46 protein-coding genes and 3 tRNA genes (2 of these 49 only partly in view) are annotated in these 57,671 nt (G+C 65.6%); 25 read left to right on the forward strand and 24 right to left on the reverse strand.

Annotated features, from left to right (window positions below; translation table 11 throughout):
- The 6 genes from kbl to moaD form a co-directional block, all read left to right on the forward strand.
- On the forward strand, positions 1–1,106 hold the 3' portion of the coding sequence (gene kbl / locus ACWYRN_RS20945; protein ID WP_488689644.1) for a glycine C-acetyltransferase. 109 nt of this gene lie to the left of the window's left edge; only the last 1,106 of its 1,215 coding nucleotides appear in the window; its start codon lies beyond the left edge, outside the window; its stop codon occupies positions 1,104–1,106.
- Positions 1,107–1,135: 29 nt separating this feature from the next.
- On the forward strand, positions 1,136–2,092 hold the full coding sequence (locus ACWYRN_RS20950) for an NAD-dependent epimerase/dehydratase family protein (protein WP_488689646.1): 957 nt from the start codon (positions 1,136–1,138) through the stop codon (positions 2,090–2,092).
- A gap of 30 nt (positions 2,093–2,122) precedes the next feature.
- Positions 2,123–3,517, forward strand: coding sequence for an L-serine ammonia-lyase (locus tag ACWYRN_RS20955; protein ID WP_488689648.1), 1,395 nt, complete (start codon positions 2,123–2,125; stop codon positions 3,515–3,517).
- Between the two features lie 389 nt (positions 3,518–3,906).
- Positions 3,907–5,382 (forward strand): threonine synthase, encoded by a 1,476-nt coding sequence (thrC, locus tag ACWYRN_RS20960; RefSeq protein WP_488689650.1) that lies wholly within the window; start codon positions 3,907–3,909, stop codon positions 5,380–5,382.
- Positions 5,383–5,384: 2 nt separating this feature from the next.
- Positions 5,385–6,668: a molybdopterin molybdotransferase MoeA gene (locus tag ACWYRN_RS20965; RefSeq protein ID WP_488689651.1), complete on the forward strand. Its 1,284-nt coding sequence runs from the start codon at positions 5,385–5,387 to the stop codon at positions 6,666–6,668.
- A gap of 4 nt (positions 6,669–6,672) precedes the next feature.
- Complete coding sequence (gene moaD / locus ACWYRN_RS20970) at positions 6,673–6,930, forward strand: molybdopterin converting factor subunit 1 (RefSeq protein WP_488689652.1); 258 nt, start codon at positions 6,673–6,675, stop codon at positions 6,928–6,930.
- A gap of 115 nt (positions 6,931–7,045) precedes the next feature.
- On the opposite strand, the gene dctP is transcribed toward moaD, so the two are convergent.
- From dctP to ACWYRN_RS20995, 5 genes are all read right to left on the reverse strand, one after another.
- Positions 7,046–8,080, reverse strand: a complete 1,035-nt coding sequence (gene dctP / locus ACWYRN_RS20975) for a TRAP transporter substrate-binding protein DctP (protein ID WP_374041314.1) — start codon at positions 8,078–8,080, stop codon at positions 7,046–7,048.
- A gap of 250 nt (positions 8,081–8,330) precedes the next feature.
- Complete coding sequence (locus ACWYRN_RS20980; RefSeq protein WP_488689653.1) at positions 8,331–8,570, reverse strand: hypothetical protein; 240 nt, start codon at positions 8,568–8,570, stop codon at positions 8,331–8,333.
- A 9-nt stretch (positions 8,571–8,579) separates the two neighbouring features.
- Positions 8,580–9,506 carry an alpha/beta fold hydrolase gene (locus ACWYRN_RS20985; RefSeq protein ID WP_488689655.1) on the reverse strand — a complete coding sequence of 309 codons (927 nt, stop codon included), beginning with the start codon at positions 9,504–9,506 and terminating at the stop codon, positions 8,580–8,582.
- Positions 9,503–9,706, reverse strand: a complete 204-nt coding sequence (locus ACWYRN_RS20990; RefSeq protein ID WP_488689656.1) for a helix-turn-helix transcriptional regulator — start codon at positions 9,704–9,706, stop codon at positions 9,503–9,505. The genes ACWYRN_RS20985 and ACWYRN_RS20990 overlap by 4 nt, the downstream gene beginning before the upstream one ends.
- Before the next feature lie 9 nt (positions 9,707–9,715).
- Positions 9,716–10,102 (reverse strand): hypothetical protein, encoded by a 387-nt coding sequence (locus ACWYRN_RS20995; protein ID WP_488689657.1) that lies wholly within the window; start codon positions 10,100–10,102, stop codon positions 9,716–9,718.
- A gap of 140 nt (positions 10,103–10,242) precedes the next feature.
- On the opposite strand from ACWYRN_RS20995, the gene ACWYRN_RS21000 reads away from it, so the two are divergent.
- The 3 genes from ACWYRN_RS21000 (at position 10,243) to ACWYRN_RS21010 (ending at position 14,027) form a co-directional block, all read left to right on the forward strand.
- Complete coding sequence (locus ACWYRN_RS21000; RefSeq protein ID WP_488689658.1) at positions 10,243–11,496, forward strand: TIGR03862 family flavoprotein; 1,254 nt, start codon at positions 10,243–10,245, stop codon at positions 11,494–11,496.
- 83 nt (positions 11,497–11,579) lie between these two features.
- Positions 11,580–11,933, forward strand: a complete 354-nt coding sequence (locus tag ACWYRN_RS21005; RefSeq protein WP_488689659.1) for a hypothetical protein — start codon at positions 11,580–11,582, stop codon at positions 11,931–11,933.
- Positions 11,934–12,020: 87 nt separating this feature from the next.
- Complete coding sequence (locus ACWYRN_RS21010) at positions 12,021–14,027, forward strand: TonB-dependent receptor (RefSeq protein WP_488689661.1); 2,007 nt, start codon at positions 12,021–12,023, stop codon at positions 14,025–14,027.
- Between the two features lie 157 nt (positions 14,028–14,184).
- On the opposite strand, the gene ACWYRN_RS21015 is transcribed toward ACWYRN_RS21010, so the two are convergent.
- From ACWYRN_RS21015 to hpnC, 7 genes are all read right to left on the reverse strand, one after another.
- On the reverse strand, positions 14,185–15,171 hold the full coding sequence (locus ACWYRN_RS21015) for a hypothetical protein (RefSeq protein WP_488689662.1): 987 nt from the start codon (positions 15,169–15,171) through the stop codon (positions 14,185–14,187).
- A gap of 108 nt (positions 15,172–15,279) precedes the next feature.
- Positions 15,280–16,083: a head GIN domain-containing protein gene (locus ACWYRN_RS21020; RefSeq protein ID WP_488689663.1), complete on the reverse strand. Its 804-nt coding sequence runs from the start codon at positions 16,081–16,083 to the stop codon at positions 15,280–15,282.
- Positions 16,084–16,092: 9 nt separating this feature from the next.
- On the reverse strand, positions 16,093–16,917 hold the full coding sequence (locus tag ACWYRN_RS21025; protein ID WP_488689665.1) for a DUF1700 domain-containing protein: 825 nt from the start codon (positions 16,915–16,917) through the stop codon (positions 16,093–16,095).
- Positions 16,910–17,059, reverse strand: a complete 150-nt coding sequence (locus ACWYRN_RS21030) for a hypothetical protein (RefSeq protein WP_488689667.1) — start codon at positions 17,057–17,059, stop codon at positions 16,910–16,912. The genes ACWYRN_RS21025 and ACWYRN_RS21030 overlap by 8 nt, the downstream gene beginning before the upstream one ends.
- 31 nt (positions 17,060–17,090) lie before the next feature.
- Positions 17,091–18,494, reverse strand: a complete 1,404-nt coding sequence (hpnE, locus tag ACWYRN_RS21035; protein ID WP_488689668.1) for a hydroxysqualene dehydroxylase HpnE — start codon at positions 18,492–18,494, stop codon at positions 17,091–17,093.
- Between the two features lie 12 nt (positions 18,495–18,506).
- Positions 18,507–19,340 (reverse strand): presqualene diphosphate synthase HpnD, encoded by an 834-nt coding sequence (gene hpnD / locus ACWYRN_RS21040; protein ID WP_488689669.1) that lies wholly within the window; start codon positions 19,338–19,340, stop codon positions 18,507–18,509.
- Positions 19,341–19,437: 97 nt separating this feature from the next.
- Positions 19,438–20,247 carry a squalene synthase HpnC gene (gene hpnC, locus ACWYRN_RS21045; protein WP_488689670.1) on the reverse strand — a complete coding sequence of 270 codons (810 nt, stop codon included), beginning with the start codon at positions 20,245–20,247 and terminating at the stop codon, positions 19,438–19,440.
- Positions 20,248–20,413: 166 nt separating this feature from the next.
- Here hpnC and ACWYRN_RS21050 point away from each other — a divergent pair, with 166 nt between their 5' ends.
- The 11 genes from ACWYRN_RS21050 (at position 20,414) to ACWYRN_RS21100 (ending at position 34,279) form a co-directional block, all read left to right on the forward strand.
- Positions 20,414–21,565: an efflux RND transporter periplasmic adaptor subunit gene (locus ACWYRN_RS21050; RefSeq protein ID WP_488689671.1), complete on the forward strand. Its 1,152-nt coding sequence runs from the start codon at positions 20,414–20,416 to the stop codon at positions 21,563–21,565.
- Positions 21,562–24,648: an efflux RND transporter permease subunit gene (locus ACWYRN_RS21055; protein WP_488689673.1), complete on the forward strand. Its 3,087-nt coding sequence runs from the start codon at positions 21,562–21,564 to the stop codon at positions 24,646–24,648. Before ACWYRN_RS21050 ends, ACWYRN_RS21055 begins: the two co-directional genes overlap by 4 nt.
- A 335-nt stretch (positions 24,649–24,983) precedes the next feature.
- Positions 24,984–25,070: transfer RNA gene (locus tag ACWYRN_RS21060), tRNA-Leu, on the forward strand.
- A gap of 31 nt (positions 25,071–25,101) precedes the next feature.
- The gene (gene tig / locus ACWYRN_RS21065) at positions 25,102–26,442 is read left to right on the forward strand and encodes a trigger factor (protein ID WP_488689675.1); all 1,341 of its coding nucleotides are present in this window, start codon (positions 25,102–25,104) and stop codon (positions 26,440–26,442) included.
- A 74-nt stretch (positions 26,443–26,516) separates the two neighbouring features.
- Entirely contained in the window at positions 26,517–27,134 is a 618-nt protein-coding gene (clpP, locus tag ACWYRN_RS21070; RefSeq protein ID WP_267498632.1) for an ATP-dependent Clp endopeptidase proteolytic subunit ClpP, read from the forward strand.
- Between the two features lie 147 nt (positions 27,135–27,281).
- Positions 27,282–28,550: an ATP-dependent Clp protease ATP-binding subunit ClpX gene (clpX, locus tag ACWYRN_RS21075; RefSeq protein ID WP_229435564.1), complete on the forward strand. Its 1,269-nt coding sequence runs from the start codon at positions 27,282–27,284 to the stop codon at positions 28,548–28,550.
- Positions 28,551–28,817: 267 nt separating this feature from the next.
- The gene (lon, locus tag ACWYRN_RS21080) at positions 28,818–31,223 is read left to right on the forward strand and encodes an endopeptidase La (protein ID WP_488689678.1); all 2,406 of its coding nucleotides are present in this window, start codon (positions 28,818–28,820) and stop codon (positions 31,221–31,223) included.
- Between the two features lie 452 nt (positions 31,224–31,675).
- Complete coding sequence (locus ACWYRN_RS21085) at positions 31,676–31,948, forward strand: HU family DNA-binding protein (protein WP_229435566.1); 273 nt, start codon at positions 31,676–31,678, stop codon at positions 31,946–31,948.
- A 125-nt stretch (positions 31,949–32,073) separates the two neighbouring features.
- Positions 32,074–32,150 (forward strand) — tRNA-Asp (locus tag ACWYRN_RS21090).
- Between the two features lie 19 nt (positions 32,151–32,169).
- A tRNA-Asp gene (locus ACWYRN_RS21095) sits at positions 32,170–32,246 on the forward strand.
- A 113-nt stretch (positions 32,247–32,359) separates the two neighbouring features.
- On the forward strand, positions 32,360–34,279 hold the full coding sequence (locus tag ACWYRN_RS21100) for a SurA N-terminal domain-containing protein (RefSeq protein WP_488689681.1): 1,920 nt from the start codon (positions 32,360–32,362) through the stop codon (positions 34,277–34,279).
- 525 nt (positions 34,280–34,804) lie between these two features.
- Here ACWYRN_RS21100 and mnmH read toward each other — a convergent pair.
- Both mnmH and ACWYRN_RS21110 read right to left on the reverse strand, forming a co-directional pair.
- On the reverse strand, positions 34,805–35,860 hold the full coding sequence (gene mnmH / locus ACWYRN_RS21105) for a tRNA 2-selenouridine(34) synthase MnmH (RefSeq protein ID WP_488689683.1): 1,056 nt from the start codon (positions 35,858–35,860) through the stop codon (positions 34,805–34,807).
- A 20-nt stretch (positions 35,861–35,880) separates the two neighbouring features.
- A complete protein-coding gene (locus ACWYRN_RS21110) occupies positions 35,881–36,468 on the reverse strand; it encodes an arylesterase (protein WP_488689685.1) in 588 nt (195 codons plus the stop codon).
- A gap of 37 nt (positions 36,469–36,505) precedes the next feature.
- On the opposite strand from ACWYRN_RS21110, the gene ACWYRN_RS21115 reads away from it, so the two are divergent.
- Positions 36,506–37,222, forward strand: a complete 717-nt coding sequence (locus tag ACWYRN_RS21115) for an ABC transporter ATP-binding protein (protein WP_229435570.1) — start codon at positions 36,506–36,508, stop codon at positions 37,220–37,222.
- 150 nt (positions 37,223–37,372) lie between these two features.
- Here the strand turns inward: ACWYRN_RS21115 and ACWYRN_RS21120 are convergent, their stop codons facing one another.
- Positions 37,373–38,875, reverse strand: coding sequence for an NAD(P)H-hydrate dehydratase (locus ACWYRN_RS21120; protein ID WP_488689687.1), 1,503 nt, complete (start codon positions 38,873–38,875; stop codon positions 37,373–37,375).
- Between the two features lie 89 nt (positions 38,876–38,964).
- On the opposite strand from ACWYRN_RS21120, the gene ACWYRN_RS21125 reads away from it, so the two are divergent.
- On the forward strand, positions 38,965–42,564 hold the full coding sequence (locus ACWYRN_RS21125; protein ID WP_488689688.1) for a hydantoinase B/oxoprolinase family protein: 3,600 nt from the start codon (positions 38,965–38,967) through the stop codon (positions 42,562–42,564).
- Positions 42,565–42,810: 246 nt separating this feature from the next.
- Here the strand turns inward: ACWYRN_RS21125 and ACWYRN_RS21130 are convergent, their stop codons facing one another.
- A complete protein-coding gene (locus tag ACWYRN_RS21130; RefSeq protein WP_488689690.1) occupies positions 42,811–44,436 on the reverse strand; it encodes a response regulator in 1,626 nt (541 codons plus the stop codon).
- 205 nt (positions 44,437–44,641) lie between these two features.
- Between ACWYRN_RS21130 and purL the strand changes: the two genes are divergently transcribed.
- A complete protein-coding gene (gene purL / locus ACWYRN_RS21135) occupies positions 44,642–48,667 on the forward strand; it encodes a phosphoribosylformylglycinamidine synthase (RefSeq protein WP_488689691.1) in 4,026 nt (1,341 codons plus the stop codon).
- Positions 48,668–49,058: 391 nt separating this feature from the next.
- Here purL and ACWYRN_RS21140 read toward each other — a convergent pair whose 3' ends face one another.
- From ACWYRN_RS21140 to ACWYRN_RS21165, 6 genes are all read right to left on the reverse strand, one after another.
- A complete protein-coding gene (locus tag ACWYRN_RS21140) occupies positions 49,059–49,835 on the reverse strand; it encodes a peptidylprolyl isomerase (RefSeq protein WP_229435575.1) in 777 nt (258 codons plus the stop codon).
- A gap of 92 nt (positions 49,836–49,927) precedes the next feature.
- Positions 49,928–50,710, reverse strand: a complete 783-nt coding sequence (locus ACWYRN_RS21145) for a peptidylprolyl isomerase (RefSeq protein WP_488689692.1) — start codon at positions 50,708–50,710, stop codon at positions 49,928–49,930.
- 134 nt (positions 50,711–50,844) lie between these two features.
- Positions 50,845–51,132, reverse strand: a complete 288-nt coding sequence (locus ACWYRN_RS21150; protein WP_488689693.1) for a BolA family protein — start codon at positions 51,130–51,132, stop codon at positions 50,845–50,847.
- The gene (locus tag ACWYRN_RS21155; protein ID WP_488689694.1) at positions 51,129–51,761 is read right to left on the reverse strand and encodes a septation protein A; all 633 of its coding nucleotides are present in this window, start codon (positions 51,759–51,761) and stop codon (positions 51,129–51,131) included. Before ACWYRN_RS21155 ends, ACWYRN_RS21150 begins: the two co-directional genes overlap by 4 nt.
- Positions 51,762–51,785: 24 nt before the next feature.
- The gene (msrB, locus tag ACWYRN_RS21160; RefSeq protein ID WP_488689695.1) at positions 51,786–52,181 is read right to left on the reverse strand and encodes a peptide-methionine (R)-S-oxide reductase MsrB; all 396 of its coding nucleotides are present in this window, start codon (positions 52,179–52,181) and stop codon (positions 51,786–51,788) included.
- A 109-nt stretch (positions 52,182–52,290) separates the two neighbouring features.
- A complete protein-coding gene (locus tag ACWYRN_RS21165) occupies positions 52,291–53,778 on the reverse strand; it encodes a protein adenylyltransferase SelO (protein WP_488692857.1) in 1,488 nt (495 codons plus the stop codon).
- Positions 53,779–53,979: 201 nt separating this feature from the next.
- Between ACWYRN_RS21165 and ACWYRN_RS21170 the strand changes: the two genes are divergently transcribed.
- A complete protein-coding gene (locus ACWYRN_RS21170; RefSeq protein ID WP_488689696.1) occupies positions 53,980–55,632 on the forward strand; it encodes a 3-(methylthio)propionyl-CoA ligase in 1,653 nt (550 codons plus the stop codon).
- A 33-nt stretch (positions 55,633–55,665) separates the two neighbouring features.
- Here ACWYRN_RS21170 and ACWYRN_RS21175 read toward each other — a convergent pair whose 3' ends face one another.
- Positions 55,666–55,839, reverse strand: coding sequence for a hypothetical protein (locus ACWYRN_RS21175; RefSeq protein WP_488689698.1), 174 nt, complete (start codon positions 55,837–55,839; stop codon positions 55,666–55,668).
- 177 nt (positions 55,840–56,016) lie between these two features.
- On the opposite strand from ACWYRN_RS21175, the gene ACWYRN_RS21180 reads away from it, so the two are divergent.
- Positions 56,017–57,525 (forward strand): CYTH and CHAD domain-containing protein, encoded by a 1,509-nt coding sequence (locus tag ACWYRN_RS21180; RefSeq protein ID WP_488689699.1) that lies wholly within the window; start codon positions 56,017–56,019, stop codon positions 57,523–57,525.
- Between the two features lie 25 nt (positions 57,526–57,550).
- On the opposite strand, the gene ACWYRN_RS21185 is transcribed toward ACWYRN_RS21180, so the two are convergent.
- Positions 57,551–57,671 carry the 3' portion of a MarC family protein gene (locus ACWYRN_RS21185; RefSeq protein ID WP_488689700.1) on the reverse strand. It continues 602 nt past the right edge of the window, so 121 of the gene's 723 nt are visible here — the last part of the coding sequence; its start codon lies off the right edge, out of view; the stop codon is at positions 57,551–57,553.

A 57,671-nucleotide genomic window follows, 5' to 3' on the forward strand; every position in this document is an offset into this window, starting at 1 on the left:
GCGCCGAGGTGCAGTCGGAAGACGGCCGCACCCTGATCAACATGTGCGCGAATAACTACCTGGGCCTGTCGGGCGATGCCGAAACCCAGAAAGCCGCCGAAGCCGCGCTGGCCAAGTATGGCTATGGCCTGTCGTCGGTGCGCTTCATCTGCGGCACCCAGACCGTGCACAAGGAACTGGAACAGGCGCTCTCGAAGTTCCTCGGTACCGAAGACACCATCCTGTACGCAGCGGCGTTCGATGCCAACGGCGGCGTGTTCGAGCCGCTGTTCGACGAAAACGACGCCATCATCTCCGACGCCCTGAACCACGCTTCGCTGATCGACGGCATCCGCCTGTGCAAGGCCGCGCGCTACCGCTACGCCAACAACGACATGGCCGACCTGGAAGCGCAACTGCAGGCCGCCACCGCCGCCGGCAAGCGCCACAAGGTCATCGTCACCGACGGCGCCTTCTCGATGGACGGCACGATCGCCCAGCTCGACAAGATCGTCGAACTGGCGGAGCAGTACGGCGCCCTGACCCTGATCGACGAATCGCACGCTTCGGGCTTCCTCGGCGCCACCGGCCGCGGCACCCACGAGCACTGCGGCGTGATCGGCAAGATCGACATCATCACCGGCACCCTCGGCAAGGCCCTGGGCGGTGCGATGGGCGGCTTCACCTCGGGCCGCAAGGAAGTCATCGAGACCCTGCGCCAGAAGTCGCGTCCTTACCTGTTCTCGAATACCCTGGCGCCGATGATCGCCGGCGCCTCGCTCGCCGTGCTGGACCGCATCAGCAAGTCGACCGAACTGCGCGACCGCCTGATGGAAAACACCGCCTACTTCCGCAAGGAGATCGAGCGCATCGGCTTCACCATCAAGCCGGGCACGCACCCGGTGGTGCCGGTGATGCTGTTCGACGCGCCGGTGGCGCAACGATTCGCCGCGCGCATGTTCGAACTGGGCGTGCTGCTGTCGGGCTTCTTCTATCCGGTGGTGCCGATGGGCCAGGCGCGCGTGCGCGTCCAGCTGTCCGCCGCCCACACCCGCGAACAGCTCGACACCGTGCTGGCCGCCTTCGAGCAGGCCGGCAAAGAGCTCGGCATCCTCAAGAATAATTAAATCAATCAGGCTTCAAGGAATCACAGCAAATGGAACGCATCCTCATCATCGGCGCCAACGGCCAGATCGGCAGCGAACTGGTCTCCGCACTCGCAGAACAACACGGCGCCGGGAATGTGCTCGCCACCGACATCGGCAGCAACAACGTCTACGGCGCGGCGCGCTACGCCCAGCTCGACGTGCTGGACAAGGACAAGCTGGCGCAAGTGATCGCCGACGAAGGCATCACCCAGGTCTACCAGCTGGCCGCGCTGCTGTCGGCCACCGGCGAAAAGGCGCCCTTGAAGGCCTGGACCCTGAACATGGACGGCCTGCTGAACATCCTGGAAGTGGCGCGCGAGCGCGGCGAAGCCGGCAAACCGCTGAAAGTGTTCTGGCCATCGTCGATCGCCGCCTTCGGCCCGAACACCCCGGCCGAGAACACCGCGCAGTACACGGTGATGGACCCGACCACCATCTACGGCATCAGCAAACTGGCCGGCGAGCGCCTGTGCGAGTACTACCACACCAAGTACGGCGTGGACGTGCGTTCGATCCGCTACCCCGGCATCATCAGCTTCAAGTCGCCTCCGGGCGGCGGCACCACCGACTACGCCATCGCCATCTTCCATGCGGCGCTCAAGAACGAGACCTACGAGTGCTTCCTGGGTCCCGAGACCACGCTGCCGATGATCTACATGCCGGACGCGATCCGCGCCACGGTCGAACTGATGGACGCGCCAGCCGAACAAGTCAAGATCCGCTCCTCGTACAACGTCGCCGGTGTGTCGTTCAACCCGCGCGAACTGGCTGCCGCTATCCAGAAGGCCGTGCCGGCATTCGAGATCGCGTATAAACCGGACAGCCGCCAGGCGATTGCCGACACCTGGCCGAAGAGCCTGGACGACAGCCGCGCGACTGCGGACTGGGGCTGGAAAGCGCGTGTCGGCATCGAAGAGATGGTCGCTTCCATGCTCGAGAACATCGACGTCGGCGCCACCGCTTAAAGTACATAATAAGAAAAGCCGGAGACAAAGATGGACATGAGCGTTTTCGATCTGTTCAAGATCGGTATCGGGCCATCGAGCTCGCACACGGTGGGCCCGATGGTGGCGGCGCGCCGCTTCCTGCTGGAGTCGGGCGCGCTGGATGAAGCGGTCGGCGTCGAAGCCCACCTGTACGGTTCGCTGGCGCTGACCGGGGTCGGCCATGCCACCGACAAGGCGGTGATCCTCGGCCTGATGGGCGAGACCCCGCAGGACATCGACCCGGACACGGTCGAGGACAAGCTAGCCGAAGCAGAACTCGACGGCGTGCTGCGCCTGCTGGGCACGCACGAGGTGCCGTTCACGGCGCGCAGCAACCTGGTCTGGCACAAGACCTCGACCCTGCCCGAGCACCCGAACGGCATGCGCTTCGTGCTGCAGCTGAAGGACGGCAGCGTCATCGAGCGCATCTATTATTCGGTCGGCGGCGGCTTCATCACCGCGGCCGGCGAAGCGCAGGCGCGCGCGAACGAAGCGCCGCAGGGGCAGACGCAGGTGCCGTTCCCCTTCGACACCATGAGCGAACTGCTGGCCCACGGCAAGCAGCACGGCCTGTCGATCCCGCACATGCTGCGCGCAAACGAGTTGGTGCGCATGAGCGAGGCGGAGCTCGATGCCGGCCTGGACCGCATCTGGGTCACGATGCGCGACTGCATCGCCCACGGTTTGGTTACCGAAGGCCAGCTGCCGGGTGGCTTGAACGTCAAGCGCCGCGCGGCCACCCTGTGGAAGCAGGCGCACTGCAACGAGGGCAAGCGCGTGAACGAGCTGCCGCACGACGCGACCCACCACGTGACGCTGTATGCGATGGCGGTGAACGAAGAGAATGCGGCCGGCGGGCGTGTGGTGACGGCGCCGACGAATGGCGCGGCCGGCATCATCCCGGCGGTACTGCGCTACTACGCCGAGGACTGCCGCCCAACCGACGCGGCGAAAGGCATCCGCGACTTCCTGCTGACTTCGAGTGCGATCGGCATGCTGTGCAAGAAGAACGCCTCGATCTCGGGCGCCGAAGTCGGCTGCCAGGGCGAGGTCGGCGTGGCCTGCGCGATGGCCGCGGCCGGCCTGGTGGCGGCGCTCGGCGGCTCGAACGAGCGCATCGAGAACGCGGCCGAAATCGGCATCGAACACCACCTCGGCATGACCTGCGACCCGATCGGCGGCCTGGTGCAGATTCCCTGCATCGAGCGCAACGGCATGGGCGCGATCAAGGCCATCACGGCGGCCTCGCTGGCGCTGAAGGGCGACGGCACCCACTTCGTCAGCCTCGACAACGTGATCGAGACCATGCGCCAGACGGGGGCGGATATGCAGGCGAAGTACAAGGAGACCTCGCTGGGTGGGTTGGCGGTGCATGTGGTAACGGTGAATCACGCGGCTTGCTGATCGTGCGCCCTACGCGGACCTCTAACGGCATTCACTGACCCGGCTATAACCGTACGGTGGGCACTCCGTGCCCACGCGGAAGCCAGCGCAGCGTTAGCTTCGTCCACATCGAAACCGACGCGTTATCGCGGCGCTTCGAGAAGCGCTGTCGAAACGCGTCGTTTTCGATTTTTTCACGTGCCAACGAAACGCGAACATCCGCGTGGGCACTTTGTGTTTGAGGCCCCCGGCCTCAAACACCCCACCCTACGGTCGAGGCCAACGATGTTGATGGCGTTCCAGGATCGCTCTAGTCAGAACGACCACACCAATCTCGACCACACATACAGGATCTGCCGGCCCGCACTATAATAAAAGAATCAACGCGAGCCCAACCGGATCATTTACGTATGCAATATGTGTCTACCCGCGCAACGAGCGCGTCCGCTTCCCGCAATCCGGAAACCTTCTCGACCATCCTGCTCGGCGGCCTGGCCCCCGATGGTGGCCTGTTCATGCCGGCCTCCTACCCGCAGGTAACCAGCGACGAGCTGAGCGCCTGGCGCAAGCTCTCCTACGCCGAGCTGGCCTATGAAATCCTGCGCAAGTTTGCGACCGACATCCCGGACGCCGACCTGAAGGCGCTCACCGCCAAGACCTACACGCCCGAGGTCTACCGCAACGCGCGCGAAGGCGAATCCGCCGCCGACATCACACCGCTGCGCACCCTGGAAGACGAAAACGGCCGCAAGCTGATCCTGCAAGCCCTGTCCAACGGCCCGACCCTGGCCTTCAAGGACATGGCCATGCAACTGCTCGGCAATTTGTTCGAATACGCGCTGGCCAAGAACGACGACGAACTGAACATCTTCGGCGCCACCTCGGGCGACACCGGCAGCGCCGCCGAGTACGCGATGCGCGGCAAGCGCGGCGTGCGCGTGTTCATGCTGTCGCCGAACGAGAAGATGAGCGCCTTCCAGACCGCGCAGATGTTCAGCCTGCAGGACCCGAACATCTTCAACATCGCGGTCGAGGGCGTGTTCGACGACTGCCAGGACATGGTCAAGGCGGTCTCGAACGATCTCTCCTTCAAGGCGCGCCACAAGATCGGCACCGTCAACTCCATCAACTGGGCGCGCGTGGTCGCGCAGGTGGTCTACTACTTCCGTGGCTACCTCGCAGCGACGACGGGCAACGAGCAAAAGGTGTCGTTCACCGTCCCCTCGGGGAACTTCGGCAACATCTGCGCCGGCCACATCGCGCGCATGATGGGCCTGCCGATTCATAAGCTGGTGGTCGCCACCAACGAAAACGACGTGCTCGACGAATTCTTCCGCACCGGCGTCTACCGTGTACGCAAGAGCGCCGAGACCTACCACACCAGCAGCCCGTCGATGGACATCTCGAAAGCGTCGAACTTCGAGCGCTTCGTCTACGACCTGGTCGGCCAGGACAGCGAACGCACCGCGGCGCTGTTCCGCAAGGTCGACACCCACGGCGGCTTCGATTTGTCGGGCGGGCCGGGCAGCGACGGCGACGAATTCGCCCGCGTCGGCGACTACGGCTTCGCGTCGGGCAAGTCGACCCACCTTGATCGCCTCGACACCATCCGCATGGCCTTCGACGACTACGGCATCACCGTCGACACCCACACCGCCGACGGCATCAAGGTCGCGCGCGAGCACATCGAAGCCGGCGTGCCGATGATCGTGCTGGAAACCGCGCTGGCCGCCAAATTCAACGAAACCATCCTGGAAGCGATCGGGGTCGATGCCGAGCGTCCCGCCGGCTTCGAGGACCTCGAACTGCTGCCGCAAAAATTCGTGCTGATGCGCCCGAACGTCGACGAAATGAAGACCTTCATCGCGGCGCACACCGGACTGTAACCATGACACCAACGAACGACAAACCCGCGTCGGCGCGGGCGATGCTGACCGTGCGCGAAGCGCTCGACACGCTGCTCGCCGCCGTGCACCCCGTACCTGACACCGAACAGATTCCCACGCTCGAGGCCAATGGCCGCGTGCTGGCCCGGGACCAGGCCTCGACCATCGATGTGCCTTCCGCCGACAACACCCAGATGGACGGCTACGCCGTGCGCGCGGCCGACTGCATAAATGGCGGCGCCGTCCTGCGCGTGGCCCAGCGCATCCCGGCCGGCACCGTCGGCGAGCCACTCGAACCCGGCACCGCCGCGCGCATCTTCACCGGCGCCATGATCCCGCAAGGGGCCGACGCGGTGGTGATGCAGGAGCAGTGCGAAGCCCAGGGCGAGAACGTGGTGATCCGCCACACGCCGAAAGCCGGCGAATGGATCCGCCGCACCGGCGAAGACATCGTCGCCGGCTCCACGATCCTCGCTGCCGGCACCCGCCTGCGCAGCCAGGAACTGGGACTGGCTGCCTCGGTTGGCCTGGCGCAGCTGCCGGTGCGCCGCCGCGTGCGCGTGGCCGTGTTCTTCACCGGCGACGAACTGACCATGCCGGGCGAAGCGCCGGGCGGCCAGCTGGCGCCGGGCGCCATCTACAACTCGAACCGCTTCACCCTGCGCGGCCTGCTGGAAAACTTCGGCTGCCAGATCACCGATTTCGGCATCGTGCCCGATTCGCTGGAGGCCACCCGCGCCACCCTGCGCGCAGCGGCGCGCGAGCATGACCTGATCATCACCTCGGGCGGCGTCTCGGTGGGCGAGGAAGACCACATCAAGCCGGCCGTGGAAGCGGAAGGGCAGCTGAACATGTGGCAGATCGCCGTCAAGCCGGGCAAGCCGCTGGCGTTCGGCAACGTGCATCGTGAGAACGGCAGCAGCGTAAGCAGCCCCACTGGGGCTGCTTACTTTATCGGCCTGCCGGGCAATCCAGTGTCGAGCTTCATCACCTTCCTGCTGTTCGTGCGGCCCTTCCTGCTGCGCCTGCAGGGCGTGAGCGGCCCGGTCGAGCCGCGCGCCTACCAGATGCGCGCCGACTTCAGCCTGCCGAAGGCCGACCGCCGCAACGAATTCCTGCGCGTGCGCGTGAACGCCGGCGGCGGGCTGGAGCTGTTCACCAACCAGGGTTCGGGCGTGCTGACCTCCACCGTGTGGGGCGACGGCCTGGTCGACAACCCGCCGGGACGCATGATCAACGAAGGCGACATCGTGCGCTTCATCCCGTTTGCCGAACTCCAGCACTGACACCATGTACATCGAACTGCGATTTTTTGCCTCCGTGCGCGAGGCCCTGGGCCTGGCGCAGGAGCGTGTGGAACTACCCGACGACGTGCGCACCGTGGGCGCCGTGCGCGACTACCTGATCGCGCGCGGCGGCGCCTGGGCCGAAACCCTGGCGCACGGACGCGCGCTGCGCATGGCCTTCAACCACGTGATGTGCGCACCCGAGACGGTGCTTGCCGAAGGCGGAGAAGTGGCCTTCTTCCCGCCGGTGACGGGCGGCTGAACGGGTAGGGTGGACGGCTATGCCGTCCACGCGTCCAAACCACCTGTGCATCGCACAGACATGGTTTGCACACGCGGGGTGAGCGCGTGAACGGAAAACCCGTCCACGCCACGCATCACAAGGCCGCGATCGACTTCTCGGCCAGCGCCAGCAGCTTGGCGCAGTTGTCGTTGCGCCCGCCGAACTCGCGCCAGGCCGTGGTGCGGGCCACGGCCTGCCACTGCTTGAGCGACTCCGCATCCATGTCCGCCACCCGCGCGCCGGTGCGCGAGTAGTAGCCGGCCACCGCCTGGTCGTCGGCCATGGCCATGCGCATCGCGAACTTTTCCAGGTCGGCGCCGACCGTCATGATCGCCTCCTGCTGCGACTTGCTCAGGCGCGAGAACACGGTCCGCGACATCATCAGCGGCTCGAACATGAACCAGTAGCCGCCGCCGCGCGCGGTGGTCACCGAACGCGCCACGTCGGCCAGGCGGAAGGTGATCAGCGAGGTCGACGAGGTAAACGCCGCATCCAGCGCGCCGCTCTTCATGGCGTCGTGGATCTCGTTCGAGGGCATGTTGACGATGGTGGCGCCGGCGTCGCGCAGGATCAGGTCCATCTCGTGCGAGCCGCCGCGGGTCTTCAGGCCCTGCACCTGTTCCGGGCGCAGGATCGGTTCCGCGCCGCGCGAGGCCACGCCGCCGGCCTGCCAGATCCAGCTGATCAGGACCAGGCCCTGGCTGTCGAGGATGCGCATCAGCTCCTTGCCGACCTCGGCGTTTTTCCAGGCATAGCCCTGCTGGTAAGAGGTCACCAGGCCCGGCATCAGGCCGATGTTCGCCTCGGGCGATTCGGCGCCGGCATACGACAGCGGCACCAGCGCCAGGTCGAGGCTGCCCTTGCGCAGCGCGCCGAACTGGGCGTTCGGCTGCATCAGCGACGAATTCGGGTAGATCGAGAACTTCAGGCTGCCGCGCGTGCGTTTTTCCACTTCGGTGGCGAACATGCGGCACAGGCGGTCGCGGAAGTCGCCTTCCGTGATGCTACCGCCGGGGAATTGATGCGAGATCTTCATCGACTGCGAAGCGGCCCATGCGCTGCCGAGCCACAAAGGACTGGACGCGAGCGCACCCAGCACTGTCCTGCGAGCCAAAGATGGCCGTGACATTTCCGACATACTCATCCTCCAAGATGATTGAACGACCCGGCGAATCGTGCGCCCATCGGGGAGCTGCATCGTTCACCTGCGTCTGTATAAGAATATTCTCATGACATTCCTTGTCAAGAAGAATATTGTTGACTTAACAAATGCAGGATGAATAACGCGCCGGGGAGCACAGCAACGAGGGCAACAGTATCAGGCTTGTCCAGCGGGACAACCCTGTTACCGCGCATCGTTCATCGTGGAGAAAAACGCCTTATTTCTTGTCGAGCCGTTCGCACACCGCGCAGTCCAGCCCCTTGCGCACGTTGTAGTAACGGCGGCCGATGAAGAGCGCCGAGGCGACCGCCGCCCAGGCCAGGGCCGAGGGCCAGGCGCGGGCAAAGGCTTCGCCGCGCACCAGCACGTCGACCACGAGCAGCAGGGCGAACATCGAGCCGGCGGCAAACGCGTACTGGCCGATCCAGTGGGACATGGGGGGCATGGTTGCGGACATGGTGTCTCCTTACAGGTTGTTCAGGAATTGGCGCAACGCGTCGTTCACGGCACGGGGCTGGTCCAGCATGGCGAAGTGGCGCGCGTTGTCGATGGGTGTGACGTCCAGCTTCGAGGTGCCGGTCATCAGTTCCCGATAATACGCCACCTTGTCGCTGCCGGACATCCCTGTCAGGGCCGCATCGGGGCCATAGGTGGGCGCGAGCACCAGCACCGGCACGCGAATGTTCCCCAGGCCGGGGCGCAGGTCGCGCGCCATCACCGAGGCGGCATAGTCGGCCACCGCGATGGGGTCGCTGCGCGAGGTGAGCATGGCCACGTCGTCGGCCTTGCCCATGTCAACCAGGCCGATGGTGCGCATGTATTGCCGCTGCTGCGCCGCGAAGGCCGGCCCGGCCGCGGTCGCCATCTGCCGGCGTACGCCCTCGGCCATTGCCGCGCGCTGCGCGGGCGGCATGTCCTCGGTGCGCGGGAAGACCGGCAGGCCGTCGATGGCGACCACGCCGCCGAGTGCGCCGGGCAGGTCCTCGGCCAGCGCGATCGACAGCGTGGCGCCCAGGCTGTGCCCGACCAGCACCGGCCTGGCGAGCTTGCGCGCGGCGATCAGTTCGGCCAGCGCGGCCTTCGCGTTGTCGAAGGGATCTCCTGCGAGCGCGGGGCGGCCATCGAAGCCGGGCAGGGTGACCACGTAGATCGTGTAGCCGCTCCCCAGTTCGCGCACCGTTTCCTGCCACACCCAGCCGCCGCTGGCCAGGCCGGGGATCAGCACCAGCGGCTTCGCGCCGTTGCCGTGGCGCTCGACCAGCATGCCCTTGAGCTCGAAGCGTTCGGCGGGGGCGAGGCTGGCGGCAAAACGGTTGGCAGGCTGCGGCGCGTCCTGTGCCGTGGCAGGCGCGGCGGCGCCGAGGATCAATGCGAACAACAATGCTGCTTTCATGCTGGCTCCTGGTTGGGGGTAAAAATCGCTTCGATGGGTCGCTTGAAGATCTTCGAGATCGCAAAGGCGAGCGGCAGGCTGGGGTCGTACTTGCCGTTCTCGATGGCGATCACGGTCTGGCGCGACACGTCCAGCAGCTCGGCCAGGTGGGCCTGGCTCCAGCCGTGTTCGGCGCGCAGTTCGCGGATCAGGTTTTTCATTTGCCGTACTTACCGGTCGATCAGCTTGCGCACGATGCAAACGACGCCCGTGGCGCCGCACAGCACGCACCAGACCGTGAACATCGACAGCTTCGGGTAGCCTGCGGTCTCCAGGAACCCATAGGTGAAGGTGAGGCCGGCGGTGATCGCCGAGGCCAGCGCCACGTTTTCCATCAGCTGCTTGCGAATGAATTCGTCGACCCGCGCCAGGTGGCGGGCGATGGCCCGGATCATGACGCCGAAGCCGATCATCGGACTGACCAGCACCAGGATGCGCAACATGCCGTCATCCATCGGCCGCCCGTAGCGAATGGCCGCCATCAGCAGGACGACGTAGAGCGCGATGGCGCCGAACAGTTCGCGGTGATAGGCCCTGGTAACGCGTTTTTCGTGCATGTCGGCTCCATGTAAAGTATGCTTTACATTGTGTTTCGCGCCAGATGCGATGTCAAGCACCCTTTACATCTTATTTGGCTGCGCGATTGCCGGTGCGATCTCGACTACAATGCGGCCTCCAACTTTCACCGTCCTCCAGCATGTCCGCATCTTCCCCCACTGTTTCCCGCGTCGCCATCATCGGAGGCGGCCCGGCCGGCCTGATGGCCGCCGAAGTCCTCGCTGCGGGCGGCGCGGCGGTCGACGTCTACGATGCGATGGCCTCGAGCGGACGCAAGTTCCTGCTGGCGGGGAAGGGCGGCATGAACATCACGCACTCCGAGCCGTACGACGCCTTCGTGGCCCGCTACGGCGCCCGCAGCGCCGAGGTAGATGCATGGCTGCGCGGCTTCACGCCGCAGGACGTGCGCGACTGGATCCACGGCCTCGGCATCGACACCTTCGTCGGCACCTCGGGCCGCGTATTCCCGCTCGAAATGAAGGCCGCGCCGCTGCTGCGCGCCTGGCTGCACCGCCTGCGCGAGTCCGGCGTGCGCCTGCATACGCGCCACCGCTGGCAGGGCTGGCGCGACGGGCAGCTGGTGTTTGCCACCCCGGAGGGCGAAACCCTGGTCGACGCCAGCGCCACCGTCCTGGCCCTGGGCGGCGCCAGCTGGGCGCGCCTCGGTTCGGACGGCGCCTGGGTGCCGCTGCTGGAAGCGCGCGGCGTCGAGGTCGCGCCACTGGTGCCCTCGAACTGCGGCTTCGATACCGACTGGAGCGCCCACTTCAGCGAGAAGCACGCCGGCGCGCCCTTGATCACGGTGGCGGTCGAATACGAAAACCGCGAGGGACAGCGCGAACGGCGCCAGGGCCAGTTCGTCGTCACTGCCAGCGGCATCGAGGGCAGCCTGGTGTACGCGCTGTCGGCGCCGCTGCGCGACCAGATCGCGGCGCGCGGACACACCACGGTCTGGCTCGACCTCGCGCCCGACCACGACCTTGAACGCGTGCGCGCCGAAGTGCTGCGCCCGCGCGGCTCGCGCTCGATGTCCAGCCACCTGCAAAGCCGGCTCGGCATCAAGGGCGTGAAGGCGGGCCTGTTGCGCGAATGCCTGGATGCGGCCGGCTACAACGATCCCGCGCGCCTGGCGGAGGCGATCAAGGCGCTGCCGCTGGTCTTGAAGCGTCCGCGCCCGATCGACGAGGCGATCAGCAGCGCCGGCGGCGTGCGTTTCGAATCGATCGACGCGGACGGCATGCTGAAGGCGCTGCCCGGCGTGTTCGTGGCCGGCGAGATGGTCGACTGGGAGGCGCCGACCGGCGGCTACCTGCTCACCGCCTGCTTTGCCAGCGGTCGCGCGGCCGGCGCCGGCGTGCTGCGCTGGCTGGGCGCGCGCGGCGCCTTGCGCTAAAAACACCACGGGCAAGCGCCGGGCGTGCGGTTCCGGTTAGAATGCCCGCTTGCCGTTTGAATGCGCCGTCGCCCGTTTTTTCCATGTCCCGTTCCATCGTCCATCTGCTGTTGTCGCTCCTGCTGCTGCTTGCGCAGCAGGCGTCGATCCTGCACGTGGCAAGGGACTGGGGCGGGGCGCGCGGCACGGCCACGGCCACGGCTGCGGTCACTGCCGGCGAGTCCGTGGCCAGGTCCGGCAAGCTGCCGGGCGGCGCTGCACACGACGCCTGCGCACTGTGCATGGACAGCGCCCAGCTGGCCTTTGCGCTGCCGCTGCAGGTGCTCGCGTTCACCCCGCTGCAGCTTGCCTTCGACACCCCGGCCGGCGCCTGCGATGCCGGCATCCGCCTCCTCGGTTCCTGCGTCTTCCAGCCGCGCGGCCCGCCGCAAGCCTGATAACACTGCCGTTCATTTTTCCGCTGCCACGGCCGACGCGCCCTGGCGGCGCCGCATGTTATCCGTCTTGCCAGAGGTTGAACTACCATGAACTACCCACGCACGCTGATCGCCAGCGCGATTCTCCTTGCCTTCAATGCGCCGGTCTTGGCGCAAACCGCCCATCACCACGACGCGCATTTACATGATGATTCGGTACCGCAAGTGCTGGTCACCGCCTCGCCCTTCCGCAGCGCCGCAGAAGATCAGATCCTCACCCCGGCCAAGGTGCTGGCCGGCGACGAACTGCGCGACAAGACCGGCAGCTCGATCGGCGAGACCCTGTCGCAGGAACTCGGCGTTTCCGCCTCGGCCTTTGGCGCCGGCGCCTCGCGCCCGGTGATCCGCGGCCTGGAAGGCTCGCGCGTCAAGATGCTGGAAAACGGCATGGCCACCAGCGACGTGTCCGGCCTGTCGAACGACCATGCCGTGGCCTCCGAAGGCGCGGTGGCACGCCAGATCGAAATCCTGCGCGGCCCGGCGGCGCTGCTGTACGGCTCGGGCGCGATCGGCGGCCTGGTCAACATCGTCAACGAGCGCATCCCGACTGTGCTGGAAGCGCAACCCACCGGCCAGGTGGAAGCGCGCTACGGCACGGTCGACAACAGCCGCAACGGCTCGGCCAGCGTGGATGGTTCGAGCGGCCACGTCGCCATGCACGTCGACGCCAACTGGCGCGAGACGAACGACTACAGGATCCCCGGCAAGCGCGTGCTGGGCGATCCGTCCACCAGCATGAAGCGCCTGCCGAACTCGGACACCGAGGCCAAGGAAATCGGCGTCGGCGGTTCCTGGGTCGACGACTGGGGCTATGCCGGCCTGTCGGCCGCGCACCAGAGCAAGCTGTACGGCATTCCTAGCCTGGAAGGCTCGCGCATCGACCAGAAGCAGGACCGCTACGACTTCGACAGCCTGGTCAAGGCGCCGCTGGCCGGCTTCGAATCGTTCCGCTTCAAGGCCGGCTACACCGACTACCGGCACGCCGAGCTGGGCGAAGACGGCCCCGAAGTCCTGTTCGCCAACCGCTCGCTGGAAACGCGCGCCGAGCTGGCGCATGCGCCAATCGCCGGCCTGCACGGCACCTTCGGCGTGCAGACCGAGAACACCCATTTCTCGGCCCTCAGCGCCGAAGGCGGCCCGGACACGGTGCCGGTCACGCACTCGAAGACCGCCGCCGCCTTCATCGTCGAGGAAGCGAATGCCGGCCCGCTGCGCCTGAGCGCCGGCCTGCGCTACGAGAACGTCGAGCGCGACCCGGTGGGTAACCTCAAGCGCAGCTTCGACCTCGGCTCGGGTTCCTTCGGCGCCGCCTGGCCGTTCGCAGCGGGCTACAGCGTGGGCGCGACCGTGTCCTACGCCCAGCGCGCGCCGGCCATTGAGGAACTATATTCCGGCGGCCCGCACGATGCGACCGCCACTTTCGACATCGGCAACCCGGGCCTGGACAAGGAAATCTCGCGCAACGTCGAGCTGTCGCTGGCCAAGACCAGCGGCCTGCTGCGCTGGAAGGCGAACGTCTACCGCAACAACGTGTCCGACTTCATCTACGGCCGCATCGACGACGCGCTCGTCGACGAGGAAGGCAACCCGGGCGACGAACTGCGCCTGCGCCGCTTCGAGCAGGCCGACGCCCACATCCGCGGCGCCGAGGCCGAAGTCACCTGGAACCAGACCGGCGCCGGCTGGTCGGGCCGCCTGTTTGCCGACACCTCGCGCGGCAAGCTCGATGCCGGCGGCAGCCTGCCGCTGCAGCCGGCCGACCGCATCGGCGCCAGCGTCGGCTACCGCCAGGGCGACTGGCGCGGCGGCCTGTCGCTGGTGCACGCACGCGGCCAGGACCGCCTGGCGGCCTCGGAAACCACGGCCACGCCGGCCTACAACGGGCTGAACGCGAATGTCTCGTACACCCAGCACCTGGAAAGCACGGACCTGACCTGGTTCCTGCTGGCGAAGAACCTGCTGGACGACGATATCCGCGTGTCGACCTCGGTGCTGAAGGACATTGCGCCGCTGCCCGGCCGGAACGTCGTGTTCGGGGTGCGCGCGAAGTTCTGAACCGTAGGGTGGGTTCTCGAACCCACCCTACAATCCTGTTCCACGAAGTTGTAGGGTGGACTCCCGAGTCCACGCTGTACTGCATGTGCATGTCGAAATGCGCGCCCGTGGTCTGCACCGGTACGACAGCGTGGACTCGGGAGTCCACCCTACGGGATCAGCGCAGCAGCGGGCCGATATCCTCACCCAGCATCTTGCGCGCCAATCCCGGAATGTCCGGCTTGCCGGTGCTGGCCAGCACCGCGCTCACCCAGGCCTGCACGGCCGCCCGGCCATGCCGCGCTTCCAGGCCGTCGAACACGGCCAGCGCGGCGCCGTAGCGGCCTTCATCGTTGCCGTTGTCTTCCACCATGTCTTCCGGCTTGAAGCTGAAGGGGCCAGGCGGAACATAGCCCGGGTCCCTGGCCCGGCGGGCGCGGTCCTCGGCCGACAGCTGGCGCTCGATGGCCTCGGGCTTGACCCGCAGGCCGCCCCAGGCGCCCAGGCGCGGATGGGCCAGGGCCTGCGCATCGCGCCGGCGCCGGGCCCGTTCCTTTGCGGCCAGGTCGGGCCGGATCTGTTCGGTCACCTGCAAACCCGCCCATTCCGCATGGCCTTCCTGGAACCAGCGCGGCTGCCATGCACCGTTACGTCCCTGTAGCAGATGCGTCTCTTCATGCGGCATCACATTGACCAGCATGTCGATGGCGCGCGGCGACCAGGCGGCGGAGTCGAATTCGTTCAGCCAGCGCAGTTCGCCGTCGCGTTTCGGAGGAATGTAGTCGTGCTTGCGCGAGATGACCATCGGCGACCAGACCGCCTGGCTGCGCGCTTCGGGCACGGCCGCCGGCAGCAGGTCGAGCATGCCCATGAAGCAGGCGGCTTTCGAGGCGGCGGCAGCGGCCAGGTCGGGGTCGTGGTAGATGCGTACGCTGGCCCCGGTGATGCCGGAGCGGGCCTCGACATAAGGAAGGTCGCCCGGTGCGGCAGGCAGCGCACGGACCTGGACCTGCGGCAGCGCCGCGTCCGGCCCGGCCTCTAGGCTGCATGCGGCGCGCAGGGCGTCGGGCGATGGCGCCGCTTCAGCCGCAGATGCTGCAGCCAGGCAGGCCGGGATGCTCAGGAAAACGAACGACAGGTGGGCGATGGTTCGGCGCGCGCGCAAGGAAGACTCCAATCACAGCTGCCGGTCCGGCGGACCAGCCAGCCCGCCATTGTAGCCACGCGGGCCGGCGGCAAAATGCGCGCTTTGTCACGGCGCCAGGCCGCATGCCTATTCCACGAAATGCACGGTCCCGCTGCCGCTGCGGCTGACGCTGCGCTGCGACGGCTCGCCGTGCACGTCGATGTCGCCGCTGCCGCTGACGGCGGCGCTCACCGTGTCGCGCACGGTGATGCTGGCGTCGCCCGAGCCGCTCTGGCGCAGTTGCGCCTCTTCGGTACGCAAGCGCTGGGCGTCCAGGGTGCCGGTGCCGCTGCCCTCATACTTGAAGCGCCGGGTGGCGCCGGCCAGGCTGAGGGTGCCGGAGCCCATCAGCTCGGCCTCGATGCTGTCGCTGTTGCCGGCGTCCACGCTCAGGTCGCCGCTGCCGTGCAGGACGGCCCTGGCCTGGCGGTAGCGGCCGTTGAACTGCACGCTGCCCGAGCCGCTCAGCGACAGTTCGATGCGCTCGCCCGAGAAGCCGTTGATGCGGGTGTCGCCGCTGCCGTCGAGCGCCAGGCGCTCCAGCATCGGCAGGGTGACTTCCACTTCGAGCGGCTGGCGGTGGCGCAGCAGGATGCCCTGGGTGCCGATGCGTAGCACGCCGTCGCGGCTGCTGGTGTCGATGTTTTGCAGCAGGCGCGCTTCGCCGCGCACCACCAGGCCCGGCTGCGGGCCGTAATGCACGCTCAGGTCGACCGGCGCGCTCAGTTCGATGGCGCGCACGCCGCGCTCGATGCTGCGGGTGTCGCTGGTCACGCTGCGGCCTTCGAGGCGCGTCGGCACGCCCTGGGCGCGCAGCATGGTGTAGGTGAGGCCGATCAGCACGACGGCCAGGACCAGCAGGGCGAAACCGACTCGTAACAGGGCGCGCATCGGTTCTCCTCAGCTGCCGCGCAGGAGCGACATGTTCATTTGCAGGTAACGCCGCACGCCGCTGGCGGCGTAGCGCGTGACCACGATCGACACCAGGAACAGCACGATCCCGCCCAGCACCAGGGCGAAGCCGAGCACGGTCTGGGTCATGCGCGCGTCCTCGTCCAGGTCGGTGGAGATGCGCACGCTGCTGCCGGCCACGCGCTCGGCGCCGCGCACCACGCGCGAGGATTCGATCGAACGTCCCGCGGCAGCGTCGGCCGCCTCGGCTTCTGCGTCGCGCTCGGCAGCCGTGTCGCCGGCGTCGTCGATCTCGATGCCGGTTTCGCTGATCGAGATGCGGGTGCGCACGCGCTCGCCCGCGCCGCCGTCGCCAAAGCTCACGTGGCGCAGCGGGCCGTCGAGCACGAGTTCGTTGGCGCCGGACAGGCCGCTGGCGGTGATCGCGATGCCGCCCACATAAAAGGCGAGCGCGGTCACGTACAGCGCCGCCAGCAGCGAGCCGAAGACGGCGGCCGGAATCACCATGAACAAATTGAAGATCAGCAGGCCGACGACCGAGACGCACAGGCGCAGCAGGTTGGCCGGGTTCTTCTGCTCGGCAAAGGCGGCCATGTGGCTGTTCGCGCGCAGGGTCAAGGCGACCTTTTTCGGGTCGTCGAGTTCGCGCGCGATGTCGGTTTCCAGGCGGCCGGCGGCGGCGCCGTCGACGAAGCGCTGTTCGTACCAGGCCAGGGTCCTGGCCTGCAGCTCGGGCGGCAGGCCGAGCATGGCGCGTTTCAGCGCGTCGAGGTATTCCAGCTTGCCCATGGCGATGGCGCCCGCCTCAGGCATGGCCGAGCAGGAGGATGGCGCGCAGCGCCGGGCCGGTGGCATTCGCCTGGCCGCCGAAGAGTTCGGGGGAGACCAGGGCGGCCGTGCTGGCGGCCACCACGGCCAGTAAGCCAAGCGTGCGCATGCCGAGTTGGTAAGTCATGTTCCTGTCCAGGATGGGGTTTCCGATGCTGCTACTCTACGGAACCGGTGGCCGTGCCACCAGCGGCGTGCGACAGGCTGTTGTTTTCGCGGGGCAGGCGGGCGTAGGCGAGGATGGCCGCGGCGGCGCCCTGGCCGCTGCGCACCGCCGACTCGAGCGTGGCCGGGTAGTCACTGGCGGTGTAGTCGCCGGCCAGCACCAGGCCGGGCAGTGAGGTGGCGTTGCCGGGACGCGCCAGGCCCGGGGTGCAGGCAAAGGTGGCGCGCTTGTCGGTGATCACCCGGCTCCAGAGCGGCGCGGCCAGGGCCGGCTGCCTGAACGCCCCGGCCAGCTGCGCGGCCACGGCCGCGGCCAGCGCATCCTGGCCGAGTGCGGCGGCAGCGCCGGCGGCGCTGACCACGACCGCCAGCAGCCCGGCCTGGTTCGCGTCGAGCTGGCCGCGGTCGAACACGAACTGGCCGAAGTGTTCGTCCTGCGGCGCATCCATCAGGGCGCAGAAGGGCAGCGGCAGGCGCAGCTTTTCGTCGTATTGCAGGTAGCAGGTGGAAATCGGCTCGTACTCGAAGGCGCCGATCTGGCCGGCAATCGCCGTTTCGCCCACCGCCGCCAGCAGGGCGGCGCTCTGCGTGGGCGGCGTGGCCAGCACCACGGCGTCGAAGCTTTCCCGGTTGTCTCCAGCCTGGACTTCCCAGCCGGCGCCGACGCGCGCCAGCGCTCCGACCTTGGCGCCCAGCCGCACGGCGCCGCCTTTCGCTTCGATATGGCGCGCCGCAGCCTGCGGAAACAGGGCGCCCAGTTCCAGGCGCGGAATCAACATGTCGGATGCTGCGCGTTTCGCGCCCAGGCTGTCGCGCAGCACGGCCAGGAACACGTTGGCGGAGGCGCGCTCGGGCGGCGTGTTCAGCGCGGCCAGGCACAGCGGGCGCCACATAAGGCGGATCAGGCGCTCGGTCTGGTCGAAACGCTCCAGCAGCACGCTCACCGGCACGTCGTCGTTCAGGCCCCAGCGCATCCAGCGCGCGCTGCTGGTGAAGCGGGCCAGGGCCAGCTTGTCGTCACGCGACAGGCCTTGGGCGCGCACCAGGGCCACGACCATGTGCCAGGGCGCCGGCAGGCGCGGGGCGACGAAGTCCATGCCGCCGCTGCCGGCCGGATAACGCATCTGCAGCGGCAGGCGCAGCAGCGCCGCGTCGGGATCGACGCCGACGCGCTGCATGAGCTTCATCGTGTCCGCGTAGGCGCCGAGCAGGATGTGCTGGCCGTTGTCGAGCATCTTGCCCTGGACTTCGACTCCGCGTGCGCGGCCGCCCAGGGTGCGCGCCGCTTCGAACAGCGTCACCTGCGCGCCCTTGTGCACCAGTTCGACCGCGGCGGCGCAGCCGGCCCAGCCGCCACCGACGACGGCGACGCGCAAGCCTGTCTTAGTTGCGGACATCAGTTACGCACATCAGTTACGCACATACGTTTTCCACGCCAGCCACAGCTTGCGCAGCGGCGTGAGGGAGATGCGCTGGGTCAGCACGTGGTACTTGTCGCGCGCGATCTCGTCCAGCAGGGTGCGGTAGATGGCCGACATCATCAGGCCCGGGCGCTGGGCGCGCCGGTCTTCCTTCGGCAGGGCGGCCAGGGCTTCGTCGTACATCTTCTGGGCGCGCTCGGTCTGGAAGGCCATCAGGGCCTCGAACTTCTCGCTGTGGCGCGCGTTCAGCAGGTCGGCGGCGGTAACGCCGAACTGCTGCAATTCGTTCACCGGCAGGTAGATGCGGCCCTTGCGCGCGTCTTCGCCGACGTCGCGGATGATGTTGGTCAGCTGGAAGGCCAGGCCGAGCTTTTCCGCGTACTCCAGGGTCTGCGGGTTCCGGTAGCCGAAGATGCTGGCCGACAGGATGCCGACCACGCCGGCCGCGTGCCAGCAGTATTTCTTCAGGCCGGCGTAATCGAGATAGCGGCTCTGGTCGAGGTCCATCTCCATGCCGTCGATGATGGCCTGCAGGTGCTGCTCCTGCAGGTTGTAGGTCGCCAGGTGCGGTTGCAGGGCCTGGGTTACCGGGTGCGTGGGCGTGCCCCCGTACATCTTCGACACTTCGGTACGCCACCAGGCCAGCTTGATGCGCGCGACCGAGCCGTCGGTGGCGTCGTCGACGGTGTCGTCGACTTCGCGGCAGAAGGCATACAGCGCGGTGATCGCGCGCCGGCGCGCCGGCTCGAGGAAGAGGAAGCTGTAATAAAAGCTGGAACCGCTCTGGACCGTCTTTTGCTGGCAGTATTCGTCAGGAGACATGTAAAAGATGCAATATTTGGCGATGCGAATCCGCTATCTTAGCCGAAGCGCGCCTGGCAGTGGCCGTCTAATGCGGGTTTTTGGCGGGCCGGTGCGCTTACATGCGCAGTGCACGCCAGCCCATGAGCAGGTATTCGTGCTTGCCGAGCTTCGGCCGGCGCCGGAATACGTCGTACCCGGCTGCCTCGATCCGCTCCAGGATGCGCAATCCGCCCTGCACGATCAGGCGCAATTCCCAGCCGATGCGGCCCGGCAGGCGCTTGGCCAGCGGCGCGCCGCTCAGCATCAGGGCGCGTGCGCGCTCGACCTCGAAGGCCATCAGCGCGCGCCAGGCCGGCGTGTCGGCGCCGGTACGAAGATCATGTTGACTCACGCCATGGCGGTCCAGGTCTTCCAGGGGCAGGTAGATGCGGCCCTTCTCGATATCGATCGCCACGTCCTGCCAGAAGTTGATCAGCTGGAGGGCCGAGCAGATCGCATGCGAGTCGGCCAGGTTGCGCTCGTCCACCGCGCCGTACAGGGCCAGCATCAGGTGCCCGACCGGGTCGGCCGAGCGGCGGCAATAGTCGAGCAGCAGGGCGTAATCGGCGTAGCGCGTGGTCACCACGTCCTGGCGGAAGGCCGACAGCAGATCGCGCAGCGGCTGCAGCGGCAAATCGAATTCGCGCACCACGCCCGCCAGGCGCGCGAACATCGGGTGCGCAGGCAGGCGGCCGGCGGCGATCTCGTCGAGCGCGGCTTCGTATTCGGCCAGGCCGGCCAGGCGCTCGGCCGGCGTGGCATCGCCCTCGTCGGCCACGTCGTCGGCGCCGCGTGCAAAGGCATAGATGGCTTCGACCGCCGGCACCAGGCGGCGCGGCATCAGGATCGAGGCGACAGGGAAGTTTTCGTAGTGGTCGACGGGCATGCAAATCGGGTGACTGGCGGGTCATTTACGCTGAATGTGGGCATGATTATAATTGCCGGGCTTTGGCCTGGCCCCGTTTGCATGGATAATGCGCCGGGGCTGCCCGAGACCAGCCTTTCCCGGCCGCGTCAGTGGCCCGTATCACCGCAATCAAAAGGAACAAGACGTGTCCGATTCGATCCGACTGCGCCGGCCGCTGGCCGCCCTCACTCCCCTTGCGGCAGCATCGCTGTGCGCGCTGCTCCTGTCCGCCTGCTCGAAAGAGGCGCCCAAGGCCGAGGAGGTGCGCCCGGTGCGCGCCATCGTGCTGGCCCAGGGCGATCTTGGGGCCAGCGCCGAATTCTCGGGCGAGGTGCGTGCGCGCATCGAGTCGCGCCTGGGCTTCCGGGTGGCCGGCAAGATCGTCGAGCGCAAGGTCGATATTGGCGCCACCGTGAAAAAGGGCGACGTGCTGATGCAGCTCGACCCGCAAGACCTGAAGCTGGCCGCGAGCCAGGCCCAGGCCAGCCTGCGCGCCGCCGAAACCAACCGGGATCTGGCCAATTCCGACTACAAGCGCTACCAGGAACTGCGCGAAAAGAACTTCGTCAGCCAGTCGGTGCTCGATTCCAAGCGCGCCGCCCTGCGCGCGGCCCAGGCCGAAGCCGACGCCGCCCGCGCGGGCTTTCGCGGCCAGTCGAACCAGGCCGGCTACAGCAACCTGGTGGCCGACATCGATGGCGTGGTGACCGGCATCGACGCCGAGGTGGGCCAGGTGGTGAACGCCGGCACGCCGGTGGTGCGCGTGGCCCGTACCGACGAAATGGAAGTGGTGATCGGGATTCCCGAAGACCGCGTCGACGACATCCGCAAGGTCGATTCGGTGACGGTGCGCCTGTGGGCCAATCCCGGTGAAGCGATCGCCGGCAAGGTACGCGAGGTGTCGCCGGTGGCCGATGCCGCGACCCGCACCTATACCGTCAAGGTAGCGATCCCGCCGCGCGCCGACGTGCGCCTGGGAATGACCGCGGCCGTACAAATTGCCTCGCGCGGCGGTGCCGGTGGCCTGCGCGCGCCGCTCACCGCGCTGCACCACGAAAAAGGGGTGACGGGTGTCTGGATCGTCGAGAAGGATGTCGTGAAGCTGGTGCCGGTGCAGATCGCCGGCCAGGCCGGGAACGACGTGCTGCTCGGCGCCGGTGTCCAGCCCGGGCAGACCGTGGTCACCGCCGGCGTGAACCTGCTGCGCAATGGCCAGAAGGTGCGCATCCTCACCACCGACGTCGCGCGCCGCAGCGATACCGAAGCTGCCGCAGCCGGCGCGGGTGTCCGCAAATGAAGGGCTTCAACCTGTCGCGCTGGGCGCTCGAACACATTCCCCTCACGCGCTACCTGATCGCCGCGCTGCTGATCGGCGGCATCCTCAGCTACCAGAAGCTGGGCCAGGACGAAGACCCGCCGTTCACCTTCCGCGCCATGGTCGTGCGTGCCATTTGGCCCGGCGCCACCGCGGTGCAGATGGCCGAGCAGGTCACGGACAAACTCGAACGCAAGCTCCAGGAAACGCCCTACATCGACCGCATCCGCAGCTTCTCCAAGCCCGGCGAAACCACCATCATCCTCGAACTGCGCGAATCGACGCCGCCAAAAGACGTGCCGGATTCCTGGTACCAGGTGCGGAAAAAGATCGGCGATATCCAGGGCACCCTGCCGCAGGGCGTGATCGGTCCCTTCTTCAACGATGAATTCGGGGATACCTACGGTTCCATCTTCGCCCTGTCCGGGGACGGCTTCACCTATGCCGAGATGAAGGACTACGCCGACTTCGTGCGCCAGCAATTGCTGGGCGTGCCGCTGGTGGCCAAGGTCGAACAGTTCGGGGTGCAGAACGAGAAGGTCAACATCCTGTTCTCGAACAAGAAGTTCGCCCAGCTGGGCGTGCCCTTCGAGCAGATCGTGAACCAGATCGCGACGCAAAACGGCATCGAAGCCTCGGGTGTGCTGGTGACGCCGACCGATAACCTGCAAGTACGGGTAACGGGCGCCATTCGCACGGCGAAGGAACTCGAAGACCTTCAGCTGCGCGCCGGGAACACCACCTTCCGCCTCGGCGACTTTGCCGTCGTGAAGCGCGAATACCAGGACCCGCCGCAAGACAAGATGCGCTTCAACGGCAAGGAAGTGATCGGCCTGGGCGTGTCGATGGAGAAGGGCGGGAACATCATCGCGCTCGGCGAATCGCTGAACACGACCGTGGCGCGCATCCGCTCGCAGCTGCCGGTCGGGATCGAGCTGGAACGCGTGTCGAACCAGCCGCAGGCGGTGACCGAATCGGTGAGCGAATTCATACACACGCTGATCGAGGCGGTGATCATCGTGCTGGCGGTGAGCTTCCTGGCGCTCGGCCTGCACACCAAGCCGAAGCTGCGCATCGACGTGCGGCCCGGCCTGGTGGTGGCGCTGACCATCCCGCTGGTGCTGGCGATCACCTTCCTCTTCATGCGCATGCTCGACATCTCGCTGCACAAGGTGTCGCTCGGGGCCCTGATCATCGCGCTTGGCCTCCTGGTGGACGACGCCATCATCGCGGTCGAGATGATGGTGCGGAAAATGGAGGAGGGCTTGTCGCGCTTCGAGGCAGCCACCTTTGCCTATACGTCGACGGCCATCCCGATGCTGACCGGGACCCTGATCACGGCGGCCGGCTTCCTGCCGATCGGCTTGGCCAAGTCGGCGGCCGGCGAGTACACCTTCTCGATGTTCTCGGTGAATGCGATCGCGCTGATCGTGTCGTGGGTCGTGGCCGTTACCTTCACGCCCTACATCGGATTTTTGCTGCTGAAGGTGAAGCCGCACGGGCAGGGCCACTCCGAGCACGACGTCTTCGATACGCCGATGTTCCGGCGCTTCCGCGCGCTTGTCAGCTGGTGCGTCGAGTTCCGCAAGACCACGATCGTCCTCAGCCTGGCCGTGTTCGCGCTCGGCGTCTTTGGCTTCAAGTTCATCGAGAAGCAGTTCTTCCCCGATTCCAGCCGCCCCGAGCTGATGGTCGAGATGTGGCTGCCGGAAGGGACTAGCTTTGCCGCCAACGAGGCGCTGGTGAAGAAGTTCGAAAGTTTTGTTCGCAAGCAGCCGAACGTGGAGAGCATCACGAGTTATGTCGGCACCGGCAGCCCGCGCTTCTACCTTCCGCTGGACCAGATCTTCCCGCAGTCGAACGTGTCGCAGTTCGTGGTGCTGCCGACGAGCGCGGCGCATCGCCAGGAATTGCTGGTCAAGATCGAGAAGGTGTTCCGCGAGGAGTTCCCGGAAGTGCGCGGGCGCGTGAAGTTGCTGCCGAACGGGCCGCCGGTGCCGTATCCGGTGCAGTTCCAGGTGGCCGGGCCGGATATCGGCGTGGTGCGCGGCGTGGCCGACCAGGTGAAGGACGTCTTGCGCGCGAACCCGAATGCGGTGGGCGTGAACGATAACTGGAACGAGTCGGTGAAAGTCTTGCGCCTGGACCTGGACCAGGACAAACTGCGCGCGCTGGGTGTGACCTCGCAATCCGTGCGCCGCGCGGTGAATACCGTGTTGTCGGGCACCACGGTCGGCCAGTTCCGCGAAACCAACGAGCTGATCGACATCGTAGTGCGCCAGCCGGTGGAAGAGCGTTCGACGATTACCGTGCTGCGCGATACGAACATCCCCACCGCCTCGGGCCGTTCCGTGACGCTCGGCCAGGTGGCGCGCGTGGAATTCGTGTGGGAGCCGGGCGTGATCTGGCGCGAGGGCAGGGAGTGGGCGATCATGGTGCAGTCGGACGTGGTGGCCGGCATCCAGGGGCCGACCGTGTCCGGGCAGGTGAACGAGAAGCTGGCCGACATTCGCGCCAAGCTGCCGGCCGGTTACCGCGTGACGCTGGAGGGTGCTGCGGCCGACAGCTCGGAAGCGGAAGCCTCGATCACGGCGAACGTGCCGCTGGTGCTGTTCATCGTGTTCACCCTGCTGATGCTGCAGCTGCACAGCTTCTCGCGCTCGCTACTGGTGTTCCTGACCGGGCCCCTGGGCGTGGCGGGGGCAGCGATGGCGCTGCTGTTGCTGGGACGGCCGTTCGGCTTCGTTGCCAACCTGGGCGTGATCGCGCTGTTCGGCATGATCATCCGGAACTCGGTGATCCTGGTCGACCAGATCGAGCAGGACATCAAGGGCGGGGCCGAGGCCTGGGATGCGATCGTCGAAGCGGCGGTGCGCCGTTGCCGACCGATCCTGCTGACGGCCGCCGCCGCGGCGCTGGCCATGATTCCCTTGTCGCGTTCCGTGTTCTGGGGACCGATGGCGGTGGCGATCATGGGCGGCTTGCTGGTGGCCACGGCCTTGACCCTGCTGTTCCTGCCGGCGCTGTATGCGGCGTGGTTCAGGGTGAAGAAGCCGGTACGGTAATTTTTCGGGCATTTCGACCGGCAATCGTTCCATACCGCGTGGGCACGAGTGCCCACCCTACAAAATCGAACCGGGTTTCGTAGGGTGGGCTCTCGAGCCCACGCGGTCTCACCATTCGAATATGGGCGAATTCAACCGGCATCGCACCGCATGAAAACCGTATTCAACATATGCATGAATAAACCCTGCCGCACCCTTGTAAAATTCACTCCCTCCAGTGTCAGAAAATCCAGTAAAATACCGGGTTGAAGTTGTAGCCCCTAGACAATGGAGTGCAGGGCGGCCGGTTTCTACTGTCGGGCGCCCTTTGTTTTTGTGGCAATATGCAATCCTGCGCGAGGATGGCGAAATTGGTAGACGCACCAGGTTTAGGTCCTGACGCCAGCAATGGTGTGGGGGTTCGAGTCCCCCTCCTCGCACCACGAATAATTATTTTTTTGGACGATTTTTACGATGGCAACTGCAGTCGAAACCCTGGATAAACTCGAGCGCCGCTTGACGATCACTTTTCCGCTGAGCGATGTTCGTACGGAAGTTGAAAAACGCCTCAAGAAACAGGCCAAGACCGCCAAGGCGCCTGGCTTCCGCCCAGGCAAAGTGCCTCTGAAAATGGTCGCAGCCCAATACGGCTACCAGATCGAATCGGACGTGCTGAACGACCGCGTCGGCCGCGCCTTCAACGACGCCGCCAACGAAGCAGGCCTGCGCGTTGCCGGTTTCCCGAAGATCGAGCCGAAGGAAGAGGCAGCTGAGGGCATGCTGGCTTTCGACGCTACCTTTGAAGTCTTCCCTGAAGTCAAGGTCGGCGACCTGGCCGCCGTCGAAGTCGAAACCATCGCTACCGAAGTGAGCGACGCCGAAATCGACAAGACCATCGACATCCTGCGCAAGCAGCGCGTGCACTACCACACCAAGGGCGAAGCCGGCGAACACGGCGACGGCGGCGAAGCCGTTGCTGCCAATGGCGACCGCGTGACCGTCGACTTCGTCGGCAAGATCGACGGCGTCGAATTCGACGGCGGCAAGGCCGAAGGTTACAGCTTCGTGCTGGGCGAAGGCCGCATGCTGCCGGAATTCGAAGCCGCCACCGTCGGCCTGAAAGTCGGCGAGAGCAAGACCTTCCCGCTGGCTTTCCCTGAGGATTACCACGGCAAGGACGTCGCCGGCAAGACCGCCGAGTTCACCATCACCCTGCAGAACCTGGAATGGGCGCACCTGCCGGAAGTCGACGCCGAGTTCGCGAAATCGCTGGGCATCGAAGACGGCGCCATCGAAAAAATGCGCGCCGACATCAAGACCAACCTGGAGCGCGAAGTCAACGCCCGCATCAAGGCCCGTAACAAGGAAGCCGTGATGGACGCCCTGGTCAAAGTGACCGAGATGGACGTGCCGAAGGTCATGATCGAGCAGGATTCGCAGCGCCTGGCCGAGCAGACCCGCCAGGACATGGCCCAGCGCGGCATGGACGTCAAGAACCTGCCGTTCCCGACCGAACTGTTCGCCGAAAAGGCCGAGCGCCGCGTGCGCCTGGGTCTGATCCTGTCGCAACTGGTCGCTGACAACAACCTGCAAGCAACGCAAGAGCAGGTGAAGGCCCAGATCGAAGACTTCGCACAAAGCTACGAAGATCCGAAGGAAGTCCTGAAGTACTACTACAGCGACCGCCGCCGCCTGGGTGAAGTGGAAAGCCTTGTTTTGGAAGAAAACGTCGTTAACTATGTACTTGGCAAGGCGAAGGTCAGCACCAAGACCATCGCTTTCGATGAATTGATGGGTAGCAACCCACAGGCTTGATCGGATGGGTAGGCTCATCCTTCGAGCCTACCCTTCACCTTTTACAAGCCTCTTTTTCAAGGAACCAGACAGGTATGAACCATAATCCGGCATTGGACACCCAAGCACTCGGCCTCGTGCCGATGGTCGTGGAGCAAAGCGGCCGCGGCGAGCGCGCGTACGATATTTACTCGCGCCTGCTGAAGGAACGTGTGATTTTCCTGGTCGGTCCTGTCAACGACCAGATGGCCAACCTGATCGTCGCCCAGATGCTGTTCCTGGAGAGCGAGAATCCGGACAAGGACATCTCGCTCTACATCAACTCCCCGGGCGGTTCGGTTTCCGCAGGCCTGGCGATCTTCGACACGATGAACTTCATCAAGCCGGACGTCTCCACCCTGTGCACCGGCCTGGCGGCGTCGATGGGCGCCTTCCTGCTGGCCGCTGGCGCCAAGGGCAAGCGTTTCTCGCTGCCGAACTCGCGCGTGATGATCCACCAGCCGTCCGGCGGCTCGCAGGGCATGGCCTCGGATATCGAAATCCAGGCCAAGGAAATCCTGTACCTGCGCGAACGCCTGGCACGCATCATGGCCGACAACACCGGCCAGACCATCGAGCAGATCCACAAGGACACCGACCGCGACCGCTTCATGTCGGCGGAAGAGTCCGTGGAATACGGCCTGATCGACAAGGTTCTGACGAATCGCGCTTGATGCACCCCACAAGGTGTTGCTGAAAAACGCCCGGGCGCAAACACGTTCGGGCGTTTGTTTTTTATTTCGGGTAGCATGAGGGTGTGTGCGCCGACAGCGCGCGCGTCGTCATGACGTTATATCCATATTCAATAGAAACCTGCCCCCATGTCTGACAAAAAATCCTCCAGCGGCGAAAAGCTTCTGTACTGCTCGTTCTGCGGCAAGAGTCAGCACGAGGTGAAAAAGCTCATCGCGGGACCATCGGTCTTCATCTGCGACGAGTGCATCGACCTGTGCAACGACATCATCCGTGACGAGACTTCGAACGTCGAATCGGTGGCGGGCGCCAAGTCCGACCTGCCGACCCCGCACGAGATCGCCGAACTGCTCGACCAGTACGTGATCGGCCAGCAGACTGCCAAGCGCATCCTGTCGGTGGCTGTTTATAATCATTACAAGCGCCTGAAGCACCTGGGCAAGAAGGACGACGTCGAACTGGCCAAGAGCAACATCCTGCTCGTCGGCCCGACCGGTTCCGGCAAGACCCTGCTGGCGCAAACCCTGGCGCGCATGCTGAACGTGCCGTTCGTGATCGCCGATGCCACCACGCTGACCGAAGCCGGCTACGTGGGCGAAGACGTCGAGAACATCATCCAGAAGCTGCTGCAAAGCTGCAACTACGAGGTGGAAAAGGCGCAGCGCGGCATCGTCTACATCGATGAGATCGACAAGATTTCGCGCAAGTCCGACAATCCGTCGATCACGCGCGACGTCTCGGGCGAGGGCGTGCAGCAAGCCCTGCTGAAACTGATCGAAGGCACCATGGCTTCGGTACCGCCGCAGGGCGGGCGCAAGCACCCGAACCAGGACTTTGTGCAGATCGACACCACGAACATCATGTTCATCTGCGGCGGCGCCTTCGACGGCCTGGCCAAGATCGTGCAAAACCGTTCGGAAAAGTCGGGCATCGGCTTCGCGGCCAGCGTCAAGAGCCAGACCCAGCGTTCGAACAGCGAAATCATGATGGAAGCCGAGCCGGAAGACCTGATCAAGTTCGGCCTGATTCCCGAACTCGTCGGCCGTCTGCCGGTTGTCGCCACGCTGAATGAATTGACCGAAGAAGCGCTGATCCAGATCCTGATCGAGCCGAAGAATGCGCTCATCAAGCAGTATTCGAAACTGCTGGAAATGGAAGGCGCCGAACTGGAAATTCGCCCAGCCGCATTGCACGCGATTGCGAAAAAAGCATTGGCGCGCAAAACCGGCGCTCGTGGTTTGCGTTCGATTCTGGAACACGCGCTGCTCGACGTGATGTACGAATTGCCGAATCAGCAAAACGTGGTCAAGGTCGTGGTTGATGAAAATACCATCACCAACGGCGCGAAACCTTTGCTGATTTACAGCGAAAGCGCAAAAGCCTCGGGCGAAAACTAAAAAATTCCGCACGGAAAGCACAAATCCACTTGTGCGCCGGGAGCTTGAAGGTACAATTTACCTCAATAAAAGCATCCGGCTTCAATCGAAAAGCCACTCTCGGCCGCGTGCCGTGTAGTGGCTTTTTTATTTGAAACAGGGGCATTTATTGGAACGGCAAGTCTTTCTCTTGAATGTCTTTTTTATTTCGAGAAATATTCGATTGCCGGTCTTGTGTTTTCACCGTGTGCGCCCAACATCGTCTACACGCTTTTTATAAGGTATGCCATGACAACTTCGAAATTAACCGAGCAAACGACGCTGCCCCTCCTGCCGTTGCGCGACGTGGTCGTGTTTCCCCATATGGTGATACCACTGTTCGTTGGCCGCCCGAAATCGATCAAAGCCCTGGAAGCTGCGATGGAGCAGGGCAAGAGCATCATGCTCGCCGCCCAAAAGGCTGCTGCCAAAGACGAACCTTCCGCCGCGGACATCTACGAGATCGGCTGCGTCGCGAACATCCTGCAAATGCTGAAGCTGCCTGACGGCACCGTGAAGGTGCTGGTCGAAGGCGCCCAGCGCGCACGTATCGATCACATCACCGACGCCCCGACCCACTTCGTGGCCGAGCTGACCCCTGTGCGCTCGGAAATCGGCGACGACTCCGAAGTCGAAGCCATGCGCCGCGCCATCGTCCAGCAGTTCGACCAGTACGTCAAACTGAACAAGAAAATCCCGCCGGAGATCCTCGCATCCCTGGCCGGTATCGACGACGCCGGCCGCCTGGCCGACACCGTTGCCGCGCACCTGCCGCTGAAGCTCGAGCAGAAGCAGGTCATCCTGGAAATCTTCAACGTCGCCAAGCGCCTTGAGCACCTGCTCGGCCAGCTGGAAGGCGAACTCGACATCCTGCAAGTCGAGAAGCGCATCCGCGGCCGTGTGAAGCGCCAGATGGAAAAATCGCAGCGCGAGTACTACCTGAACGAACAGGTCAAGGCCATCCAGAAGGAACTGGGTGAGGGCGAAGACGGCGCCGACATCGACGAGCTCGAGAAGAAAGTCATCGCCGCCAAGATGCCGAAGGAAGCGCTTGACAAGGCCACCGCCGAGATCAAGAAGCTGAAACTGATGTCGCCGATGTCGGCCGAAGCCACCGTCGTGCGCAACTACATCGACACCCTGGTGTCGCTGCCCTGGAAAAAGAAATCCAAGGTTGCCAACGACCTGGAAAACGCCGAGAAAGTGCTGGAAGCCGAGCACTACGGCCTCGACAAGATCAAGGAACGCATCCTGGAATACCTCGCGGTGCAACAGCGCGTCGACAAGCTCAAAGCCCCGATCCTGTGCTTCGTCGGTCCTCCGGGCGTCGGTAAGACCTCGCTGGGCCAGTCGATTGCCCGCGCCACGAACCGCAAGTTCGTGCGCATGGCCCTGGGCGGCGTCCGCGACGAAGCCGAGATCCGCGGCCACCGCCGCACCTACATCGGCTCGATGCCGGGCAAGGTCTTGCAATCGCTTGCAAAAGTCGGCGTGCGCAATCCGCTGTTCCTGCTGGACGAGATCGACAAGATGGGTGCGGACTTCCGCGGCGACCCATCGTCGGCCCTGCTGGAAGTGCTGGACCCGGAACAGAACCACACCTTCTCGGACCACTACCTGGAAGTCGACTTCGACTTGTCGGATGTGATGTTCGTGGCGACCTCGAACTCGTTCAACATCCCGCCGGCACTGCTGGACCGGATGGAAGTCATCCGCCTGTCGGGTTACACCGAGGACGAGAAGACGAACATCGCCCAGCGCTATCTGCTGCCGAAGCAGGTTAAGGCCAACGGCCTGCGCGACGGCGAGATCAAGGTGGAAGAGTCGGCGATCCGCGACATCATCCGCTACTACACCCGCGAAGCCGGCGTGCGTTCGCTCGAGCGTGAAATCTCGAAGATCTGCCGCAAGGTCGTCAAGATGCTGCTGCTGAAGAAAGGCGACAAGGCCATCATCGTCAACGCCAAGAACCTGGACAAGTTCCTGGGCGTGCGCCGCTACGATTTCGGCGTGGCCGAGAAGGAAAACCAGATCGGCCAGGTGGTCGGCCTGGCCTGGACCGAAGTCGGCGGCGATTTGCTGACCATCGAAGCCGTGAACGTGCCGGGCAAGGGCGCCATCATCCGTACCGGTACCCTGGGCGACGTGATGAAGGAATCGATCGAAGCGGCCCGCACCGTGGTGCGTTCGCGTGCACAACGTCTCGGTATCAAGAACGAGGTGTTCGAGAAGAGCGACATCCACATCCACGTGCCGGAAGGCGCGACGCCGAAGGACGGTCCGTCCGCCGGTATCGCGATGACCACCGCGCTGGTGTCGATCTTCACCGGCATCCCGGTCCGCGCCGACGTGGCGATGACGGGCGAGATCACGCTGCGTGGCGAAGTCTTGCCGATCGGCGGCCTGAAAGAAAAGCTGCTGGCGGCGCATCGCGGCGGCATCAAGACGGTGTTGATCCCCGAGCAGAACGTGAAGGACCTGGCCGAGATTCCGGACAACGTCAAGAACAAGCTCGAGATCGTGCCGGTACGCTGGATCGAGAAAGTGCTGGAAATCGCGCTGGAACGCCAGCCGGAAGCCCTGGCCGATGTGCCGGCGGTGTCGGTGGCTCCGGCGAGCTCGACCGAAGGGCAGGGCGACGTCGTCAAGCACTGATCGCAGGTAGATCGCAGTAAATGAAGAGGCGCCCGTGTGGCGCCTCTTTTTTTTTGCGTCGACGGTACGGGTTTATGGCCACAATCGCTCGATATCGTAGGGTGGGCACTGTGTAGTGCCGGCATTTAGCCGGCCCTACTGCCCACGCGGTTACGTGTTCGTGCGGATTCCGTGGCTGCAAATCACCGCTCGAAAACCCTGCAGTACTAATCAAGTCAACAATGTGCAGTTTGAACCGCCAACAATGATCACCGTTTCGCGTGGGCACGGAGTGCCCACCCTACGTATCGCGAATCCGGATGCGGCAATGGCAATGCGGATCGCGAATTCGGATACATCGGTGGCCATACGTGTTGCTTGACAGAAGCAAATCCCCCTTGTTTAATACGCGCTTGCAGTTTTTTGCAGGAAGGCGCAGCGCCGCCGCGTCAGAACGTACAAGAGGGAATAGAGTGAACAAGACTGAACTGATCGAAGAAATCGCGAAATCCGCGGACATTACCAAGGCCTCGGCAACGCGCGCACTCGACGCCATGATCGAAGCGGTGACCGCGACCCTGAAGAAGAACGACAGCGTCACGCTGGTCGGTTTCGGCACCTTCAGCGTGGGCGAGCGCGCGGCACGTACCGGCCGCGATCCGCGCACCAAGGAACCGATCAAGATTAAAGCTGCAAAGGTTCCGAAATTTAAGGCTGGTAAAGCGCTAAAAGATGCTGTAAACTAATGCCTTCTCTGCAGCGACATGCAGAGAACACCAGGCGGTAAAGCGAGACTGTGTGTCTCGCAAAGTGGGAAGCTTTGGCCTCTCTGCTTTCTGCGGCCTGGTATGCAGTACCTAGTATGTGAAGTGGAGCGGTAGTTCAGTTGGTTAGAATACCGGCCTGTCACGCCGGGGGTCGCGGGTTCGAGCCCCGTCCGCTCCGCCACTCACCATACACAGATTCTGGAGCGGTAGTTCAGTTGGTTAGAATACCGGCCTGTCACGCCGGGGGTCGCGGGTTCGAGCCCCGTCCGCTCCGCCAGATGCAGTAGTACCGGGGCGCCACGAAAAGGCGCCTCAATAAGAAGAGGCGAACGCGAGTTCGCCTTTTTTTTTAACTGTGCTTTTAGGCCATTTCCTGAGTGATTGGTGACCATGTTTGATTTTGTACGTAACAACAAACGCGTGATGTACGGTGTGCTCGGCCTGATCATCGTTCCATCCTTCGTTCTCGTCGGTGTCGACAGCTACCAGAGCCGCGGCGACAGCGCCGCCGGCGTCGCCACCGTCGACGGCCGCACCATCACCCAGCAGGAATGGGACGATGCCCAGCGCCGCCAGATCGACCAGGCCCGCCAGCAGATGGGTCCGCAATTCGACCAGAAGATGTTCGACACCCCGGAAGCCAAGCGCGAAGTGCTGGACAACCTGGTGGCCGAGCGCGCCGTCAACGCCGAAATCGCACGCAGCCACCTGACCGTGGCCGATCAGGCGCTGGTCAACGCGATCCAGAGCCTGCCTGGCTTCAAGAAGCCGGACGGCAGCTTCGACATGGACCAGTACAAGGCCGCGCTGGCCGCCCAGGGCATGACCCCGGACATGTTCGACGCGCGCATGCGCCGCGACATGGCAATCCAGCAGCTGGCCGGTTCGATCCAGAGCACCGCCTTCGCGCCACGCTCGGTGGCCAGCCGCATTTCGGACATCAACGACCAGGAACGCGAAGTCCAGGAACTGCTGTTCCCGATCGCGAACTACCTGCCGCAGGTCAAGGTCACCGACGAGATGGTCAAGGCCTTCTATGACAAGAACGCCACCCTGTTCCAGATTCCCGAGCAGGTGAAGGCCGAGTACATCGTGCTCGATGCAGCCGCTGTCGAAAGCCAGGTGAAGGTGAGCGACGCCGACGTCACCGCCTTCTACAACGCCAACCAGAAGCGTTTCGTGACGCCGGAACAGCGTACCGCCAGCCACATCCTGATCAACAAGGCGCGCGACGCCAAGCCGGCCGACGAAGCCGCAGCCAAGGCCAAAGCCGAAGCGGTGCTGGCCGAAGTGCGCAAGAACCCGGCCGAGTTCGCGGCCGTCGCCAAGACCCAGTCGCAGGATACCGATTCGGCGGCGCAGGGCGGCGACCTGGGTGCGATCGAGAAGGGCAACTATCCGGTCAAGGAAATCGAGGAGACCGTCTTCAAGCTCAAGGATGGCGAAGTCAGCGGCATCGTGGCGTCGGAATTCGGCTACCACATCATCAAGGTGACCTCGGTCAAGCCGTCGGTGCAGAAGCCGCTGGACGCCGCCCGTGCTGACATCAGCGACGAGCTGAAGAAGTCGGCGCTGTCGAAGAAATACTCGGAACTGGCGGAAAGCTTCAACGACATCGTCTACGAGCAATCGGACAGCCTGAAGCCGGCAGCCGACAAGCTGGGCCTGCAGATCCAGACCGTCGACGGCCTCGGCCGCAAGGCGAACCCGGCCCTGGGCACGGCGCCTTACAATAACGACAAATTCCTGAGCGCCCTGTTCTCGAACGAGTCGATCAAGAACAAGCGCAACACCGAAGCCGTGGAAGTGGCGCCTGCGACCCTGATCGCCGGCCGCGTGGTCGAGTTCAAGCCGGCCACCAAGCGTCCGCTGGCCGAGGTCGAAGCGGCGATCCGCCAGCGCGTGACCCAGGAAGAAGCGCTGCGCCTGGCACGCCAGGCCGGCGAAGCCAAGCTGGCCGCCGCCAAGGCATCCGGCGACGCCACCGGCTTCGGCGAAGTGAAAGTCCTGTCGCGCACCAAGGAGCCGACCGTGAACCCTGCCGGCGCGCTGGCCGTGTTCAAGGCCGACGTGACCAAGCTGCCAGCCTATGTGGGCGTGGACGTGCCGGGCGTGGGCTATGGCGTGTACCGCATCGGCAAGGTAGCGCAGCCGGCCCAGGTGGATACCACCCGCCGCAACCAGGAAGCCCAGCAGATCGGCGGCCTGGTCGGCCAGGCTGAGCTGTACAACTTCGTCGAGGCGATCAAGGTCAAGAACAAGGCCAAGGTGAATGTCAGTGCCGCCAAGCCGGCGGAGCAGGCTGAGTAAGCTGTTTCAGATGTAAATAAAAACCCGGCTGTGCGAGCAGCCGGGTTTTTTTACGTCTGGCGTATCGTTGGCGGAAGAGATCGTGGGATCGCAACCGTAGGGTGGGCACCCCGTGCCCACGCGGAAGCATGAGGGGTGTTAGCCCGGAGAGATGCGCTGCACGCCGCGCAATGACTAACGTCCAAAGAGCGTTTTGTTAGCCCATCATTCCGGTCTGCGTTCCGGAGCGAACAGTCGCCGTCGCGGGCTAAAGGATCGGCACGTAACCGCGTGGGCACGGGGTGCCCACCGTACGGTCGAGATCGCAGGCCATAATCAAGCCGCTGACGCAATCAAGCCCAGGCCACAATCAAGCGGGAGGCGACAATCTGGTCGTCGCAGGCCATAATCAAGACGCAGGCCGCAATCGCGCCGCAGCTACCATCACGTCGCAGGCCGCAATCGCGCCGCAGCTACCATCACGTCGCGGGCCACAATCAAGCTGCACGCTGCAGCCACCATGACGCCGCGAGCCATACGCCACCATCACCCCGCGTGCAGACTCCTCGCCGCACGCACGAAATCATCCGGCGCAATATCCGCCAGCTCCAGCACCTGCGCCTTTGTATACTCCGTAAAGTTGCGGTCAATGGAGCGCAGGTAAGCCGGATCGTAATGCTCCACCAGCAACTGATCGACCAGTTCCGGCATGGCCCCCGCATTCGCCATCGCATGCCAGGCGTCGATCTTCGCCCGTCCATGCAACTGCACCAGGTGTTCGAGCTGCCCATTCAACGCACCGGCATCCTGTGCAAAGTGTTCGTAGTCTTCCATCAGCAGCCGCACCCGGTTCGGGCGCGACAAAGCGACCGCGATGCAGGGCGAGGCGCGCATGCGGGCCATCACCGCGTCGGGCACGCGCAGGTTGCCGACCTTCTTGCTTTCAGACTCGACAAACACCGGCTGGTTCGGGTCGAAGTGACGCAGTTTGTCCCAGATCTGGCTTTCGAACATTTTCTGGGTCGGCTGGGGTTCGTGCGGTAGGTGGCCGAGTACCGAGCCGCGGTGGGCCGCCAGGCGTTCCAGGTCCAGCACCTGGGCGCCGACGCGCTCCAGGGTCTCCAGCAGGCGGCTCTTGCCGCTGCCGGTGGTGCCGCAGATCACGCGGAAATCCACCTGCGGCGGATTCTCCAGCGCCGTGCTCACCTGCGCCCGGTACGCCTTGTAACCGCCTTCCAGCTGGACCACCGGCCAGCCGATCTTCGCCAGGATGTGCGCCATCGAGCCGCTGCGGTTGCCGCCGCGCCAGCAATACACCAGGGGCTTCCATTCGCGCGGTTTGTCGGCAAACAGTTGCTCGATATGGCGAGCGATGTTGGCCGCCACGATCGGCGCACCAACTTTCTTCGCCTCGAACGCGCCGACCTGCTTGTACAGCGTGCCGACCCGGATGCGCTCTTCGTTGTTCAGCACCGGGCAATTGATCGCGCCCGGAATGTGGTCGAGCGCGAACTCGCCTTCGCTGCGGGCGTCGATGATGGTGTCGAAGCTGTCGAGTTCGGGCAGGATGTCGGCGAAGGGCAGTACGGCAGGGTATTTCATTGTCGGGGAAGGGATTGTGGTTATTGTTGTCGGATCAGGCTGGAAAAGGTCGGCCAGATGTTCTTCAGGATGATGGGATGGGCTTGCGCGTTCGGGTGCAGGCGGTCGGCCTGGAACAGCGCCGGCTTGTCGGCCACGCCTTCCAGCATGAAGGGAACCAGCGGCGCCTTCAGGTCTTTCGAGAGCGTGCTGTACATGCCGAAGAAGCGCTCCGTGTAGGCGCGGCCATAGTTTGGCGGCATGCGCATGCCGATCAGCATGACCTTGGCATCCTGCTTCTGCGACAGCGTGACCATCTGGCGCAGGTTGGCCTCGGCCGACGCCACCGGCAGGCCGCGCAGGCCGTCGTTGGCGCCCAGTTCGATGACCACGATCTGCGGCTTGTGGGCGCTGAGGAGGGCCGGCAGGCGGGCCCGCCCGCCGCTGGTGGTCTCGCCGCTGATGCTGGCGTTGACGATGCGCGCGTCGATCTTTTCGGCCTTCAGTTTTTGCTCGAGCAGGGTGACCCAGCCCGCGCCGCGTGTCAGGCCATATTCGGCCGACAGGCTATCGCCCACCACCAGCACGGTTTTTGGTGCAGAATAAGCGCTCGCTGATGCAGCCAGCATGAGCAAACCGACAGAAAATTTCTTGAGACGAGCAAGCATGCGTGATAATCCCGAGGCTTTCAAAAATGACGTATCCGCCGCAGCGGGGCGACCGGCCGCCATCGAGGTGACCGGGTTGTCCAAGCGGGTGGCGGACGCCAGCGGCGAACTCACCATCCTGCACGGCATCGATTTTACCGTGGGAGCGGCCGAGACGCTCGCGCTCGTCGGCGCATCGGGCTCGGGCAAGTCGACCTTGCTCGGCCTGCTGGCCGGCCTGGACACGCCGAGCAGCGGCAAGGTGCTGCTCGACGGCACCGATATATTCGCCCTTGACGAGGATGGCCGTGCGGCGTTCCGCAAGGCCAAGCTGGGCTTCGTGTTCCAGTCCTTCCAGTTGCTGGCGCATCTGAATGCGCTGGAAAACGTGATGCTGCCGCTGGAACTGCGCGGCGACGACAACGCGCGCGAGAAGGCGGAAGCGATGCTGGGACGCGTGGGCCTGTCGAGCCGACTGAAGCATTATCCGAAGTATTTGTCGGGCGGCGAGCAGCAGCGCGTGGCCCTGGCGCGCGCGTTCGTTACCGAGCCGCCACTGCTGTTCGCGGACGAGCCGACCGGCAGCCTGGATGCGGCAACGGGGGAAGCGGTGATCCAGTTGATGTTCGAGCTCAATCGCGAGCGCGGGTCGACGCTGGTGCTGGTCACGCACGATCCGGCGATGGCGGCGCGCTGTGGGCGGACGTTGACCATTGCGGCAGGGCGCCTGGCTTGAGTTAACCCGCGACGCCTGGATCGCCGGGTTTCGTTGTTGTAGGGTGGGCACTTGTGCCCACGCTGTCCACCGTAGGCGTTCCGGCAACGTCAAGGTATGCCAGGGTACGACCGCGTGGGCTCGAGAGCCCACCCTACCAGACTACAAAACCTAGCGCGTCACCAGGCCGTTTAATACCTTCCTGATCGCGGCCGGCAGCTCGCCGGCCGTCAAGCCGATCGGCCCGTAGCCATCGGCCACCAGATTGTCCGCCGCCGCGCCATGCATCCACACCGCAGCCACGGCCGCTTCCCACGCCGGCCAGCCCTGGGCCAGCAAGGCGCCCACGACGCCCGCCAGCACGTCGCCGGTGCCGCCGGTGGCCAGGCCCGGGTTCCCGGTTGGATTGACCGCCAGCGCCCCATCCGGGGCCGCCAGCACGGTACCCGATCCCTTCAGCACCACCACCGCATTCAAACGCTTCGCCAGCGTGCGCGCCGCACCCAGGCGGTCGGCCTGCACTTCGCCTGCCGACACGCCCAGCAGCCGCGCCGCCTCCAGCGGGTGCGGCGTGATCACGGTCGCGCCCACGCGCCGGGCCACGCGCGCCTGCAGGTCGGTGCTGCTCGATACCAGGTTCAAGCCATCGGCGTCGATCACCACCGGCGCCGCCGCATCGACCCCGTGCCCGAGCACGCGCATCGCCTCCAGCGCGTCGCCCATGCCCGGCCCCAGCACCAGGGTCCGGCCCTCGGTATCGAAGTCGTGCGTGGTGCGGAACATCAGTTCCGGCTGCATGCTGTCGTAGCCGGGCCCGACGTCGACCGTGGCCACGAACACGCGTCCCGCGCCGGCATGCAGGGCGCCGCGCCCGGCCAGCACGGCCGCGCCAAGCATGCCGTGCGCGCCGCCGACGATCGCCACGTCGCCGAAGCTGCCCTTGTGCGTGTTCTGGCGGCGCGGCGCCAGCTGGCCCGCGAACAGGGCAGGCGCGGCAAGCAGCGCCGCCGCCGGCGGGTACAGTTCGGGCGCGATGCCGAGGCCGGCCACCAGCACCTGGCCGGCATGGTCGCGCCCGCAGGCGGTATGCAGGCCGGGCTTGTCGCCGATGAAGGTGATGGTGTGGCTGGCGCGCACGGCGACGCCGCCTTCGCCCACCGGCACGCCGGTGTCGGCATCCAGGCCGCTCGGCACGTCTAGCGCCAGCACCGGGCAGCGCACGTCGGACAATGCGGTGACCAGTTCCGGGTAGCGCCCCACCAGGTTGCGTGCCAGGCCTATGCCGAACAGGCCGTCGACCACCAGCGCCCAGTCGCGCGTGTCGGGCGCGACGTCGGCAAAGTTGGCGCGGCTGGCGCGGGCGCGGGCCAGGGCCTGCGCCGATTCGGGCGAGGGCTGGCCGGTGGGGGCGAAGTAGAGCACCACCACGTCGAGGCCGTCCTCGCTCAGGTTGGCCGCCAGTTCCAGGGCGTCGCCGCCGTTGTTGCCGGGGCCGGCCAGCACCAGCACCGGACGGGTGCGGGCGTCGCCCACGAGTTGCAGCGCGAGGTCGGAGGCGGCGCGGCCGGCGCGGCGCATCAGGGTGCCGGTTTCCAGTTCCTGCATCGCCGCTTCCTCGACCGCGCGGATCTGGGCGACGGTGTACAGCGTGCCGCTGTCAAGCTTGCTATCCATAAGTCTTCTCTCGAATGTCGTTGCCCGCATTGTGCCTGATCCTGGCGCGACGGCGGCTACAATAGGGAAAACATCACCTGGAGAGACGCATGGACTGGCAGTTCTGGATCGATCGCGGCGGCACATTCACCGACATCGTGGCGCGCCGCCCGGATGGGCAGCTGGTGACGCACAAACTCCTGTCCGAGAATCCGGAACAGTACCGCGACGCGGCGGTGGCCGGCATCCGCCACCTGCTCGGCGTGGCCGCCGGCGAGCCGCTGCCCGCGGCCCGGGTCGAGGCCGTGAAGATGGGCACCACGGTCGCCACCAATGCGCTGCTGGAGCGCAAGGGCGAGCCGACCGCGCTGGCGATCACGCGCGGTTTTCGCGACGCGCTGCGCATCGCCTACCAGAACCGCCCGCGCCTGTTCGACCGCCACATCGTCCTGCCCGAACTGCTCTACGCCCAGGTGGTCGAGATCGACGAGCGCATGGGTGCCCATGGCGACGTCGTGCAGCCGCTGGACGAAGCGGCGGCCCGCGCCGGCCTGCAGCAGGCCTACGACGGCGGACTACGCGCTCTGGCGATCGTCTTCATGCATGGCTACCGCTACACGGCGCACGAGGCCGCGGTGGCGCGCATCGCACGCGAGATCGGCTTCACCCAGGTCTCCACCTCGCACGAGGCCAGCCCGATGATGAAGCTGGTCGCGCGCGGCGACACCACCGTGGTCGACGCCTACCTGTCGCCGATCCTGCGCCGCTACGTCGACCAGGTGGCGTCCGAGCTGCCGGGCGTGAATTTGCAGTTCATGCAGTCGAACGGCGGCCTGACCGATGCCCGCGCCTTCCAGGGCAAGGACAGTATCCTGTCCGGGCCGGCCGGCGGCATCGTCGGCATGGTACGCGCCAGCCGCCTGGCCGGCTTCGAGAAGATCATCGGCTTCGACATGGGCGGCACCTCGACCGACGTCTCGCATTACGCCGGCGAGTTTGAACGCGTGTTCGAGACCCAGGTGGCCGGCGTGCGCATGCGCGCGCCGATGATGAGCATCCACACGGTGGCGGCCGGCGGCGGCTCGATCCTGCACTTCGACGGCAGCCGCTACCGCGTCGGCCCCGACAGCGCGGGTGCGAATCCCGGCCCGGCCAGCTACCGGCGCGGCGGGCCGCTGGCGGTTACCGACTGCAACGTCATGCTCGGGAAAATCCAGCCGGCGCACTTCCCGAAGCTGTTCGGGCCGAATGCCGACGAAGCGCTCGACGTCGACGTCGTGCGCGCCCGCTTCGCCGAGATGGCCGCGCAGATCTTCGACGCCACCGGCGACCGCCGCACGCCCGAGCAGGTGGCCGAAGGCTTCATCCAGATCGCGGTCGGCAACATGGCCAACGCGATCAAGCAGATCTCGGTGCAGCGCGGGCACGACGTGACCGACTACGCGCTGACCAGCTTCGGCGGCGCCGGCGGCCAGCACGCCTGCCTGGTGGCCGATGCGCTGGGCATGAAGACGGTTTTCATCCACAGCCTGGCCGGCGTGCTGTCGGCCTACGGGATGGGCCTGGCCGACCAGAGCGCGATGCGCGAGCAGGCGGTCGAGGAAAAGCTGGGCGCGGCTGCGGAAGGGGCGCTGGCGGCACGGCTGGATGCGCTGGCCGAGGCCGTGCGCGGCGAGTTGCTGGGGCAGGGCGTGGGCGCCGAGCGCATCGACGTCATCCGCCGCGTGCACCTGCGCTACGAGGGCACGGATTCGGCACTGGTGGTGGACTTCGGCCCGAACGCGGCCATGCAGGCGCAGTTCGAGACAGCCTATAAACGGCGCTTCTCCTTCCTGATGCCGTCGCGCGCGCTGGTGGTGGAGGCGGTGTCGGTGGAGGCGCTGGGCCGCTCGGAAGCGCCGCCAGAGAGCATCACCGACAGCAGCCCGCGTGCCGGCATCCCGGCGCCATCGGAACAGGTGCGCATGTTCGGCAACGGCGAATGGCGCGAGACCGGCATCTACCGCCGCGCCGAGATCAAGCCGGGCGACACGATCAAGGGTCCGGCCATCGTCGCCGAGAACAATGCCACCACGGTGGTGGAACCCGGCTGGCAGGCCGAGGTCACGCCCTGGAACCATCTCGTGCTGACGCGCGTGGAGGCGCTGCCGCAGCGGCGCGCGATCGGCACCACGGCCGACCCGGTGATGCTCGAAATCTTCAACAACCTGTTCATGTCGATTGCCGAGCAGATGGGCCTGCGCCTGCAGAACACGGCCTATTCGGTGAACATCAAGGAACGCCTCGACTTCAGCTGCGCCATATTCGACGCCGACGGCAATTTGGTGGCGAACGCGCCGCACATGCCGGTGCACCTGGGCTCGATGGGCGAATCGATCAAGACCGTGATGCGCGAGAATGCGGGCCGCATGCGCGCCGGCGACGTCTACGCGCTGAACGACCCGTACAACGGCGGCACCCATTTGCCGGACGTGACGGTGATCTCGCCGGTGTTCGACGAAGCGGGCCGGGAGATCCTGTTCTATGTCGGCTCGCGCGGCCACCATGCGGACATCGGCGGCACCACGCCGGGCTCGATGCCGCCGGACTCGCACCATATCGAGCAGGAGGGCGTCCTGATCAACAACTTCAAGCTGGTCGACGGACTTGATGGCGTGCTGCGCGAGGCAGAGGCGCGGGCGCTGCTCACCAGCGCGCGCTACCCGGCGCGCAACCCGGACCAGAACATGGCCGATTTGCGCGCCCAGGTGGCCGCGAACCAGAAGGGCGTCGAGGAGCTGCACCGCATGGTGGCGCACTTCGGCCTGGACGTGGTGCGTGCCTACATGGGCCACGTGCAGGACAACGCCGAGGAAGCCGTGCGGCGCGTGATCGGGGCGCTGAAGGATGGGGCGTTCACGGTGGAGCTGGACAACGGCGCCCACATCGACGTGGCGATCCGCGTCGACCGCGCAGCACGGGGCGCCGAGATCGACTTCACCGGCACCTCGGCCCAGCTGGACAACAACTTCAACGCCCCCTCGGCAGTGTGCATGGCGGCGGTGCTGTATGTGTTCCGCACCCTGGTCGAGGACGAGATACCGCTGAACGGCGGCTGCCTGAAACCCTTGCGGGTAATCATTCCGCCGGGCTCGATGCTCAATCCCCATTATCCGGCCTCGGTGGTGTCGGGGAACGTCGAGACCTCGACCTGCATCACGAATGCGCTGTATGGCGCGCTCGGCGTGATGGCGGCCTCGCAGGGGACGATGAACAACTTCACCTTCGGGAACGCGCGCTACCAGTACTACGAAACGATTTCCGGCGGCAGCGGGGCGGGCGAGGGCTTCGATGGGACGGACGTGGTGCAGACCAACATGACCAACTCGCGCCTGACCGATCCCGAGATCCTCGAGTTCCGCTTCCCGGTGCGGCTGGAGAGCTATGCGATCCGTGCCGGCTCCGGCGGGGCGGGGCGCTGGCAGGGCGGGAATGGCGGCGTGAGGAAGCTGCGCTTCCTGGAGCCGATGACGGCGGCGATCCTGTCGAACAACCGGGTCTACGCGCCCTTTGGCATGGCGGGCGGCGAGCCGGCGGCGCGCGGCGTGAACAGCGTGCTGCGCGCCGATGGCAGCGTGGAGGGGGTGGGGCACATCGGCAAGGTCGAGATGGCGGCGGGCGATACGTTCGTGATCGAGACGCCGGGCGGGGGAGGGTACGGCAGCGTGTAGGACGGCCGCGGGCGTATCCCGTACGGTGGGCACGCTGTGCCCACGCGGGTACGTGTTCGTGATGCGGACACGTGCGGGGAGGTGTCGCTCGCGTCACTGAACGAAGCCGGCCAACGCGATAGGGGTTTGTGGCAGGGCTTGATGCTACCGCTTGGATCTCATCGGCCAACGGCAAAAGGAGACGCACGTAACCGCGTGGGCACGGAGTGCCCACCGTACGGGAAACGTCAGCGGCCGAACGTTGCGTTACGACGAAATACCGTACTTGCGCCGCATCGCCATGTATTCGTCCGTCAACGGCCCCAGCCTCGGATGCTGGGCATCCAGCGCCCGGATATTCTCCAGCTGCGCAAAGCACAGCTCCCCGAGCGGGTGATCCCAGCCCAGCTCGTTGATCTGCCGGAGCACGCCGCCCGCCACCGCGATCATCACCTGCAGATTCCCCGGCGCCATGCGCAACGCTTCGAGCAGGGTCTGGACCGCGCCGCGCACGTCGCCCATGTTGCGCTTCTCGTCGGCCACGCCGAGCAGGATCTGGGCCTGCGCCTTCAGTTGCTGGCCCATGCTGTCGGCCAGGTCGCGGCGGCCGGCGTCGGCGAAGACCTGCAAGGCGCCGGCGGTCGTCATGCCGGCGGCCGGATCGTTCACCACCGTCAGCATCACCTCCTGCGCCTGGCCGTCGAGCCGGTGCGCCAGGCAGGAGCGCACCAGGCCCAGGCGCAGTGCCGGCGACAGGCCGCTGCTGGCGCGCACGGCCGTCACCGCCGTCTGCAAATCGTCCAGCGCCGCCGGGCGGTTGCCGGCCGCGTCGTGCACGGCCGCGTTGGCGATCGCCAGGCAGGCGTCGGTTTCCGGGCCGGCGCGCAGCGAGCGTTCGAGGTCGCGCACCACGCCGGTGGCCTGCAGCATGTCGCCGCGTTTCACCAGGGCCTTGACCAGTTTCACATGGTCTTCCGGGTCGCGGAATTCCGAGTAGCGCGCCTTGCTCACCACCTGCCTGAGCGCGCGTTCCGCCGCCGCCGCGTCGCCGGCCTCGAGCGCCACGTCGCCGAGTTTGCGCAGGCGCCGCACCAGGTGCGGCGACAAATTCACCGCTTCTTCCAGGATCTTCTGCGCCTGGGCGTGGGCGCCGGCCGCCTCGTGGCAGTGCGCCAGCAAGTCGTAGGCGCCCATCAGCTGCGGGTTGGCGGTGATCAGCATTTGCAGGGTCTCGCGTGCCTCGTCGATGCGGCCCTGGGCGAACTGCGCGCGCGCCAGGCCCAGGCCGGCCCAGCCCAGCGGCTTGAAGGCCAGCACCTTGCGGTAGATCTGCTCGGCCTCGCCGTGCTCCTTCAGCTGCACGTGCAGTTCGGCGCGCAGGCGGGCGAAGTCGAGGGCGTGGCGCGGGTGCGTGATCTCGGCCGCGGCGGCGCTGCGGATCGCTTCGCGCAGGTTGTTCTGCGCCACCAGCTGCCAGGTCGGCAGGAACACGGCGCGCCGCTCCAGGGCGCGGGCGATGCGCGCGCCCAGGGTCTCGGCCGTGAACGGTTTCAGCACGTAGTCGGTGGGCGCGAGTTCGGCCGCGCTGACCACCTTGCCGTGCACTGCTTCCGAGGTCAGCATGATGAAGATGGCCCAGGGCGCGATCAGGCGGTGGTGGCGCAGGTCTTCCAGCAGTTGCTGGCCGTCCTGGCCGTCGCCGGCGCCACCGAGATCGTATTCGCAGAGGATGATGTCGTAGGCGCGGCGCGTCAGCTGGCGGATCGCGCTACCCGCGTTGATCGCGTACTCGACCTTGCTGATGCTGGCGGCATTGAGCATGTTCTGCAGGTTGCTGCGCATGCCTGGATTGGGGTCGATGACCAGTACCGACAGCTTGCTGTTGTCTTGCATGTGTTATCTTTCGTGGCTCGGGCGCGAAACGCTCCAAACGCTACAATACCGGCAAGGGAAGGGCGCGGCAACCGGCAGCCTGCCACGGGGCGCGGCGAGGCTCGCTGGCCCCGTAGTCCACCCTGTGGTCCACCCCCTAGTGCACCCTGTATAATAGCGGGCTATCTTCCACCCGCAGCCACGCTGCATCAACCGACTTCCAGCCATGTTGATTCTGCCGGGTTCCAACGCCCTTTCGGTATTTCGTAGCCAACGCCTCCTGAACCAGCTGCAAGCAGTCGCTCCCACGATTGCCTCGGTCCAGGCTCGCTTCTACCACTTCATCGACGCCAGCGCACCGCTGTCCACTGCGGACACCGAGCGCTTGACGGCCATGCTCACCTACGGCGAGCCTGTGCCCGAGACCCTGTACGAGGGCGCCGTCGAGGAGTTCTTCGTGATTCCGCGCCTGGGCACGATCTCGCCCTGGGCCTCGAAAGCAACCGACATTGCGCACAACTGCGGCATGTCGCACGTGCACCGCATCGAGCGCGGGGTGGCCTACAAGGTGGTGCTCAAAGGCGGCATCCTCGGCAGCAGCATCGGCGCCCCCAAAAAGCTGGACGCCGACGCCATCGCCGCCGTGGCCGCCCTGCTGCACGACCGCATGACGGAAAGCGTGCTGCGCAGCGCCGACGACGCCGTGCGCCTGTTCGACGAACTGCCGGGCAAGGGACTGGAATCGATCGACGTGCTGGGCCAGGGCCGCGACGCCCTGGTGCGCGCGAACACGGAACTCGGCCTGGCGATGTCGGATGACGAGATCGACTACCTGGACGAGGCCTTCACCAAGGCCCGGCGCAATCCGACGGATGTGGAACTCATGATGTTCGCCCAGGCGAACTCGGAACACTGCCGCCACAAGATCTTCAATGCCGACTGGATCATCGACGGCGTGAAGCAGGACAAGTCGCTGTTCGGCATGATCAAGAACACGCACCAGCTGCAGCCGAAGGGGACGGTCGTCGCCTACAGCGACAATTCCTCGATCATGGAAGGGGCGACGGTCACGCGCTTCTTCCCGCGCGAGAACGGCGAGTACGCGACCCTGAGCGAACTGACCCACACGCTGATGAAGGTCGAGACCCACAACCACCCGACCGCGATCTCGCCGTTCCCGGGCGCCTCGACCGGCGCCGGCGGCGAAATCCGCGACGAAGGTGCGACCGGCCGCGGCGCCAAGCCGAAGGCGGGCCTGACCGGCTTCACGGTCTCGAACCTGGATTTGCCGGATGCCCGGCGCGCCTGGGAAAACGCGGCGGATGTCACCTCTGCCGGCGACAAGACCTCGGCAGCCGTGTACGGCAAGCCGGAACGCATCGCTTCGCCGCTGCAGATCATGATCGACGGCCCGCTCGGCGGCGCCGCCTTCTCGAACGAATTCGGCCGTCCGGTACTGGGCGGCTACTTCCGCACCTACGAGCAGAACGCGCAGGCGGCGGGCGGCGTGTACGGCTACCACAAGCCGATCATGATCGCCGGCGGCATCGGCAACATCTCGGACCAGCACACGCACAAGAACGACATCCCGCCGGGCAGCCTGCTGATCCAGCTGGGCGGCCCCGGCATGCGCATCGGCATGGGCGGCTCGGCCGCCTCGTCGATGGCCACCGGCACGAATACCGCGGATCTCGATTTCGACTCGGTCCAGCGCGGCAACCCGGAAATGGAGCGCCGTGCCCAGGAAGTGATCAACGGCTGCTGGCAGCTGGGCGCCGGCAATCCGATCATCTCGATCCACGACGTTGGCGCCGGCGGCTTGTCGAACGCCTTCCCGGAAATCGTGAACGACGCCAAGCGCGGCGCGACTTTTGACCTGCGCAAGATCCAGCTCGAAGAGTCGGGCATGGCGCCGAAGGAGATCTGGTCGAACGAATCGCAGGAACGCTATGTGCTGGCGATCGCACCGGAGAGCCTGGAGACGTTTGCAGCCCTGTGCGAGCGCGAGCGTGCGCCGTTCGCCGTGATCGGCGTCGCCACCGAAGAGCGCCAGTTGCGCGTGGTCGACCCCGAGGCAGGCAACAACCCGGTCGACATGCCGATGGAAGTCCTGCTCGGCAAACCGCCGAAGATGCAGCGGAACGTCGAGCACGTGCAGCGCGACCTGCCGGCCGTCGACCTGACCGGCATCGCGCTGGAAGAAGCCGCCAAGCGCGTGCTGCTGCTGCCGACCGTGGCCGACAAGTCCTTCCTGATCACCATCGGCGACCGCAGCGTCGGCGCCATGACCGCGCGCGACCAGATGGTCGGCCCGTGGCAGGTGCCGGTCGCCGACTGCGCCGTCACCGTGATGAGCCACGAGGGCTACGTGGGCGAAGCGATGGCGATGGGCGAGCGTACGCCGCTGGCCGTGATCGACGCCGCCGCCTCGGGCCGCATGGCCGTGGGCGAGGCGATCACCAACATTGCCGCCGCACCGGTCGCCTCGATCGAAGACATCAAGTTGTCCGCCAACTGGATGGCCGCCTGCGGCCAGCCGGGCCAGGACGCGGCCCTGTTCGACACCGTGAAGGCGGTCGGCATGGAGCTGTGCCCGGCGCTGGGGATCAGCATCCCGGTCGGCAAGGATTCGCTGTCGATGCGCACCACGTGGCAGGACGAAGGCGAAGCCAAGTCGGTGATCTCGCCGGTGTCGCTGATCGTCTCCAGCTTCGCGCCGGTGCCGGACGTGCGCCGCACGCTGACGCCGCAACTGCGCACGGACCTCGGCGAGACCGCCCTGATCCTGATCGACCTGGGCCGCGGCAAGAACCGCATGGGCGCATCCGCGCTGGCGCAGGTTACCCAGCAGCTGGGCGACGCGGTGCCGGACGTCGATTCGCCGGAAGACCTGAAGGCCTTCTTTGCCGCGATCCAGCGTTTGAACGCGGAGGGCAAGCTGCTGGCCTACCACGACCGTTCGGATGGCGGCCTGTTCGCCACCCTGTGCGAGATGGCCTTTGCCGGCCGCGCCGGCGTGTCGGTCAACCTCGACATCCTGACCATGGAAGGCGAGCATGCCTCCGACTGGGGCGACGCCAAGAACTGGGCGACGCAAGTGGGCGAGCGCCGCAACGAAATGACGCTGCGCGCGCTGTTCTCGGAAGAGCTGGGCGCCGTGGTGCAGGTGCGCGCTGAGGACAAGAGCCTTGTCATGAACGTGCTGCGCGAACTGAACCTGGGCGCCTGCAGCCACATCATCGGCAAGGTGAACGATCGCGGCGTGGTCGAGTTCACGCGCGACGCCAAAGTCATCTACCTGGAAAAGCGCAGCAATCTGCACCGCCTGTGGTCCGAGACCAGCTGGCGCATCGCGCGCCTGCGCGACAACCCGGCCTGCGCCGACCAGGAATACGAGCGCCTGTTGGATGAGCAGGACCCTGGCTTCACGCCGAAGATCGCGTTTGACATGAGCGAAAACGTGGCGGCGCCCTTCATTGCAACGGGCGTGCGTCCGCGCGTGGCCATCCTGCGCGAGCAGGGCGTGAATTCGCACATCGAGACCGCGTTCGCCATGTACCAGGCCGGCTTCAACGCTGTCGACGTGCACATGAGTGATTTGATCGCCGGGCGTGTGAAGCTCGACGACTTCAAGGGCGTGATCGCGGTGGGCGGCTTCTCCTATGGCGATGTGCTGGGCGCGGGCGAGGGCTGGGCCAAGACCATCCTGTTCAACGCCCAGCTGGCGGACCAGTTCGCACGCTTCTTCGCGCGCCAGGATACCTTTGGCCTGGGCGTGTGCAACGGTTGCCAGATGCTGGCCAACCTGAAACCGATCATCCCGGGCGCGCAGGCCTGGCCAAAGTTCACCCGCAACAAGTCGGAACAGTTCGAGGCGCGCTTCGGCATGGTCGAGGTGCTGGATTCGCCGTCGATCTTCTTCCAGGGCATGGCGGGCACCCAGGCGCCGCTAGCCATCGCCCACGGCGAAGGCTTTGCCGACTTCTCGCTGACCGGCGACCTGTCGCAGGTGGTGCAGTCGCTGCGCTACGTCGACAACCGCGGCCAGGCCACCGAGCAGTACCCGTTCAACCCGAACGGCTCGCCGGGCGGCCTGACGGCGGTGACCACCCCGGACGGGCGCTTCACGGCCATGATGCCGCACGCCGAGCGCGTGTTCCGCACCGTGGTGCATTCGTGGGCGCCGGAGAGCTACGGCGAGGATGGGCCGTGGATGCGCATGTTCCGCAATGCGCGCAAGTGGGTGGGTTGATCGCTTAGCGTGGAAACTGGAACGCCTCCCTCGGGAGGCGTTTTTGTTTGGGGATGCGGCCGCGGGGTTGACGTTGTAGGGTGGACCGGGCCGCGAAAGGCACCTGTGTCCACGCGGTCTCATCGTTTGACCATTGGAAGAGCCTGCACGAATACGCAACTGTCGCACCGCGTGGACACAGGTGTCCACCCTACGAACACCGTTCGAGGCCATCTCACGCAATTCGACAACGCGCACGCCACACCGCGTGGGCTCGAGAGCCCACCCTACGCACTGTCGGCATAGTGCCGCGCAGGCCTCGTCGGACGGTGGGTTCGAGAACCCACCCTACAAATAAAAAGGCGCTTCCGTGGAAGCGCCTTTCGCCTAACTACTTCTCGGCCAATCCAGATTACTGGACCTTGGCCTTCTTCAGCAGCGACTCGCGGAACTCGGCCAGCTTCTTCTGCTGCAGCGATTCTGCCACCTGCTGCTTGACCTGGTCCAGCGGCGGGACCTGCACCGGACGCACGTCTTCGAGCTTGATGACGTGGAAGCCGAACTGGGTCTTCACCGGGGTGTCGGTAATGGCGCCTTTTTGCAGCGAGGTCATGGCTTTCGAGAACTCTGGAACGAAGCCGCGCGGGTCGGCCCAGCCCAGGTCGCCGCCGTTCTGGGCGGTGCCGTCCTTGCCCTGCTTGGCCAGTTCTTCGAACTTGGCGCCGCCCTTGAGCTTGGTGATGATGGCCTTGGCGTCTTCTTCCTTCTCGACCAGGATGTGGCGGGCGTGGTATTCCTTCTCCGGCGCCTGGGCCTTGGCCTTGTCGTACTCGGCCTTGATCTCGGCGTCCTTGACCGGGTTTTTCTTGACGTAGTCGGCCAGCATCGCGTTGATGATGATGCTCTGGCGGGCATTGTCGACCGCTGCCTTGACGTCCGCACGGCCGCCGACGCCTTGCTTGTCGGCTTCCTGGATCAGGACTTCACGGCCGATCAGTTCCTTCTTGACCATTTCGCGCAGCTGCGGCGAATCCGTGGCACGGCCTTGGGCGACGATCTGCTTGACCGCCTGGTCAACCTTTGCCGCCGGGATCGGCTTGCCATTCACGGTGGCGGCGTTCTGCGCGAACACAGGCGCGGCGACCAGCGCGGTCATGGCGAGCAACAGGCGGGTGGGCTTCAAAATCATTGTTCGGATCCTATAAAAACTCGATAAAGTCGCCCGCTGGCGACGAAACCCGGCGCGTCACCCAAGGGCGGGCGCGCCGGAGGCACAACATCTTACTGTACCTTCGCCTTCTTGACCATTTCCTCCTGATAGGCGGCGAGCTTGGTCTGGGTCAGGCTTTCGGCGATCTGCGGCTTGATTTCTTCCATCGCCGGAACTTTCACGGCGCGGGTGTCGTCGACCTTGATCACGTGGTAGCCGGCGCCCGTTTTCACCGGGGTCTCGGTCACGCCGCCTTTTTGCAGCTTGGTGAAGCCGGCTGCGAATTCCGGCGGGAAGGCGGCCGGGCTAGCCCAGTCGAGGTCGCCGCCGTTGTTGGCCGAACCGGTGTCCTTGCTTTGCTTGGCCAGTTCTTCGAACTTGGCGCCGCCCTTCAGCTTGGTGATGACGGCTTTCGCTTCGTCTTCGGTGGCCAGCAGGATGTGGCGCACGTGGTATTCCTTTTCCGCGGCCTGGGTCTTGGCGAAGCGGTCGTACTCGGCCTTGATTTCGGCATCGGTGACCGGGTTCTTGGTGATGTAGTCGCGCGCCAGCTGGCTGACGACGATGGCCTGGCGGGCATTGTCGAGGGCGAGCTTGACTTCAGGCTTCTTGTCGTAGCCTTGCTTGATCGCTTCCTGCATCAGCACTTCGCGTTCGATCAGCTGCTTCTTGATCATGTCGCGCATTTGCGGCGAATCCTCGCCCTGGCCCTGGGCCACGACTTGCTTCACGATCGCGTCCACGCGCGAGGTCGGGATGGGCTTGCCGTTGACGACGGCTAGGTTCTGGGCGAAAGCGGGTGCTGCGATAACGGCGATCAGGGCTAACAGCAGTTGTGCTGGCTTAAAAGTCATTATGGTGTTCCTGTGGGAGGGGAGTTGCTTGGACGGAGTTCTGATTATTTCTTTTGCAGAGCAATTCAATTGTGCGAAAGATTTCTTAAGCTATGCTGAACTTGGCCTCAGTCCGTGTCCAGCATGCTTGCTGACTACAGCTCCGAGGGCGCCAGGGCGGTGATTGCCAGGGCGTGGATCTCGGCCTTCATCATATCGTGCACGGCATCATACACCAGTCGATGGCGCATGACGAGTCTTAGTCCCTCGAAGCGCTCGGAGACGATGCGTACGCTGTAATGACCGCCACCCGAGGCGGCGCCGGCGTGCCCGGCGTGCAGGTGCGAATCGTCGCCGACGGCCAGGTCGAGCGGGTTCAGGGCTTCGGTCAGGCGCGCTTCGATGCGCTCGACCCGGGTGTCGACGCGGTTATCCAGACTCATGCTTCCTCCTGTGGGACGTGTTTTACCAGCATCATGGCCTGGCCGACCGAGAACAAGAAGAAGATCGCGGTCATGCCGAAGACCTTGAAGTTCACCCAGGCGTTCGTGTCGTTCTTGAAGATCACGAAGGCCATCACCAGGTTCAGCGCGCCCAGGAAAAACAGGAAACCCATCCACTGGAAGCCGACGCGCGGCCAGATGGCTTCGGGCAGCGGCAGGGCTTCGTGCATCACCTTGCGCATCAAATTCTTTTTCAGGAAGACCTGGCTGACGAACAGGGCCGCCGCGAAGATCCAGTACAGCATGGTCGGCTTCCACTTGATGAAGGTCTCGTCGTGGAAATAGATGGTGGCGCCGCCGAACACCACGATCACGAAGAAGGACACCCAGAGCATGGTGTCGACCTTGCGCCGGCGTACCAGCAGGTAGCCCACCTGGAGCACGGTGGCGATGATGCCGACCACGGTGGCGAGCATGATCGGCGCCTGGCTGGCGATGATCTTGCCGCCCGAGACCAGACCGCCGAGGTAGGTTTCGGCGAGCGCCACCGCGGCCGCCTCGTTGCCGGTGCCGTATTTATAGACCGCGAAGAACAGGATCAGCGGGAAGAAGTCGAACAAAAATTTCATGGGGCTCCAGGTAAAGCTTGGTGGTTACAGCGGCTTGAAGCTGAGCGCGGCCGAGTTGATGCAGTAGCGCAGGCCGGTTGGCGGCGGGCCGTCCGGGAACACGTGGCCGAGGTGGGCGTCGCACACGGCGCAGATGATCTCGGTGCGCACCATGCCGTGCGAACGGTCGACCTTCTCGATCACGTTGTCGGGATCGAGCGCCTTGAAATAGCTGGGCCAGCCGCAGCCGGACTCGAACTTGGCGTCGGACTCGAACAGCGGCGTGTTGCAGCAGACGCAGGTGTAGATGCCGTGCTCGTGGTGATCCCAGAATTTGCCGGTGAAGGCACGCTCGGTGGCGGCGTGGCGCGTTACCTGGTATTCGATCGGGTCGAGCTGGGCGCGCCATTCGGCGTCGGTCTTGGTCACTTTATCGGTCATGTCGGTCTTTCTTTTCAAAGCCTGCGCAAAGCACGCAGTGTAATCGCACCCGGCAGTATACGCATGCGGGAAGATCGGCATGCGAAGGATGCGCCGGGCAACGAGGAAATCACGAGGAGCAGCTGACCTCGAGATGCGCGGCCCAGTCCGGCGGCAGCGCGGCATAGGCTTCGTGTTCGGGCTGCTCGTCGTAGGGCTGCTCAAGGATGGCGAGCAGTTTGTTCACTTCGCTGAAGTCGCCGTTCTGTGCCCGTTCGATCGCCTGCTGGGCCAGATAGTTTCGCAGGATGTACTTCGGATTGACGCGGTTCATGGCGGCGCGGCGTGCAGCGTCGTCGCTGCCTTCGGCGCGCAGGCGCTCGCGGTAGCGCTCGGCCCAGGCGTCGAAAGCGGCGCGGTCGATGAACAGGTCACGTATGCCTTCCTCGCTGCCGGGCTCGGCGATCCTGAGGTCGGCCAGGCGCCGGAACAGCAGGGTGAAGTCGACGTGGCTGGCCTGCATGATGGAAAACAGGCCGTCGATCAGGGCGCGGTCGCCCTCGCGGGTCTGCGCCAGGCCGAACTTGGCGTGCAACAGCACGTCCAGCTGCCGTTCGAATTCCAGCATGTAGACGTCCAGCGCTTCCTGGGCCGCTTCCACGGTCTCGATCAGCGGCAGCAGGGCATTGCCCAGCGCATAGCAGTTCCAGTGGCCGATGGCGACCTGGTTCGCATACGAATAGCGTCCGCCCTGGTCGGTGTGGTTGCAGATGTGGTTGACGTCAAAGGCTTCCATGAAGCCGAAGGGACCGTAGTCCAGGGTCAGGCCGAGGATCGACATATTGTCGGTGTTCATCACGCCGTGCATGAAGCCGACCGCCTGCCAGTGCGCGATCATGCGCGCGGTGCGGCGGGTCACCTCGGCCAGCAGCGCGGCGTAGGGATTGGCTGCGCCTCGCAGATCGGGGTAGAAGGTGTCGATCACGTAGTCGGCCAGGGTGCGCAGTTCGTCCGGCTTGTCGCGGTAGTGCCAGTGCTCGAAGGAACCGAAGCGGACAAAGCTCGGCGCCATGCGCGTGACCACCGCCGCCGTTTCCAGCGATTCGCGCATCACGCGCTGCTGGGAGCCGGTCACGACCAGGGCGCGCGTGGTCGGGATGCCGAGCGCGGCCATGGCTTCCGAGCACAGGAATTCGCGGATCGAGGAGCGCAGCACGGCGCGGCCGTCGCCCATGCGCGAATAGGGCGTCTTGCCGGCGCCTTTCAGCTGCAGCTCCATGCGGCCTTCCGGCCCCGGCAGGTCGCCGAGCAGGATGGCGCGGCCATCGCCCAGCTGGCCGGCCCAGACGCCGAACTGGTGGCCGGAATACACGGCCGCCAGCGGCTGGGCGCCCTCGGGCACCGCGTTGCCGGTGAAGGCGGCCACGAAATCGTCCTGCGCCAGGGCGGCCGGGTCGAGGCCGACCAGGGCGGCTGCACGGCTGCTTCCCGCGACGAAATACGGCGCTGGCATGGGCGTCGGCATCAGCCGCGTGTAGAACGCGGGCGGCAGGGCGGCGAAGCCGTTGCCGAAGGGGAGATCGTTGGGTGTAATGGCAGTTCCCTTACAAGATGTAATCGAGATGACGACAAGATTCTACCGTACCGGGGAGATTCTATTCGCGCGCACCGCGTCCGCAAGCGTGCCGGCATCCGGACACGCTTGCCATTGCCGGCTTCGTGCAGGCTGCTGCGCCGCAGCATCGAAACATGTTGACGCGCTGCATCAAGCCGAATCACACTCGTTCGAGCTTGACAATCAGACCACAGGAGACATTCGATGACGCCGTACCCGAAGAGCCCGCTGATGGGCCAGATGATGGACCAGCCCCTGCTCATTTCGAGCATCATCGAGTTCGCAGCGCGCCACTACGGCGCCAACGAAATCGTATCGCGCCGCGTCGAAGGCGACATCCACCGCTACACCTACCGCGAATGCGAAGCGCGCGCCCGCCGCATGGCGCGTGCACTCACCGGCCTGGGCGTACAGATGGGCGACCGCGTCGCCACCCTGGCCTGGAACGGCTACCGCCACATGGAGCTGTACTACGCCGTGTCCGGCTCCGGCGCCGTGCTGCACACCATCAACCCGCGCCTGCATCCCGAGCAGATCGCCTACATCGTGAACCACGCCGAAGACCAGTACCTGTTCTTCGACCTGACCTTCCTGCCGCTGATCGAGGCGGTGGCGCCGCACTGCAAGACCGTGAAGTCCTTCATCCTGATGAGCGACCGCGCCCACATGCCGCAGGAAACGAAGATCCCGAGCCTGCTGTGCTACGAGGACATCATCGCGTCGAGCAGCGACGACTATGTATGGCCGCAGTTCGACGAAAACTCGGCCGCCTCGCTGTGCTACACCTCGGGCACGACCGGCAACCCGAAGGGCGCCCTGTACTCGCACCGCTCGACCCTGCTGCACGCGTACGCCTCGAGCATGCCGGGCGCGCTGAACGTGTCCTGCCTCGACACCGTGGTGCCGGTGGTACCGATGTTCCACGTGAATGCCTGGGGCTTGCCATACTCGGTGCCGCTGTCGGGCGCGAAGATGGTGTTCCCGGGCGCGGCGCTCGACGGCAAGTCGCTGTACGACTTGTTCGAGGCCGAGAAGGTGACCTTCTCGGCCGGCGTGCCGACCGTCTGGCTGGGCCTGATCAACCACGCGCTGCAGAACAACCTGCAATTCTCCACCTTCCGCCGCACCGTGATCGGCGGCTCGGCCTGCCCGCCGGCGATGATGGACACCCTGATCGACAAGCTCGACGTGCACGTGATCCACGGCTGGGGCATGACGGAAATGTCGCCGCTCGGCACCACCGGCGGCCTGCAGGCCAAGCACCGCGAACTGCCGAAGGAAGAGCAGCGCAAGATCCTGCAGAAGCAGGGCCACGCCATCTTCGGCGTCGACATGAAGATCGTCGACGACGAGGGCGAGGAACTGCCGTGGGACGGCGAGACCTATGGCCATCTGTACGTGAAGGGTCCGTGGATCGTGTCCGGTTACTTCCGCAACGAAGGGGGAGACGTGCTGAAGGATGGCTGGTTCCCGACCGGCGACGTGGCCACCATCGACGGCGACGGCTACATGCAGATCACCGACCGCAGCAAGGACGTCATCAAGTCTGGCGGAGAATGGATCGGCAGCATCGACTTGGAAAACATCGCCATGGCCCACCCGGCCGTGATGCAGGCGGCCTGCATCGGCGTGGTCCACCCGAAATGGGACGAGCGGCCTCTGCTGGTGGTGGTCAAGCGCCCCGGGCAGGAGGTCTCGCGCGAGGAACTGCTGGCTTTCTTCGAGGGCAAGGTGGCGAAGTGGTGGCTGCCGGACGACGTGGTGTTCACCGAGGCCTTGCCGATGGGCGCGACCGGCAAGATCCAGAAGAACCGGCTCCGTGACCAGTACCGGGAGCACAAGCTGCCGACGGCGTGAGCCTGGGGCGCCCCGCGCAGCGCGCGGGCGGCGTCAATCCAGCGCCGGGGGCTGGCCTTCCAGCAACTCTTTCTTGAGCACCTGCGCGATGACGCTGCCCTCGACGTCGCGCGCCTTCAGGAATTCGACGGCGCTCGGCGTGCCGGCATCGAGCTGGATGGCGCGCGCCGCTTCGACGGTTTGCGCGTCGAGTTCCAGTTGTTCCATCGGTTTTTCGTTCTCTGTTCCCACAATCGGCCTCATACAGGTTGGATAGCGCCAGTGTGACCGCCCATTATGACCACCGCATTACGGCGTCACCAATAGTCGCTGCCAGGCGATGACCGTCCGTGCGCCTCATCCGTGTCGCCTGTGCTCTAGTAGAGGCAAAGGAGGACACCCCGCATGGAAACCGAACTCACACTGAAAGTCCCGGCGGACGAGCTGGAACGGCTGCGCCGCCACCCGGTGCTGCACGAACGCGCGCTTGGCGAACCCGTCGAGCATCACCTGGTCGACACCTATTACGACACTCCCGAGCGGGCCTTGTGGCAGGCCGGCCTGACCCTGCGTGTGCGCGCCGACAACGGACGCTGGATCCAGACCGTGAAGACGGCCGGCGATGCCTCGGGCAGCCTGCACCGGCGCGGCGAGTGGGAATGCGCGCTGCCCGACGCCCAGCCGCGGCCCGACCTGGTCGCGCGCCAGGTCAAGCCGGCGGCGATGGCCGAACTGCTGCGTAGCGCCGCCATCGCTGCCGACCTGGCGCCGCTGTTCCAGAATACGACCCACCGCACCACCTGGCGCATCGCGCTGGAGGGCGGCCAGGAGCTCGAATGCGCACTCGACGCCGGCAGCATCGCCGCCGGCGCCCAGCAGGCGTCGATCGCCGAACTCGAGCTCGAACTGAAGGAGGGCGATCCGGCCCAGCTGTTCCGGCTGGCGCTGGACCTGCACCACGAGGTGCCGCTGCAGCTGGCCAGCGACAGCAAGGCCGCGCGCGGCTATGCGCTGCTCGACGCTGCCCCGCTGCGCGCCCACAAGGCGGCGCCGGTACGCCTGCGCGCCAGGATGACGCTGGAACAGGCCTTTGTCGCCATCGGCGCGAATTGCCTGGCGCAGCTGGAGTCGAATGTGCCGGGCGTGCTGAAGCGCGACGTGGAAAGCCTGCACCAGATGCGCGTGGGCCTGCGCCGCCTGCGCGCCCTGGTCGACATGTTCGACGAGCTGGTGCAGCCGCCGGCCGCGGTGCGCGAGGGACTTGACTGGCTGGCCGGGGAACTCGGCGCAGCGCGCGACTGGGACGTATTGGCCGGCTCCACGCTGGAGCGCATCGACGGGCTGGACCCGGCGGCCCTGCGCCAGGCGGCCCAGGCCAAGGCCGAGGCGCATCACCGCCAGCTGGCCCAGACCCTGCGCGCCCCGCGTTTCACCGGGGTGCTGCTGCAGGTGGGAGGCTGGCTGCACGGGCGCGCATGGCGTGCAGGCGATGCCCTGGCGAAGGATTCGCCGCTGGCGGCGCCGGCCGGGCGCGGCATGCGGCCGCTGCTGCGCAAGGCGGAAAAGCGGCTCGACAAGCGCATCGACGGCCTGGATACGGCGGACGCGCATGCGCGCCATCGCACCCGTATCGCGGCCAAGAAGGCGCGCTATGCGGCGGAATTTTTCCAGGATTTGCTGCCGGTCAAGCGCGTGAAGCCGTATGTCGGGCGCTTGTCCAAGCTGCAGGACAAGCTGGGTATGCTGAACGATTACGCAGTGGCCGACCGCTTGCTGGATGCGCTGAAGGGCAGCAATGCGCAGGTGGCGCGCCAGGCGGCGTATGCGCGTGGCTACCTGGCGGCGAGCACGGCGGCGCGCAGCAACCGGCTGGGCAAGGCGCTTGCTTCAGTGGCGGGCCGGCGGGTCACCTGACAGCGGCAAGACTCATTGCCACAGCTCATCGCCACAGTGCGGCCGTGTGGATGGTCGTGGGCTGCGAGGAGATCGCCATGATCTCCAGCAGCAGTTCGCGCACACCATCCCAGACGATCTGCACGCCCAGGCAGAGCAGGATGAAC

Source organism: Massilia sp. BAP21 (assembly GCF_057801335.1).

Excerpts from the sequence above, each read along its gene's own strand:
- ACWYRN_RS20950 (WP_488689646.1), top strand. The coding sequence starts at position 1,136 with ATGGAACGCATCCTCATCATCGGCGCCAACGGCCAGATCGGCAGCGAA.
- ACWYRN_RS20955 (WP_488689648.1), top strand. The coding sequence starts at position 2,123 with ATGGACATGAGCGTTTTCGATCTGTTCAAGATCGGTATCGGGCCATCG.
- thrC (WP_488689650.1), top strand. The coding sequence starts at position 3,907 with ATGCAATATGTGTCTACCCGCGCAACGAGCGCGTCCGCTTCCCGCAAT.
- ACWYRN_RS20965 (WP_488689651.1), top strand. The coding sequence starts at position 5,385 with ATGACACCAACGAACGACAAACCCGCGTCGGCGCGGGCGATGCTGACC.
- moaD (WP_488689652.1), top strand. The coding sequence starts at position 6,673 with ATGTACATCGAACTGCGATTTTTTGCCTCCGTGCGCGAGGCCCTGGGC.
- dctP (WP_374041314.1), bottom strand. The coding sequence starts at position 8,080 with ATGTCACGGCCATCTTTGGCTCGCAGGACAGTGCTGGGTGCGCTCGCG.
- ACWYRN_RS20980 (WP_488689653.1), bottom strand. The coding sequence starts at position 8,570 with ATGTCCGCAACCATGCCCCCCATGTCCCACTGGATCGGCCAGTACGCG.
- ACWYRN_RS20985 (WP_488689655.1), bottom strand. The coding sequence starts at position 9,506 with ATGAAAGCAGCATTGTTGTTCGCATTGATCCTCGGCGCCGCCGCGCCT.
- ACWYRN_RS20990 (WP_488689656.1), bottom strand. The coding sequence starts at position 9,706 with ATGAAAAACCTGATCCGCGAACTGCGCGCCGAACACGGCTGGAGCCAG.
- ACWYRN_RS20995 (WP_488689657.1), bottom strand. The coding sequence starts at position 10,102 with ATGCACGAAAAACGCGTTACCAGGGCCTATCACCGCGAACTGTTCGGC.
- ACWYRN_RS21000 (WP_488689658.1), top strand. The coding sequence starts at position 10,243 with ATGTCCGCATCTTCCCCCACTGTTTCCCGCGTCGCCATCATCGGAGGC.
- ACWYRN_RS21005 (WP_488689659.1), top strand. The coding sequence starts at position 11,580 with ATGTCCCGTTCCATCGTCCATCTGCTGTTGTCGCTCCTGCTGCTGCTT.
- ACWYRN_RS21010 (WP_488689661.1), top strand. The coding sequence starts at position 12,021 with ATGAACTACCCACGCACGCTGATCGCCAGCGCGATTCTCCTTGCCTTC.
- ACWYRN_RS21020 (WP_488689663.1), bottom strand. The coding sequence starts at position 16,083 with ATGCGCGCCCTGTTACGAGTCGGTTTCGCCCTGCTGGTCCTGGCCGTC.
- ACWYRN_RS21025 (WP_488689665.1), bottom strand. The coding sequence starts at position 16,917 with ATGCCTGAGGCGGGCGCCATCGCCATGGGCAAGCTGGAATACCTCGAC.
- ACWYRN_RS21030 (WP_488689667.1), bottom strand. The coding sequence starts at position 17,059 with ATGACTTACCAACTCGGCATGCGCACGCTTGGCTTACTGGCCGTGGTG.
- hpnE (WP_488689668.1), bottom strand. The coding sequence starts at position 18,494 with ATGTCCGCAACTAAGACAGGCTTGCGCGTCGCCGTCGTCGGTGGCGGC.
- hpnD (WP_488689669.1), bottom strand. The coding sequence starts at position 19,340 with ATGTCTCCTGACGAATACTGCCAGCAAAAGACGGTCCAGAGCGGTTCC.
- hpnC (WP_488689670.1), bottom strand. The coding sequence starts at position 20,247 with ATGCCCGTCGACCACTACGAAAACTTCCCTGTCGCCTCGATCCTGATG.
- ACWYRN_RS21055 (WP_488689673.1), top strand. The coding sequence starts at position 21,562 with ATGAAGGGCTTCAACCTGTCGCGCTGGGCGCTCGAACACATTCCCCTC.
- tig (WP_488689675.1), top strand. The coding sequence starts at position 25,102 with ATGGCAACTGCAGTCGAAACCCTGGATAAACTCGAGCGCCGCTTGACG.
- clpP (WP_267498632.1), top strand. The coding sequence starts at position 26,517 with ATGAACCATAATCCGGCATTGGACACCCAAGCACTCGGCCTCGTGCCG.
- clpX (WP_229435564.1), top strand. The coding sequence starts at position 27,282 with ATGTCTGACAAAAAATCCTCCAGCGGCGAAAAGCTTCTGTACTGCTCG.
- lon (WP_488689678.1), top strand. The coding sequence starts at position 28,818 with ATGACAACTTCGAAATTAACCGAGCAAACGACGCTGCCCCTCCTGCCG.
- ACWYRN_RS21100 (WP_488689681.1), top strand. The coding sequence starts at position 32,360 with ATGTTTGATTTTGTACGTAACAACAAACGCGTGATGTACGGTGTGCTC.
- mnmH (WP_488689683.1), bottom strand. The coding sequence starts at position 35,860 with ATGAAATACCCTGCCGTACTGCCCTTCGCCGACATCCTGCCCGAACTC.
- ACWYRN_RS21110 (WP_488689685.1), bottom strand. The coding sequence starts at position 36,468 with ATGCTGGCTGCATCAGCGAGCGCTTATTCTGCACCAAAAACCGTGCTG.
- ACWYRN_RS21115 (WP_229435570.1), top strand. The coding sequence starts at position 36,506 with ATGCGTGATAATCCCGAGGCTTTCAAAAATGACGTATCCGCCGCAGCG.
- ACWYRN_RS21120 (WP_488689687.1), bottom strand. The coding sequence starts at position 38,875 with ATGGATAGCAAGCTTGACAGCGGCACGCTGTACACCGTCGCCCAGATC.
- ACWYRN_RS21125 (WP_488689688.1), top strand. The coding sequence starts at position 38,965 with ATGGACTGGCAGTTCTGGATCGATCGCGGCGGCACATTCACCGACATC.
- ACWYRN_RS21130 (WP_488689690.1), bottom strand. The coding sequence starts at position 44,436 with ATGCAAGACAACAGCAAGCTGTCGGTACTGGTCATCGACCCCAATCCA.
- purL (WP_488689691.1), top strand. The coding sequence starts at position 44,642 with ATGTTGATTCTGCCGGGTTCCAACGCCCTTTCGGTATTTCGTAGCCAA.
- ACWYRN_RS21140 (WP_229435575.1), bottom strand. The coding sequence starts at position 49,835 with ATGATTTTGAAGCCCACCCGCCTGTTGCTCGCCATGACCGCGCTGGTC.
- ACWYRN_RS21145 (WP_488689692.1), bottom strand. The coding sequence starts at position 50,710 with ATGACTTTTAAGCCAGCACAACTGCTGTTAGCCCTGATCGCCGTTATC.
- ACWYRN_RS21150 (WP_488689693.1), bottom strand. The coding sequence starts at position 51,132 with ATGAGTCTGGATAACCGCGTCGACACCCGGGTCGAGCGCATCGAAGCG.
- ACWYRN_RS21155 (WP_488689694.1), bottom strand. The coding sequence starts at position 51,761 with ATGAAATTTTTGTTCGACTTCTTCCCGCTGATCCTGTTCTTCGCGGTC.
- msrB (WP_488689695.1), bottom strand. The coding sequence starts at position 52,181 with ATGACCGATAAAGTGACCAAGACCGACGCCGAATGGCGCGCCCAGCTC.
- ACWYRN_RS21170 (WP_488689696.1), top strand. The coding sequence starts at position 53,980 with ATGACGCCGTACCCGAAGAGCCCGCTGATGGGCCAGATGATGGACCAG.
- ACWYRN_RS21175 (WP_488689698.1), bottom strand. The coding sequence starts at position 55,839 with ATGGAACAACTGGAACTCGACGCGCAAACCGTCGAAGCGGCGCGCGCC.
- ACWYRN_RS21180 (WP_488689699.1), top strand. The coding sequence starts at position 56,017 with ATGGAAACCGAACTCACACTGAAAGTCCCGGCGGACGAGCTGGAACGG.